This is a genomic window from Fictibacillus nanhaiensis (assembly GCF_036213205.1).
Lineage (GTDB): Bacteria > Bacillota > Bacilli > Bacillales > Fictibacillaceae > Fictibacillus > Fictibacillus nanhaiensis_E.
Map to the genome: position 1 here is coordinate 1 of NZ_JARMFC010000015.1, position 57671 is coordinate 57671.

52 protein-coding genes (1 of these 52 running past the window's edge) are annotated in these 57671 nt (G+C 42.4%); 19 read left to right on the plus strand and 33 right to left on the minus strand.

Annotated elements, in window-relative coordinates:
- Window positions 1-201: 201 nt before the first annotated feature.
- From fsa to P4V41_RS15160, 3 genes are all read right to left on the minus strand, one after another.
- Entirely contained in the window at window positions 202-852 is a 651-nt protein-coding gene (gene fsa / locus P4V41_RS15150; protein WP_066399032.1) for a fructose-6-phosphate aldolase, read from the minus strand.
- A 202-nt stretch (window positions 853-1054) separates the two neighbouring features.
- On the minus strand, window positions 1055-1918 hold the full coding sequence (gene fba / locus P4V41_RS15155; protein ID WP_328085919.1) for a class II fructose-1,6-bisphosphate aldolase: 864 nt from the start codon (window positions 1916-1918) through the stop codon (window positions 1055-1057).
- A gap of 248 nt (window positions 1919-2166) precedes the next feature.
- A complete protein-coding gene (locus P4V41_RS15160; protein ID WP_171005594.1) occupies window positions 2167-2547 on the minus strand; it encodes a response regulator in 381 nt (126 codons plus the stop codon).
- A gap of 167 nt (window positions 2548-2714) precedes the next feature.
- Here P4V41_RS15160 and P4V41_RS15165 point away from each other — a divergent pair, with 167 nt between their 5' ends.
- Complete coding sequence (locus P4V41_RS15165) at window positions 2715-3257, plus strand: DUF2529 family protein (protein ID WP_328085920.1); 543 nt, start codon at window positions 2715-2717, stop codon at window positions 3255-3257.
- Window positions 3258-3555: 298 nt separating this feature from the next.
- Here P4V41_RS15165 and P4V41_RS15170 read toward each other — a convergent pair whose 3' ends face one another.
- The 10 genes from P4V41_RS15170 to P4V41_RS15215 all read right to left on the minus strand — a co-directional run bounded on the left by P4V41_RS15170 (window position 3556) and on the right by P4V41_RS15215 (window position 18572).
- A complete protein-coding gene (locus P4V41_RS15170) occupies window positions 3556-5157 on the minus strand; it encodes a CTP synthase (protein WP_328085921.1) in 1602 nt (533 codons plus the stop codon).
- 417 nt (window positions 5158-5574) lie between these two features.
- A complete protein-coding gene (rpoE, locus tag P4V41_RS15175) occupies window positions 5575-6090 on the minus strand; it encodes a DNA-directed RNA polymerase subunit delta (protein WP_328085983.1) in 516 nt (171 codons plus the stop codon).
- A 587-nt stretch (window positions 6091-6677) separates the two neighbouring features.
- On the minus strand, window positions 6678-9941 hold the full coding sequence (icmF, locus tag P4V41_RS15180; RefSeq protein WP_328085984.1) for a fused isobutyryl-CoA mutase/GTPase IcmF: 3264 nt from the start codon (window positions 9939-9941) through the stop codon (window positions 6678-6680).
- A 15-nt stretch (window positions 9942-9956) separates the two neighbouring features.
- Complete coding sequence (locus P4V41_RS15185) at window positions 9957-10580, minus strand: TetR/AcrR family transcriptional regulator (protein WP_328085922.1); 624 nt, start codon at window positions 10578-10580, stop codon at window positions 9957-9959.
- Between the two features lie 10 nt (window positions 10581-10590).
- Window positions 10591-11547 (minus strand): methylmalonyl Co-A mutase-associated GTPase MeaB, encoded by a 957-nt coding sequence (meaB, locus tag P4V41_RS15190; RefSeq protein ID WP_328085923.1) that lies wholly within the window; start codon window positions 11545-11547, stop codon window positions 10591-10593.
- 283 nt (window positions 11548-11830) lie between these two features.
- Window positions 11831-12973 (minus strand): acyl-CoA dehydrogenase, encoded by a 1143-nt coding sequence (locus P4V41_RS15195; RefSeq protein WP_066399058.1) that lies wholly within the window; start codon window positions 12971-12973, stop codon window positions 11831-11833.
- A gap of 14 nt (window positions 12974-12987) precedes the next feature.
- Entirely contained in the window at window positions 12988-14127 is a 1140-nt protein-coding gene (locus P4V41_RS15200) for an acyl-CoA dehydrogenase (RefSeq protein WP_328085926.1), read from the minus strand.
- A gap of 101 nt (window positions 14128-14228) precedes the next feature.
- On the minus strand, window positions 14229-15083 hold the full coding sequence (locus tag P4V41_RS15205) for a 3-hydroxybutyryl-CoA dehydrogenase (protein ID WP_328085927.1): 855 nt from the start codon (window positions 15081-15083) through the stop codon (window positions 14229-14231).
- 15 nt (window positions 15084-15098) lie between these two features.
- A complete protein-coding gene (locus tag P4V41_RS15210) occupies window positions 15099-16283 on the minus strand; it encodes an acetyl-CoA C-acetyltransferase (RefSeq protein ID WP_328085928.1) in 1185 nt (394 codons plus the stop codon).
- A 156-nt stretch (window positions 16284-16439) separates the two neighbouring features.
- Window positions 16440-18572, minus strand: coding sequence for a (Fe-S)-binding protein (locus P4V41_RS15215; protein ID WP_328085929.1), 2133 nt, complete (start codon window positions 18570-18572; stop codon window positions 16440-16442).
- Between the two features lie 203 nt (window positions 18573-18775).
- Between P4V41_RS15215 and cls the strand changes: the two genes are divergently transcribed.
- Both cls and uvsE read left to right on the plus strand, forming a co-directional pair.
- Window positions 18776-19966, plus strand: a complete 1191-nt coding sequence (cls, locus tag P4V41_RS15220) for a cardiolipin synthase (protein ID WP_328085931.1) — start codon at window positions 18776-18778, stop codon at window positions 19964-19966.
- Between the two features lie 220 nt (window positions 19967-20186).
- Complete coding sequence (gene uvsE, locus P4V41_RS15225) at window positions 20187-21143, plus strand: UV DNA damage repair endonuclease UvsE (RefSeq protein WP_328085933.1); 957 nt, start codon at window positions 20187-20189, stop codon at window positions 21141-21143.
- Here uvsE and P4V41_RS15230 read toward each other — a convergent pair.
- The 5 genes from P4V41_RS15230 to P4V41_RS15250 all read right to left on the minus strand — a co-directional run bounded on the left by P4V41_RS15230 (window position 21136) and on the right by P4V41_RS15250 (window position 25149).
- A complete protein-coding gene (locus P4V41_RS15230) occupies window positions 21136-21909 on the minus strand; it encodes an alpha/beta hydrolase (RefSeq protein ID WP_328085935.1) in 774 nt (257 codons plus the stop codon). The two genes, uvsE and P4V41_RS15230, sit on opposite strands and share 8 nt — an antisense overlap.
- A gap of 7 nt (window positions 21910-21916) precedes the next feature.
- A complete protein-coding gene (locus P4V41_RS15235; protein ID WP_328085936.1) occupies window positions 21917-22087 on the minus strand; it encodes a DUF1427 family protein in 171 nt (56 codons plus the stop codon).
- Between the two features lie 90 nt (window positions 22088-22177).
- On the minus strand, window positions 22178-22744 hold the full coding sequence (locus tag P4V41_RS15240; RefSeq protein ID WP_328085937.1) for a DinB family protein: 567 nt from the start codon (window positions 22742-22744) through the stop codon (window positions 22178-22180).
- A 237-nt stretch (window positions 22745-22981) separates the two neighbouring features.
- Window positions 22982-24652, minus strand: a complete 1671-nt coding sequence (gene argS, locus P4V41_RS15245) for an arginine--tRNA ligase (RefSeq protein ID WP_328085938.1) — start codon at window positions 24650-24652, stop codon at window positions 22982-22984.
- Entirely contained in the window at window positions 24649-25149 is a 501-nt protein-coding gene (locus P4V41_RS15250) for a DUF1934 domain-containing protein (RefSeq protein ID WP_328085939.1), read from the minus strand. The genes argS and P4V41_RS15250 overlap by 4 nt, the downstream gene beginning before the upstream one ends.
- Before the next feature lie 161 nt (window positions 25150-25310).
- Between P4V41_RS15250 and P4V41_RS15255 the strand changes: the two genes are divergently transcribed.
- Window positions 25311-26324, plus strand: coding sequence for an NADP-dependent oxidoreductase (locus P4V41_RS15255; protein ID WP_328085940.1), 1014 nt, complete (start codon window positions 25311-25313; stop codon window positions 26322-26324).
- Between the two features lie 193 nt (window positions 26325-26517).
- On the opposite strand, the gene P4V41_RS15260 is transcribed toward P4V41_RS15255, so the two are convergent.
- The gene (locus P4V41_RS15260) at window positions 26518-28257 is read right to left on the minus strand and encodes a PAS domain S-box protein (protein ID WP_328085941.1); all 1740 of its coding nucleotides are present in this window, start codon (window positions 28255-28257) and stop codon (window positions 26518-26520) included.
- Between the two features lie 228 nt (window positions 28258-28485).
- Here P4V41_RS15260 and P4V41_RS15265 point away from each other — a divergent pair, with 228 nt between their 5' ends.
- Entirely contained in the window at window positions 28486-29109 is a 624-nt protein-coding gene (locus P4V41_RS15265) for an AmiS/UreI family transporter (protein ID WP_328085943.1), read from the plus strand.
- Between the two features lie 303 nt (window positions 29110-29412).
- On the opposite strand, the gene speB is transcribed toward P4V41_RS15265, so the two are convergent.
- The 4 genes from speB to P4V41_RS15285 form a co-directional block, all read right to left on the minus strand.
- Window positions 29413-30285 carry an agmatinase gene (gene speB, locus P4V41_RS15270; RefSeq protein ID WP_066399100.1) on the minus strand — a complete coding sequence of 291 codons (873 nt, stop codon included), beginning with the start codon at window positions 30283-30285 and terminating at the stop codon, window positions 29413-29415.
- A gap of 311 nt (window positions 30286-30596) precedes the next feature.
- Window positions 30597-31427 (minus strand): polyamine aminopropyltransferase, encoded by an 831-nt coding sequence (gene speE, locus P4V41_RS15275; RefSeq protein WP_328085944.1) that lies wholly within the window; start codon window positions 31425-31427, stop codon window positions 30597-30599.
- A gap of 917 nt (window positions 31428-32344) precedes the next feature.
- Window positions 32345-33190: an alpha/beta hydrolase gene (locus tag P4V41_RS15280; protein WP_328085945.1), complete on the minus strand. Its 846-nt coding sequence runs from the start codon at window positions 33188-33190 to the stop codon at window positions 32345-32347.
- Window positions 33191-33418: 228 nt separating this feature from the next.
- A complete protein-coding gene (locus P4V41_RS15285; RefSeq protein ID WP_328085946.1) occupies window positions 33419-34705 on the minus strand; it encodes an amidohydrolase in 1287 nt (428 codons plus the stop codon).
- A gap of 118 nt (window positions 34706-34823) precedes the next feature.
- Here P4V41_RS15285 and P4V41_RS15290 point away from each other — a divergent pair, with 118 nt between their 5' ends.
- Complete coding sequence (locus P4V41_RS15290) at window positions 34824-36887, plus strand: PBP1A family penicillin-binding protein (protein WP_328085947.1); 2064 nt, start codon at window positions 34824-34826, stop codon at window positions 36885-36887.
- Window positions 36888-37233: 346 nt separating this feature from the next.
- Here P4V41_RS15290 and P4V41_RS15295 read toward each other — a convergent pair whose 3' ends face one another.
- Window positions 37234-37764 carry a YwhD family protein gene (locus tag P4V41_RS15295; protein ID WP_328085948.1) on the minus strand — a complete coding sequence of 177 codons (531 nt, stop codon included), beginning with the start codon at window positions 37762-37764 and terminating at the stop codon, window positions 37234-37236.
- 162 nt (window positions 37765-37926) lie between these two features.
- Between P4V41_RS15295 and P4V41_RS15300 the strand changes: the two genes are divergently transcribed.
- The gene (locus P4V41_RS15300; protein WP_328085949.1) at window positions 37927-39243 is read left to right on the plus strand and encodes an NCS2 family permease; all 1317 of its coding nucleotides are present in this window, start codon (window positions 37927-37929) and stop codon (window positions 39241-39243) included.
- Between the two features lie 237 nt (window positions 39244-39480).
- Here the strand turns inward: P4V41_RS15300 and P4V41_RS15305 are convergent, their stop codons facing one another.
- Window positions 39481-39921: an immunoglobulin-like domain-containing protein gene (locus tag P4V41_RS15305; protein ID WP_328085950.1), complete on the minus strand. Its 441-nt coding sequence runs from the start codon at window positions 39919-39921 to the stop codon at window positions 39481-39483.
- A gap of 113 nt (window positions 39922-40034) precedes the next feature.
- Here P4V41_RS15305 and P4V41_RS15310 point away from each other — a divergent pair, with 113 nt between their 5' ends.
- Entirely contained in the window at window positions 40035-40244 is a 210-nt protein-coding gene (locus P4V41_RS15310; RefSeq protein WP_328085951.1) for a hypothetical protein, read from the plus strand.
- 53 nt (window positions 40245-40297) lie between these two features.
- On the opposite strand, the gene P4V41_RS15315 is transcribed toward P4V41_RS15310, so the two are convergent.
- Together P4V41_RS15315 and P4V41_RS15320 are read right to left on the minus strand one after the other, a co-directional pair.
- Window positions 40298-40801, minus strand: coding sequence for a YwgA family protein (locus P4V41_RS15315; protein ID WP_328085953.1), 504 nt, complete (start codon window positions 40799-40801; stop codon window positions 40298-40300).
- Between the two features lie 285 nt (window positions 40802-41086).
- Window positions 41087-42370 (minus strand): HD domain-containing protein, encoded by a 1284-nt coding sequence (locus tag P4V41_RS15320; protein ID WP_328085955.1) that lies wholly within the window; start codon window positions 42368-42370, stop codon window positions 41087-41089.
- 312 nt (window positions 42371-42682) lie between these two features.
- On the opposite strand from P4V41_RS15320, the gene P4V41_RS15325 reads away from it, so the two are divergent.
- Together P4V41_RS15325 and P4V41_RS15330 are read left to right on the plus strand one after the other, a co-directional pair.
- The gene (locus tag P4V41_RS15325; RefSeq protein WP_328085956.1) at window positions 42683-43483 is read left to right on the plus strand and encodes a class I SAM-dependent methyltransferase; all 801 of its coding nucleotides are present in this window, start codon (window positions 42683-42685) and stop codon (window positions 43481-43483) included.
- Window positions 43483-44316: a lipoate--protein ligase family protein gene (locus P4V41_RS15330; RefSeq protein WP_328085957.1), complete on the plus strand. Its 834-nt coding sequence runs from the start codon at window positions 43483-43485 to the stop codon at window positions 44314-44316. The genes P4V41_RS15325 and P4V41_RS15330 overlap by 1 nt, the downstream gene beginning before the upstream one ends.
- Before the next feature lie 161 nt (window positions 44317-44477).
- Here P4V41_RS15330 and pta read toward each other — a convergent pair whose 3' ends face one another.
- Window positions 44478-45449 (minus strand): phosphate acetyltransferase, encoded by a 972-nt coding sequence (pta, locus tag P4V41_RS15335; protein ID WP_328085958.1) that lies wholly within the window; start codon window positions 45447-45449, stop codon window positions 44478-44480.
- Between the two features lie 228 nt (window positions 45450-45677).
- Between pta and P4V41_RS15340 the strand changes: the two genes are divergently transcribed.
- From P4V41_RS15340 to gerQ, 4 genes are all read left to right on the plus strand, one after another.
- On the plus strand, window positions 45678-46454 hold the full coding sequence (locus P4V41_RS15340) for a sporulation protein (RefSeq protein WP_197190209.1): 777 nt from the start codon (window positions 45678-45680) through the stop codon (window positions 46452-46454).
- A 78-nt stretch (window positions 46455-46532) separates the two neighbouring features.
- Window positions 46533-47276 carry a hydrogen peroxide-dependent heme synthase gene (gene hemQ, locus P4V41_RS15345; RefSeq protein ID WP_066399147.1) on the plus strand — a complete coding sequence of 248 codons (744 nt, stop codon included), beginning with the start codon at window positions 46533-46535 and terminating at the stop codon, window positions 47274-47276.
- A 360-nt stretch (window positions 47277-47636) separates the two neighbouring features.
- Complete coding sequence (locus P4V41_RS15350) at window positions 47637-48068, plus strand: cell wall hydrolase (RefSeq protein WP_328085960.1); 432 nt, start codon at window positions 47637-47639, stop codon at window positions 48066-48068.
- Between the two features lie 12 nt (window positions 48069-48080).
- A complete protein-coding gene (gene gerQ / locus P4V41_RS15355) occupies window positions 48081-48560 on the plus strand; it encodes a spore coat protein GerQ (RefSeq protein WP_328085961.1) in 480 nt (159 codons plus the stop codon).
- Window positions 48561-48633: 73 nt separating this feature from the next.
- Here gerQ and P4V41_RS15360 read toward each other — a convergent pair whose 3' ends face one another.
- Both P4V41_RS15360 and P4V41_RS15365 read right to left on the minus strand, forming a co-directional pair.
- Window positions 48634-49005, minus strand: a complete 372-nt coding sequence (locus P4V41_RS15360) for a DUF423 domain-containing protein (RefSeq protein WP_328085962.1) — start codon at window positions 49003-49005, stop codon at window positions 48634-48636.
- Window positions 49006-49120: 115 nt separating this feature from the next.
- Window positions 49121-49348, minus strand: coding sequence for a YvrJ family protein (locus P4V41_RS15365; RefSeq protein ID WP_066399153.1), 228 nt, complete (start codon window positions 49346-49348; stop codon window positions 49121-49123).
- Between the two features lie 209 nt (window positions 49349-49557).
- On the opposite strand from P4V41_RS15365, the gene P4V41_RS15370 reads away from it, so the two are divergent.
- Window positions 49558-49728: a hypothetical protein gene (locus P4V41_RS15370; protein ID WP_328085963.1), complete on the plus strand. Its 171-nt coding sequence runs from the start codon at window positions 49558-49560 to the stop codon at window positions 49726-49728.
- Window positions 49729-50204: 476 nt separating this feature from the next.
- On the opposite strand, the gene P4V41_RS15375 is transcribed toward P4V41_RS15370, so the two are convergent.
- Together P4V41_RS15375 and P4V41_RS15380 are read right to left on the minus strand one after the other, a co-directional pair.
- The gene (locus P4V41_RS15375; RefSeq protein ID WP_328085964.1) at window positions 50205-50531 is read right to left on the minus strand and encodes a YwdI family protein; all 327 of its coding nucleotides are present in this window, start codon (window positions 50529-50531) and stop codon (window positions 50205-50207) included.
- Window positions 50532-50792: 261 nt separating this feature from the next.
- Entirely contained in the window at window positions 50793-51023 is a 231-nt protein-coding gene (locus tag P4V41_RS15380) for a hypothetical protein (RefSeq protein ID WP_328085965.1), read from the minus strand.
- 358 nt (window positions 51024-51381) lie between these two features.
- On the opposite strand from P4V41_RS15380, the gene P4V41_RS15385 reads away from it, so the two are divergent.
- Window positions 51382-51939, plus strand: a complete 558-nt coding sequence (locus P4V41_RS15385; RefSeq protein WP_328085967.1) for a carbonic anhydrase — start codon at window positions 51382-51384, stop codon at window positions 51937-51939.
- Between the two features lie 45 nt (window positions 51940-51984).
- Here the strand turns inward: P4V41_RS15385 and P4V41_RS15390 are convergent, their stop codons facing one another.
- Complete coding sequence (locus tag P4V41_RS15390; RefSeq protein ID WP_328085968.1) at window positions 51985-53574, minus strand: bifunctional metallophosphatase/5'-nucleotidase; 1590 nt, start codon at window positions 53572-53574, stop codon at window positions 51985-51987.
- 262 nt (window positions 53575-53836) lie between these two features.
- Between P4V41_RS15390 and P4V41_RS15395 the strand changes: the two genes are divergently transcribed.
- From P4V41_RS15395 to P4V41_RS15405, 3 genes are all read left to right on the plus strand, one after another.
- A complete protein-coding gene (locus P4V41_RS15395) occupies window positions 53837-54187 on the plus strand; it encodes a general stress protein (protein ID WP_066399166.1) in 351 nt (116 codons plus the stop codon).
- A 215-nt stretch (window positions 54188-54402) separates the two neighbouring features.
- Window positions 54403-55617 carry an FAD-dependent oxidoreductase gene (locus tag P4V41_RS15400; RefSeq protein WP_328085969.1) on the plus strand — a complete coding sequence of 405 codons (1215 nt, stop codon included), beginning with the start codon at window positions 54403-54405 and terminating at the stop codon, window positions 55615-55617.
- A gap of 398 nt (window positions 55618-56015) precedes the next feature.
- Window positions 56016-57671 carry the 5' portion of an alpha-amylase family glycosyl hydrolase gene (locus P4V41_RS15405; protein ID WP_328085971.1) on the plus strand. 474 nt of this gene lie beyond the right edge of the window, so only the first 1656 of its 2130 coding nucleotides appear in the window; it begins with the start codon at window positions 56016-56018; its stop codon lies off the right edge, out of view.

Sequence of the window (57671 nt, forward strand, 5' to 3'; positions counted from 1 at the left end):
GCTTTGTTGCGTTTGAAAGTAGTTGATTTCCTTTTCAGGTGCTCGCTTTCCGCGGGGCAGGCGGTGAGCCACATTCGTACGTTTCACTCTTAAGTGTCTCACCTGCCCACCTGTCCCGCAGGAGTCTCGCACCTTTCACTACAATCAACTTATCCAGGAAGTTATAAAAACACCTTTTATTAAAGAAAAAGAACTAATAAATTACTTTCTGTTAGCAGCATCCCAGTCAGCTAGGAACTTTTCGATCCCTTGATCTGTTAGCGGGTGCTTTACTAGTCCTTTGATTACGTTTGGTGGAATTGTTGCTATGTGCGCGCCTCGTAATGCCGCTTCTGTTACGTGAACAGGGTGGCGGATCGATGCTGCGATGATCTCTGTTGGGATCTCATGAATCGCAAAAATTTGTGCCACTTGTGAGATAAGCTCTAAACCATCTTGACCGATATCATCTAAACGTCCCAAGAATGGTGATACATACGTTGCACCTGCACGAGCTGCAAGTAATGCTTGGTTTGCATTGAAAATTAAGGTTACGTTTGTTTTGATGTTTTCATCAGAGAACGTTTTTACTGCCTTTAATCCGTCCAGTGTCATTGGAACTTTTACCGTGATGTTTGGTGCGATTTTTGCTAGTTCACGACCTTCTGAAACCATTTCTTCATAAGAAGTTCCGATCACCTCAGCACTAACAGAACCCGGTACTAGGCTTGTGATTTCCTTTAATCTTTCATGAAAATCAACGCCTTTTTCTTTAGCGACTAAAGAAGGGTTCGTTGTTACTCCAGATAAAATGCCCAGGTCATAGGCTTCTTTAATATCATCAATGTTTGCAGTATCAATAAAGAATTTCAAAAATGATCACTCCTGTTTTTTTTTGAGTATGTCTATCTTTTATATTCTTTTATAACATGTTCGTCTTCATACACGAAGGATTACGCTTACAAAACTTCGCATAAAACTTTTATTATCTTTACGTAGATCTTAGTTTTTTGCACTCTTATAGTGTAAATGAAACCGCCTATGATGTATAGGCGGTTTCATGAGAAAGGTTATATTAAGCTTTGTTAGAAGAACCAAACTCACGCATTTTTCCAGCTACAGTTGCTTGGATCGCATCACGAGCTGCAGTTAAGTAGCTACGAGGATCATATTTATCTGGGTTAGATCCGATGTATTCCTTAACAGCTTTATGAGAAGCAATTTGGTTTTCTGTGTTTACGTTGATTTTAGCAGTTCCTAAAGAAATTGCTTTTTGGATATCTTTTGTTGGGATACCAGTACCACCGTGAAGTACAAGAGGTACACCAGTTAGTTCCATAACTTCTTTCATGCGGTCAAATCCTAAGTTAGGCTCACCTTTGTAAGGTCCGTGAACAGATCCTAGTGCAGGCGCGAAGCAGTCAACACCAGTTTCACGAACAAGTTGATCACACTCAGAAGGGATAGCGTAAGCTGCATCTGCATCTTCAACAACTAGGTCGTCTTCTTGTCCACCAATACGGCCAAGTTCTGCTTCAACAGAAACACCGTGGATGTGAGCAAGTTCAACTACTTTTTTAGTAAGAGCGATATTCTCTTCTAGCGGGTGGTGAGATCCGTCGATCATTACAGATGTGAAACCTGCATGAATCGCTTCAGCACACTTTTGGAAGCTAGAACCGTGGTCAAGGTGGATCGCTACAGGTACAGTTACTTTGTACTCTTCAATAAGCGCTTTAACCATAGCAACTACAAGCTTGAATCCGCCCATATAACGAGCAGCACCTTCGGAAACACCAAGAATTACTGGAGATTTCTCTTCTTGTGCAGCTTTAAGAATCGCTTGAGTGAACTCAAGGTTGTTCAAGTTGAATTGACCAACTGCATAATTTTCCGCTTTTGCTTTTTCAAGCATTTCTTTCATTGAAACTAAAGGCATAGTAATGTCCTCCTTAGATATTGGCACGAGCAGACCAACTACATTTTGTATAGTGTATTTGCTGAAATGCGCATAAACAGCAAAAAGAAGCCACTTTAGTTTACCTTTCATGGCGTCTTGCTAAACATTTCATTATGCTCATATTTCATTCTAGTATAGCATACCAATATCGCCTGAAAACCGCAACACATCAACGTTTTCAGGGTGTAACCGCTATCATTGGCGACACACCAGCATTTCTTAATCTTTTATGACGATGGCGTGTTTAATGGAAGTTCTTTCCTAACCGCCGCTCGAATCTCATCAATATCAAATGGCTTTGCAAAATGAGTGATAGCTCCCAGCTTCATAGCCTCGTGAATCATGTCTAGCTCACCATAAGCTGTCATGATGATCACTTGAATCGTTTCATCATGCTTCTTCACACGACGAAGGATTTCCAAGCCATCCATTCCAGGAATCTTCATATCTAAAATGACAAGATCAGGGCGGTCTTTCTCCACAATCGAAAGAGCTTGTACACCGTTCGCTGCCTGATACGTCTTATAACCTTCTTTTTGAAAGATTTCGTTCAAAAGAATTCTGATGCCATACTGATCGTCTACAATTAAAATTTTCCCGCTCATTATTGCTCACCTCATCTAGAGTTTCTTTACAAAACCATTTTGTCCCTATACCATTCGAGACACAGGATACGAATTCCTGCTGTTCCCGATGATTTGTATTGTTAAATTAAGTATACTAAATTAATAAACAAAAACACGATGATTTGAAAAAAAGTAAGGAGTTCTTTTTCATGTTAAAAATATTTTCAACACAAGTTGCAGGATTGTTAAAATCCATTTCAGATAAAGAAGAACAGTCGATCGAAGAAAGTTCACGCCTGCTGGCACAAAGTATTCTTTCTGAAGGAACCGTTTATTTTAAAGGCTTTAACGAAATGGAAGCCATTGTGAGCGAAGCACTATTTGGAGAGAATAAATTCCGCGCGGGGGCTAAATATTCAGATGAACTATTGTCTGAGCTGCTACCGGTCGATAGTGTTGTCGTAGCAACGCGCTTTTTAAATGACGAAGAAGCAGTAGCACTCTGTTCAAAAATTCGTAAAACGTCTGCGTGCCATGTCATTTTGATCGGTGGACGACGAAAAGATGCCGATATCGATGTGAATGTGGAGGATTTAGCCGATATCGTGATCGATACGAAGGCCGTTCGCGGATTGGTGCCACTCGATGATGGTTCACGCTTAGGATTTCCATCAGGATTAACTGCTTTATTCGCGTATTACGCACTATTTTTAACGACAGAAGAGATTTTGGAAGAATATGATGAAGAATAAGGAGGAGCTAGGCTAATAGCCAAGCTTTTTCTTATTGTCATGCTTTTTTGACATGGCGATTGTGTGTAAATTTAGAGGTTATGTGCGTGCGGCGTGTCGAAAAGAGTGAAGCGCGTGTCGATACGTGCGCAGAAAGTGAAAATGTGTGCGTAATAAGCTAAAAAGTGTGCGAACGTGTAACAATTATAAAAACACGTACCGTAAAATCCATGTTTTATATTATGTTCAGTCATTCTTCATAAAAAAACCGGCAGCTCCACTAAGAAAGTGAAGCTGCCGGCCATAACGATCTATAAAATTAGTTCTTCAATTGTGTTACCGCACCGATAAAGTCACGGAATAGAGCTTGCGGGCGTGTTGGTCGTGATGTGAATTCTGGGTGGAACTGTGACGCAACAAACCACGGGTGATCTTCTAACTCGATGATCTCAACAAGACGGCCATCAGGAGATGTTCCTGAGAAAATGAACCCTGCTTTTTCCATTTGTTCACGGTATTCGTTGTTGAACTCATAACGGTGACGATGTCTTTCGTAAACAACTTCATCGTTATAAGCTGCGAACGCTTTTGTATCTTCTTTAATCTTACACGGATACAGTCCAAGGCGCAGTGTACCACCTAGATCTTCGATGTCCTTTTGTTCAGGAAGTAGATCGATGACCGGGAATGGTGTACCAGGCATAAGTTCTGCAGAGTGTGCACCATCAAGTCCTAAGACGTTACGAGCAAACTCTACGGATGCAAGCTGCATACCAAGACAGATTCCTAAGAAAGGAACTTTGTTCTCACGCGCATATTGAGTAGCTAGAATCTTACCTTCTACCCCTCTGTCACCGAATCCGCCAGGAACTAAGATACCATCAGCATCTTGAAGAAGTTCGTTCACGTTTTCAGCAGTAACGTTCTCAGAGTTGATCCAGTCGATCTCGATATCTGTATCAAATTGATAACCTGCATGACGAAGCGCTTCAACTACAGAAATATAGGCATCTTGTAGCGCTACATATTTTCCGACTAACGCAATCTTTGCTTTTCCTTTTAAGTTCGTTACGCGGTTGATCAGTTCTTTCCACTCCGCCATATCCGGCTCGTGTGTTTCAAGCTTAAGGTGTTTACAAACAAGCTCGTCCATCTTCTGCTCTTGAAGATCGATCGGCACTTGGTAAAGTGTGTCTGCATCTCTCGCTTCAATAACCGCTTTTGGATCGATGTCGCAGAAAAGACCGATTTTGTCTTTCATTTCTTGAGGGACCGGCATCTCTGTACGAACCACGATAATGTTCGGCTGGATACCAAGGCTGCGAAGCTCTTTTACACTATGTTGTGTTGGTTTCGTCTTAAGCTCACCCGCTGCACGGATATATGGAATCAACGTACAGTGAATATACATTACGTTTTCAGAGCCTACATCACTTTTGATCTGACGAATTGCTTCTAGGAACGGCAAGCTTTCGATGTCCCCAACAGTTCCGCCGATCTCTGTGATCACGACATCTGCGTTCGTTTCACGACCAGCACGGAAAACACGCTCTTTGATCTCGTTCGTGATGTGCGGAATAACCTGTACTGTTCCACCAAGATACTCACCGCGACGCTCTTTTCTAAGAACGGTAGAATAAATTTTACCAGTCGTTACTGAGCTGTATTTATTTAAGTTAATATCGATAAAACGCTCATAGTGACCTAAGTCTAAGTCCGTTTCCGCACCGTCATCTGTTACGAAAACTTCACCATGCTGATAAGGGCTCATCGTCCCTGGATCCACGTTGATGTAAGGATCGAATTTTTGCGTCGTCACTTTAACTCCGCGGTTTTTTAATAAACGGCCTAATGATGCTGCAGTGATTCCTTTTCCTAAAGACGAAACAACACCGCCTGTAACAAAAATATATTTTGCCATGTTTTCAATCCCCCTAAATTTTCTAAAATAAGTATGTGCGTTTAACGCATTTTCTACTATTGGAAGAGGGTTGTGTGCGTGCTGCTAACACAGTCTCATCCGGAAAAAATAAAAAGCAAAAGACACTTCCCCTATGGTTAGGGGGCACTTTTGCTTTTGATATCATATAAAATTAGTCTTTTAAATAAAAGATACAGGAATAGCCCAAAAAGAATATTACCCGAGTATCGTGCGCATGTCAAGATGATCTGTGAGAATCCATTTTTTAGTGTGACAAGCTTGTGAATGGTTGGTAGCTCGGGCTCAGGGATCCACGAGCCTTGAACCTGAGTCCAAAAGTTTTGATCTTCAATCCACGAGTTGCATCTAAAAAAAACCAGCGCCAAGGGCACTGGTTTTCACGACTCACAATCAGTCTTACAGATCTTCTTCCTCGTCTGCATCTTCATCTTCATCTTCTTCGTCGAAGTCTTCATCTTCTTCGTCGAATTCTAATTCTTCATCTTCGTCATCGTCATCATCGTCGTCAGCAAGATCGTCGTCTTCATCAACGAACTCATCTTCCACTTCCAACTCATCGAAGTCTTCATCATCGAAGTCCTCTTCAAAGTCGTAGTCATCTTCAGACGCTTTTTTACGTTTTGTTGGTTTGTTCGTTGCACCAAGCTCCTCTTCAGAGCTCTCAACTGGGTACCACGTTTTTAATCCCCATTTATTATCGCCTAATGAAACGAATCGGCCGTCAATATTCATATCAGTGTAAAAATACGCAATACGGTTTTCAACAGCTGTTTTAGACAAACCTTTGATTTCAGCGATCTGTTTTACTAAATCATAGAATTGAACAGGTTGCTTAGCATTTTGCAAAATTTCAAATGCGATTTCGACCATTGACATTTCAACGACTTGTTCTTTCGTGTACGTGTTCAACATAGCCACATCGGCACTTCCTTTCCTTCTCCACACTCATTTATATCAACACATTGTGCTCATTCTTTAGAAGAATCATACTCTTCATTATAAACAAATCCCATGCGTATATGCCAGTAGTAATCTATCTTTTTTCCATAAAAGGTTTTGTGACCCTTGTTAGATTACACTATGGTGCTTTTGAAAGTGGTTGATTTCCGCTCCAGGTTGCTCGCTTTCCGCGGGGCAGGCGGTGAGCCACTTGCCGCTTCGCGCCCTTAAGTGCCTCACCTGTCTAGTGCAGTGGCTAGCCCCTCGAGGTCAAAAGTTAAATGGCTAAGAAGGCAAAGTGCGCCTTCAAACCCATTCACCTTTTGCTTGTCGGGGCTGAACGAGCCACTTCCACTTTTAGGACTGCCCGCTTGTCCCGCAGGAGTCTCGCAACCTTCTGCTCCAATCAATTTTCATAGGAGAAATATAAAGAAACTTAAAACAACAACCTTTAAAAAACTACATTTTAAGAGAGTAGTTCTATAAAGAGTGATGCAATCATCAACTCTCTCAAAGAAAAGAGAACCGCTCAAACACTGGCGGCCCTCTCTCCCCTCACACTACATATTTCTTCTATACTTCCCGCCTACTTCATAAAGTGCGCTCGTGATTTGACCGAGACTTGCATATTTTACGGTGTGCATGAGCTCATCGAATATGTTTCCGCCGGATAGGGCTACATTTTTCAATCGTTTAAGAGCTTCACCCGCTTGGTCTTTACTTGACTCTTGGAATGCGTTCAGATTCAGAATCTGCTGCTCTTTTTCATCCTTTGTCGCACGTGCGAGCTGCATGTTGAACTCTTCTTCTGACGGCGGGTTTGGATTGAGGTATGTGTTCACTCCGATGATCGGAAGGGATCCGTCATGCTTTTTCATTTCATAATACATCGACTCTTCTTGAATCTTACCGCGCTGATACTGTGTTTCCATCGCACCCAGCACGCCGCCTCTTGTGTTCATGCGCTCGAACTCTTGAAGAACCATCTCTTCTACAAGATCTGTTAACTCTTCGATGATGAACGAACCTTGAAGCGAGTTCTCATTACGAGCCAAACCAAGCTCTTTTGTAATGATCATCTGAATCGCCATCGCGCGGCGAACGGATTCTTCCGTTGGCGTTGTGATTGCTTCGTCATACGAGTTCGTGTGAAGTGAGTTACAGTTATCATAAAGTGCCATCAACGCTTGAAGCGTCGTACGAATATCGTTAAAATCAATCTCTTGTGCGTGAAGTGAACGTCCAGATGTTTGAATGTGATACTTCAGCTTCTGGCTGCGCTCGTTTGCTTTGTACTTATCACGCATAACCGTAGCCCAAATTCGGCGAGCTACACGGCCGATCACGCTATATTCCGGATCAAGACCGTTTGAGAAGAAGAACGATAAGTTTGGTGCGAATGCGTTAATATCCATTCCACGGCTTAAATAATATTCCACGTACGTAAAGCCGTTCGCGAGTGTAAACGCGAGCTGCGTGATCGGGTTCGCACCAGCTTCTGCGATATGATAGCCCGAAATTGAAACTGAATAATAGTTGCGAACTTGGTGGTCGATAAAGTATTGCTGAATATCACCCATCATACGAAGCGCAAATTCAGTAGAGAAGATACACGTGTTTTGACCTTGATCTTCTTTTAAGATGTCTGCTTGAACCGTACCGCGGACTGATGCCAGCGTGTTCGCTTTAATCTCGCCATACTCTGCTTCATTCGGTTGTCTGCCATTGTTATCCACAAAGATCTTCACTTGCTGATCGATCGCCGTGTTCATGAACATGGCGAGAATGATCGGTGCAGGACCGTTGATCGTCATCGAAACAGATGTAGAAGGAGCGATCAGATCAAAGCCGTCATACAGCTTCTTCATGTCGTTGAGCGTACAGATGCTTACACCGCTCTCCCCAACTTTTCCGTAGATGTCCGGTCGGTGATCCGGGTCTTCACCATATAGGGTTACCGAGTCAAACGCTGTACTCAAGCGCTTTGCGTCGTCATCTTTTGATAGATAGTGGAATCGGCGGTTCGTACGCTCAGGCGTTCCTTCTCCAGCGAACTGACGCTTCGGATCTTCACCTTTACGTTTAAAAGGAAACACGCCCGCTGTGTACGGGAATGAGCCTGGCACGTTTTCCTTCATGATCCACTTTACAATGTCTCCCCAGTCCTCGAACTTCGGAAGAGCGACCTTTGGAATATCAAGACCAGAAAGACTTTTCGTCGTCAGTTCTGTCACGATCTCTTTGTCTCGGATTTTTGTTACGAATTCCTTCTTGCTAAACATTTCTTTTAATTCTGGCCATTCTTTTAACATTTTTGAAGTCGTTGGCAGCAGCTGCTCTTCTACTTTTTCAAGCGCTTTGTTTAACGATGTTTCTACTTCCTCACCTGCAGCGTCGTATTCTTTTACTGTTTCAAGCGTCCCTTGAATTTGGAACGACTTGCGAGCAAGCTTGGATTGTTCGTTCACCGTTTCATGGTATTTACGAACCGTTTGTGCGATCTCATTTAAGTATTGAGCACGCTCACCCGGAATGATGACGTTCTTTTTCGCAGTCATAGCATCATGAGCTGGTTGGATGCCCCAATCCATACCTGACTTTTCTTCAATCACTTTCATCAAGTGATAAAAAAGTACGTTCGTTCCCGCGTCATTAAACTGGCTCGCGATCGTTCCGTAAACAGGCATCTCATCTAAATCCCTATCAAACCAGTTGCGAGAACGCTGATATTGCTTCTTCACATCACGAAGCGCATCCTCAGAGCCTTTGCGCTCAAATTTATTGATCGCGATAATATCTGCATAATCGATCATGTCGATCTTCTCTAATTGCGATGGTGCACCAAACTCACTCGTCATCACGTATAAAGAAGCATCCGAAATCTCTGAGATTCCAGCATCACCTTGGCCGATTCCGCTCGTCTCAACAACGATTAGATCAAATCCAGCTGCTTTCGTTACTGCAATCGCGTCCTTGATCGCATCGGAAAGCTCAGAACGTGAACCACGTGTAGCAAGTGAACGCATGTAAACACGTGGATGATAGATCGCGTTCATACGGATTCTGTCACCTAAAAGGGCTCCGCCAGTCTTTTGTTTCGTCGGATCGATGGAGATGATCGCAATCGTCTTGTCTTCACACTCGTTTAAAAAACGTCGAACGAGCTCATCCGTTAATGAACTTTTCCCCGCTCCACCTGTACCTGTAATACCTAGAACCGGCACTTGTTTTTGCAGACTTTTCAATTCGTTTAACGTCTGTTCAGCCGTTGCTGCGATTTCTTCTGGCGCTTGCTTCAAGTTTTCAGCTAGCGTAATCAAACGCGAAACGGAGCGAACGTCTTTTTCTTTCACTTTTTCAATCTCATCCGTTAAAGAGGTAACCGTCGGAAAATCACATTCTTCTACCATCTTATTGATCATGCCTTGAAGTCCTAGCAATCTTCCATCTTCCGGTGAAAAGATGCGGGTTACACCATAAGCATGCAGCTCTTTGATCTCAGGTGGGATGATAACGCCCCCGCCTCCGCCAAATACTTTGATATGTCCTGCACCACGTTCTTTTAATAAATCGATCATATATTTAAAATACTCTACGTGTCCGCCTTGATAAGAAGAAATCGCGATTCCTTGAACGTCCTCTTGGATAGCTGCACTCACCACTTCATCTACAGAACGGTTGTGTCCGAGGTGGATGACCTCACAGCCGTTCGATTGAATGATTCTTCGCATGATGTTAATCGACGCATCGTGACCATCAAAAAGACTGGAAGCGGTTACAAATCGAACCGGATTCTTTGGCCGGTAAATATCAGTCTGAGTCATTTCATTCACCCTTTCTTATGCTCCTTTAATGCCGTACAACAATTGCTGAACTTGTAACTGTGTATATTCTTCTAACGTATACATCTTCTGCAGCGCCCAGCGTCTGAACGTCCACATCTGTCCTATGATCAAAATATTGTGAGCTGCTGCCTGTATTTCTTTTTCACTTAAATGTAGTTCACCTTGCTTTACTACTTTAAAAAGCAGTTCTTCAAAGATCGCCGTCATCTCCAGCTCTTTTTTGAGCACATACGGAAGAGCTTCATGTGAGAGCGACTTCGCTTCTTGATACATGACGAGCACTTCATCCTGCATATCATCCATCACTTTAAAATAAGCTGCGATCGCACGCTCGACTCCTTGAATCCCGCTGTCTTCCCCATTAATATCCTGCTGCAGCCTCAGCTTTACCCCATCATAGATGCTGTCGCAGACAAGATAGAGAATATCTTCTTTTGACCGGATATACTCATAAAGTGTACCGATGCTAAAACCAGAAGCTTTTGCGATCTCGCGGGTTGTCGTGCGATGGAAGCCATTCTCTTTAAATAGAGAGACCGCTGCTTTTACCATCTCTTCTCGTCGTCTCTGAATCAGTTTTTCATCTTTTACGAGCGACGGCACTTCTTTCTTACCCAATTGGCCTCCCTCATTTCTGTTTCCCGTCAGCCGGCTGCAAACGTGTTAATAAGATCTCTTCTGCAGCTGTATAAGGGTCTGTCGTACCTGATTCTAAGTCGGCCAGCCAGGAGAACCCATTTTTCTGTTCTTGTTTCCACACTTGCTGATAGATTTCATGCTGAACCACTTCCATCACCTCACGCTTCAGGTTAGAAAGCTTTCTCTCTTTACCTTCACCACTCTTCTCTAAATATTCACGGTGCGCTAAAAGAGAATCCCATAATTCTTGTAATCCTTTATTTTCAGTAGAAACCGTCTGAACAACTGGCGGTCGGTAAGGACTGTCGTGCTTCACAAGATCAAGCATCGCTTCAATCTCTGCGAGAAGCTTAGGAACCCCTGGCATATCCGCTTTGTTCACAACGAACAGATCCGCGATCTCCATGATTCCCGCTTTAAATACTTGCACTACATCTCCGCTACCTGGATTCAATACAACCGCAACCGAATCTGCTAGCTTCATAATGTCGAGCTCAGACTGTCCGACTCCTACTGTCTCTATTAAAATCACATCAAAACCATAAGCATCCATCAGCCTTACCGTTTCTTTCGTAGATCGTGAAAGGCCGCCAAGACTGCCGCGCGTCCCCATGCTTCGGATAAACACACCAGGGTCGGTAAAATGGTCAGCCATCCGAACACGGTCTCCAAGTATAGAACCGCCGCTGAACGGACTCGTCGGATCAACAGCAACAACCGCAACAGTCATCTTTTTTTTACGCAAAAAAGAGATGAGACGATTAACAAGCGAGCTTTTCCCAGCACCTGGTGAACCGGTGATGCCAATCCAATGAGCGCCTTTTTGCTGCGGGTAGATGCTCTTTAAAAGCTCGAGTTTGTCTTCGCCGTTGTTCTCGGCAAGCGTGATCGCTTTTGCGAGAGCACGTTCCTCTTTTTGCTGGATGCGCTGTGCTAATGGATGCATGGTTTCCTCCTAAAAGTGGTGTTAAAAATCTATTTTGAAAGTAGTTGATTTCCGCTCCAGGATACTCGCTTTCCGCGGGGCAGGCGGTGAGCCACATTTGTTCGTTTCACTCTTAAGTGTCTCACCTGCCCACCTGTCCCGCAGGAGTCTCGCATCCTTCCTCTCCAATCAACTGCAGAGGTGTTATTAAAAGCATTTTAGTAACACTCTGTTTTGAGTAGAGAAACACTGACTTAGCAAGGGGTTTCTTTCCCTAGCCACTGTGTCTCATAAACTCTTACTCTTAATCTTTTAAAAGCATCTTAGAAATAACGAGACGCTGAATTTCTTGTGTACCTTCGTAGATCTGCGTGATTTTTGCGTCACGCATGTAACGTTCTACTGGATATTCTTTCGTGTAGCCGTATCCGCCGAATACTTGAACTGCGTCTGTCGTAACTTCCATTGCGATGTCTCCTGCAAATAGCTTCGACATTGCGGACTCTTTTCCGTATGGAAGACCTTCAGACTCTCTCCAAGCCGCTTGATAGGTTAAAAGGCGAGCCGCTTCTACTTTTGTAGCCATGTCTGCAAGCTTGAAACCGATCCCTTGGTTGACACCGATCGGCTTACCAAACTGTTTACGGTCTTTTGCGTAATTTACGGACGCGTCGAGTGCACCTTGCGCGATTCCAACTGCTTGAGCCGCGATACCGTTACGTCCGCCATCAAGTGTCATCATTGCAATCTTAAAGCCTTCTCCTTCTTTACCTAGAAGGTTCTCAGCTGGTACACGGCAATCTTCAAAAATAATCTCTAATGTTGGAGATGAACGGATGCCGAGTTTCTTTTCTTTTTTACCGAAAGAAAAGCCTGGTGTTCCTTTTTCTACGATGAACGCAGAAACTCCTCTTGATCCTGCTTCAATATCCGTGCGGGCAAACACGACATAGATCTCAGCGTCTCCAGCGTTCGTGATGAAGATTTTCGAGCCGTTGATGATATAGTCATCGCCGTCTTTTTTCGCTGTTGTTTTCATGTTTCCTGCGTCTGATCCGGATCCAGGTTCAGTTAAGCCATATGCTCCGATTTTTTTACCTTCTGCCATCGGACGAAGGAACTTTTGCTTTTGCTCTTCGTTTCCAAACTTAAAGATCGGCCATCCTGCAAGAGAGGTGTGAGCTGATAGCGTTACACCGACTGACGCACAAACACGTGATAGTTCTTCAACTGCGATCACATAGCCTAGGTAGTCCCCACCAATTCCGCCGTACTCTTCTGGCCAAGGAATGCCACAAAGGCCAAGCTCACCCATCTGATCAAAAATCGCGCGGTCAAAACGCTCTTCCTCATCACGTTCTGCAGCTGTAGGTTCTACTTCATTTTTAGCAAAATCACGCACCATTTTGCGGATCATTTCATGTTCTTCAGATAACATAAATTGCATTTCTATCTCTCCTCTTATCCTAGTAAATGTTTGCTTAATACCATGCGTTGAATCTCACTAGTTCCCTCGTAGATCTGACACACTTTCGCGTCGCGGAACAATCTTTCTACCGGGTACTCTTTCGTGTAGCCGTATCCTCCGTACACTTGCACCGCTTCGATCGCTGATTTCATTGCCGTTTCTGATGCAAAAAGCTTTGCCATCGAAGCTTCTTTTCCGCATGATAGGTTGTTTGTCTTCAGATCAGCCGCACGATAGGTTAAAAGTTTTGCCGCTTCAACGGCAGTTGCCATGTCTGCAAGTTTAAATCCTAGACCTTGATTAGCACCGATCGGCTTTCCGAACTGCTTTCTTTCTTTTGCATAGTTCGTCGCATACTCTAATGCCGCCTCAGCGATACCAAGGGATTGAGCAGCGATTCCGATCCTGCCTACATCGAGGTTGCTCATCGCAATCTTAAAGCCTTCGCCTTCTTTACCAAGAAGATTTTCAGCAGGTACACGTGCATCTTCAAAAACGATCTCGCATGTGTTTGATCCGTTCAACCCCATTTTTTTCTCTTTCTTTCCTACTGAAAAACCTGGTGTATCTTTATCTACGATGAAGGCCGAAATCCCGTAGCTTCCTTTATCAGGTGCTGTTGAAGCAAAAACGATGTACACGTCTGCTTCACCTGCGTTTGTAATAAAAATCTTAGAGCCGTTCAAGATGTAATGATCACCCTTTTTAACCGCTCTCGTCTTTAAGCTTGCTGCATCAGAACCCGAACTCGGCTCTGTTAGTCCGAACGCACCAAGGTACTCTCCACTCGCTAACTTAGGAATGTATTTTCTCTTTTGTTCTTCATTCCCGAAATAAAGAATCGGATTTGTTCCGACACTCGTATGGACAGATAAAATAACGCCGATCGTCGCGCTCACTTTTGAAAGCTCATTGATTGCGATGATATATGACGTGAAATCCATCCCTGCTCCGCCGTACTCTTCTGGAATCGGTATCCCCATCAATCCGAGATCTGCCATCTTCGTAATCAGATGGCGTGGAAACTCTTCTGTCTCTTCCATATGCTCGATGGCCGGTGCTATCTCTTTCTGCGCAAAATCCCGTACCATCTTCTGCATCATCTTTTGTTCTTCAGTAAATACAAGGTTCATGGTCTCTCCCCATTCCTATAGTGAAATGCCGACTTGTAGTCTCTCTCTTTTAGCTGTCTCTTCCACAAAGACAAAAATGGAATTTTTGTCTTTGTGTGGGGTCAGACCCCGTAGTTGTAGAAGCCTCTGCCTGACTTTTTGCCGAGCCAGCCTGCTTTTACGTACTTTCTTAAAAGCGGACATGGACGGTACTTGTCATCACCGAAGCCTTCATGCAGCGTCTCCATGATGTAGAGGCAAGTGTCGAGCCCTATGAAGTCTGCTAGTGTTAACGGCCCCATCGGATGGTTCATTCCCAGTTTCATAATCTCATCGACTGCTTCTGGAGTTGCTACACCTTCATACACCGCGAAGATCGCTTCGTTGATCATCGGCATGAGAATGCGGTTCGAGATGAAACCAGGAAAGTCGTTTACTTCTACTGGAACTTTCTGCAACTTCTTCGATACCGACTCAATCGTTTCATACACGTCATCCGCTGTTTGAAGTCCACGGATGATCTCTACGAGTTTCATAACAGGAACAGGGTTCATGAAGTGCATGCCGATTACTTTTTCAGGACGGTTCGTTGCAGCCGCGATCTCTGTGATCGGAAGGGATGATGTGTTCGACGCTAAGATCGTATGAGCTGGCGCGTATTGATCGAGCATCTTAAAGAGCTGTGTTTTTACATCCATGTTTTCCACCACCGCTTCGATCACAAGATCTGCGTTTGACGCGTTATCTAGAGAAACAGAAGCTGTGATGCGAGATAGGATCGCTTCTTTCTCGCTTTCATCCAGACGTCCTTTTTCCACGGAGCGGTTTAAGTTTTTAGAGATGATTCCGATTCCTTTTTGTACGAACTCTTCTTGCATGTCATGGAGAACAACGGAATAGCCTGCTTGCGCACAAACTTGCGCGATTCCTGAACCCATCTGTCCTGCACCGATCACCATAATGTTTTGAATGCTCATGAATATTGCTCCTCCTTATTTCTTCACTTCTACTAAGATCGCGTCACCTTGCCCGCCGCCTGAACAGATCGAAGCGATTCCAAGTCCGCCTCCGCGTCTTTTCAACTCATGGATCAACGTTAATACGATGCGCGTACCGCTCGCCCCAATCGGGTGACCTAATGCGACTGCTCCACCGTTCACGTTCACTTTTTCAAGATCTAATCCCGCAAGCTCAGAACTTGCTAGGGCAACGGCTGCAAATGCTTCGTTTATTTCAAAAAGATCAATTTCTTCTAATGATTTCCCTGTTTTCTTCAACAGTTCATTGATGACAAGACCTGGCGTTTTCGGAAAATCCTTTGCTTCAACAGCAAGTGCTGTGTGACCAAGGATCGTCGCCATCACTTCTTTGCCTTCTTTTTCAGCACGCTCTTCGCTCATCACGACTACTGCTGCTGCACCATCGTTCACGCCTGGTGCGTTTCCTGCTGTAATCGTTCCATCTTGAGAAAAAACGGGTCTTAATTTTGCAAGAGATTCAATAGACGTATCTTTACGCGGTGACTCATCTTGGGACACAACAACCGGCTCGCCTTTTCGTTGAGGCACTTCTACAGGAACGATCTCTTCTGCAAAAATTCCTTTTTCAATCGAATCGATAGCACGGCTATGACTGCGGTACGCCCACTCGTCTTGACGCTCACGCGAGATCTCCATCTCTTTGGCAACGTCATTTCCGTAGATCCCCATATGGACACCTGTAAACGTACACGTTAGTCCATCATGCACCATCAGGTCTTTCACTGAGCTATCTCCCATACGAAGCCCCCAGCGCGCTTTCGGTAAAATGTAAGGTGCGTTGCTCATTGATTCCATCCCACCAGCGACGATGACTTCTTCATCACCTGCACGGATGATCTGATCTGCCATCGTGATCGCACGAAGTCCAGAAGCACATACTTTGTTAATCGTTTCTGTTTTCGTCTTCCAAGGTAAACCTGCTTTTTCAGCCGCTTGACGAGAAGGAATCTGTCCTTGCCCACCTTGAAGAACACAGCCTAAAATGACTTCATCCACCGATTCAGGCGCAACATGCGCTCGTTTAAGCGCTTCTTTAATCGCGATTCCACCTAGATCTGACGCCGTAAGTGAACTCAAACCACCACCAAATTTCCCTACAGGTGTCCGTACACCACTGACGATTACTGATTTTGTCATATGAAAAACCTCCCGATTTAGTATGGTGTAGCTCTAAAATTTATGTTAACGCTTACAATTTCACCGAAAGACGAGCCGAGCGAACGCTCAGTCGACCTACTTCCAAGCATGAAGCTGCCAGCTCATGCGCAGGCAGCTTTTTCACATGCTACAAAACTACTGAAGAACACCTTGTTTCTGTGAGCCAAACATTGATTTTTCAAGGATTTCAACAACGTCTAGCGTTTGAACTTGCTCTTCTACTTCTTTCGCTTTCGTTCCGTCACTCAACATCGTTAAGCAATACGGACATCCGCTTCCGATCATGGTTGGATTTACAGCGAGAGCTTGTTCTGTACGCGCAACGTTCACACGAGAACCTGCCTTTTCTTCCATCCACATCATTCCACCACCTGCTCCACAACACATTCCGTTCTGACGGTTGCGGTCCATCTCAACAACCTTCACACCAGGAATCGCTTTTAGGATATCACGAGGCGGTTCATACACTTCGTTATAGCGGCCAAGGTAACAAGAATCGTGATAGGTGATCGTTTCGTTTACCTCAAACTTCGGCTTGATTCTTCCTTCTTTAATCCAGTCTGCTAAAAGCTCGGTATGATGATACACCTCAGCTTCTAGACCAAACTCCGGATATTCGTTTTTGAACGTGTTATACGCATGTGGGTCGATCGTGATGATTTTCTTAACACCATGCTTTTGGAACAACTCGATGTTTGCGTTCGCCATCTCTTGGAATAAAAACTCGTTTCCAAGTCGACGTGGCGTATCACCAGAGTTCTTTTCTTTGTTTCCTAAGATCGCAAACGTAATTCCAGCTTCGTTCATGATCTTCGCTAAAGAAAGTGCGATTTTTTGTGAACGGTTGTCATAAGCACCCATCGAACTTACCCAGAACAGGTACTCGAACGCTTCACCCGCTTTTTCTTTCTCTTTTACAGTCGGAACGTGGACATCTTCTTTCAGCTCACGCCAGTTCTCGCGTTCCTTTTTCGAAATTCCCCAAGGGTTCCCTTGCTTCTCGATATTTTTGATTGCACGCTGCGCTTCTGCGTCCATCTTACCTTCAGTAAGAACAAGATAACGACGCATGTCGATAATCTTATCAACGTGTTCGTTCATCACTGGACACTGGTCCTCACAGTTACGACAAGTCGTACATGCCCAGATCTCTTCTTCTGTCATGACTTCACCGATCATCTCAACATCATAAGCAAGTGCAGATGATCCGTCTGTTGTTGCAGCTGTTTCCTCAGCACCCTTCCCTCTCGCTTCAAAAGCGATCTGGTTGCCTGTTGTGTTCGAGAAAGCGAACGCTGGCATCCAAGGTGTTCGAGAGGTTACGGCAGCTCCTTTTACCGTTAGATGGTCACGTAGTTTAACGATCATATCCATCGGCGAAAGCATCTTACCTGTACCTGTTGCCGGACATACATTCGTACAACGGCCACACTCTACACATGCGTAAAGATCAACTAGTTGCTTTTGGTTGAAGTCTTCAATTTTATTCACACCGAAAACTTCTTGTGTCTCATCTTCAAAATTGATTGAAGAAAGCTTTCCTACTTTATCTTTACGGCCAAGCCAAACGTTTAATGGACCTGCGATCAAGTGAGCATGCTTTGATTGCGGAACATACACTAAGAACGTTAATAAGAACAATAAGTGAATCCACCATGAGATAAAGAATACGACTATAGCACCCGTTTCCCCTAAGAAACCAAGAGCCATTGCGATTACGGATGCGATAGGCGCCGTCCACTCGTACGGTAGATCGTGCCAGATAATCTCTGCACCGTTACCGACTAATACAGAGAGCATCAAACCACCGATGAATAGAAGAACTAATCCCGATTTAAATCCGCGTTTCAATCTGACAAGCTTTTCAACATATCTTCTGTAAAAAGCCCACACGACTGCGATCATGATCATTGTCGTTACGATTTCTTGGAAAAATGTGAATCCCGGATAAAGCGGGCCTAAAGGCAGATGCGATCCAGGGTTGAGTCCCTTCCATATAAAATCGATCGCTCCGAACTGAACGAGAATGAATCCATAAAAGAACATAATATGGATAATTCCACTCTTCTTATCTTTCAACAGCTTCTTTTGACCAAATACATTGACTAAGACTGCTTTAATTCGTTCTTGAACCGTATGATCAAACTCTACTTTTTTGCCGAGCTTGATGAATTCAAACCTTGTTTTTACGACATAAGCAAATAAAAACAGTGCGTAAGCGGTTACAAAAAGAAATGCAATCCAGTTTGCTACCATTAAGCCGTCCATCGCTTTCTCTCCCTTCCAATGCTCCTATTCCCTAATTCTTTCTCTTTTAATAATTCTAAATGAAATTAATTTTCTGACTTCATTATAGCATAAAAAAATAAATGAATGAGCATTCAGTCAACTTCTGCTAAAAAAATTTTTTAGTTGTTTTATATGGCGGGGGTATACTATATGATGTATTGCTATAAAAGGAGGAGATAATCATGTGGATCGTTTTGATACTTATAGTCGTCGCGATTTTGGCTTGGATCGACTTTTACTTAGGACATAAACAAACGATCGCAAATGAAGAACCTCCTGTAACTACGACAGGCAACATGCATCTTTTAACGACAGGTTCTCGTTTTTTTGATTCACTGTTTCATGACATAGATGAAGCTAAGACGACGATCTACATACAGTTCTACATATTGCGCGATGACGAACTCGGACAAGAGCTTTGCGCCAAGTTGATCAAAAAAGCAAAGCAAGGTCTGGAAATCAGACTGCTGCTTGATTATATGGGAAGTTACGGCTTGAAAAAAAAGACCATTCACAGGCTTAAAAGCGCGGGCGTTCATTTTGAATACAGCAACAAGCCTCAATTTCCTTACCTTTTGTACCGCATCAATCACCGAAATCATCGTAAAATTACAATTATCGACTCAGAGATCGGATACTTAGGTGGATACAACGTTGGGAATGAATATATTGGCAGAGTCACACGGTTTGGTGATTGGCGCGACTATCATTTAAAATTAAGAGGTCACGCTGTAATTGAGTTACAGCGTCTATTTATTGATGATTGGAACGGTTCAACAAATGAGAAGATAACTCATAGTGAGACTTCACTTCCTCTCAAAGAAGAAGGGGCAAAAGAGCTGATGCTTCTTCCTTCAAAAGGATTCGCTGGCTATAATTTTTTTCTTAACAAAATAAAAGACGCGAAAAAAAGCATTTTTATAGGTTCGCCTTACTTTATTCCGGGTAAAAAGATGAACAGAGAGCTTTTATCAGCATTAGATCGCGGCGTTAAAGTGAAGTTACTCGTTCCGATGAATCCCGATCATCCTGTTGTCCAAGAAGCTTCTTATCGTTTCGTTAAACCGCTCTTGGAAGCTGGTGCAGAGATCTATCAGTTTCATGAAGGATTTTATCATTCTAAGATTGTTATGTTCGATGATACGATCTGCGATTTAGGTACCGCAAACTTTGATCTTCGCAGCTTTTTTTATAACGACGAGCTGAATTGCATCTTTACAGACAAAACAGAGATACAAGCCGTTAAAAAGGTGCTCGATTCAGATCTTGAACGTTCTGAGAACCTGACGCTTGCTCGCTTAAAGAAGACGCGCCGTTCCGTTAAAGTTCGTTTAAAAGAAGTGGTGGGTTTTGTGCTATCGCCTTTTTTATAAATGATCTTGGGTTTTTTGACTTTTTGAACATCTTTGATCAGTTGATTGGAGCGTAAGGTGTAAGACTCCTGCGGGACGAGCGGTCAGGTGAGACCCTTAACGGCGCAAAGCGGCAAGGGGCTCACCGGTCGCCCCGCGGAAAGCGAAGCACCTGAAGCGGAAATCAACATCTTTCATCAGCACTTTATAACAAAACATACAAAACAACAGGGGGCCCAACATGTTAACATCTTTCGGATTTGTATCTACGGCTCTCAACTTATATGAGGCCTCTCCTGCAAAAACGATGACTTATGCTACTTATCAAAAACGTGATGAGAAAGAACGCACAGCACAGCTGCTTGCCATCACGAAAAATAATCTTGAGCGCACACTACGCGTTCTTCATTATTGCATCGCTCACGAGCTTCCACTTCATCGCATGTCATCTTCTATCGTTCCTTTAGCTACACACCCTGAAGCAGCTTGGGATTTTTTGAAGAAGACAAAGAAAGAGTGCAAAGAGATTGAAAAACTCGTAAAAAAATACAACATCAGAACAAGCATGCATCCTAACCAGTACACCTTGTTTACGAGCCCTCGTGAAGAGGTGACGTTAAACGCGGTGAAAGATATGCAATATCATTTTGATCTGCTAAAAGGGATGGGCATTGAGGACCGAAGCTATATCAATATTCATATCGGCGGGGCTTATGGTGATAAGCCTTCTGCTTTAGAACGTTTTTATGGAAATATTAAACTTCTCCCCGCTGACGTTAAAGCTAGGATGACACTTGAGAACGACGATAAAACGTTCACGACAAAAGAAACGTTAGAAGTCTGTGAGAATGAAGGTATCCCACTCATGTTTGATTACCATCATTACATGGCGAACCCGGATGATGATGGCTCGCTAGAGGAATTGTTGCCGAGGTTCGTGAAAACTTGGGAGAATACAGGTCGACCGCCAAAAGTTCATCTTTCTTCACCAAAAGACGAAAAAGCTTACAGAAGCCATCATGACTTCGTAAGTCTAGATTATGTGCTGCCGTTCTTTAAGTTGATGTCTAATTACACCGATGAGATGGATGTTATGATTGAAGCGAAACAAAAAGACCGCGCTGTTCTTCATCTCGTTGATGAACTGGAGAAAGTTCGCGGCTTTAAGAGAATGAGCGGTGGAACCATCCTTATGTAAGGCATGGAATAAATTTTTTTATCTCTTCATTAAAGCTTGCATAATGCTTGATCGGAAGCTGGTGCAGCGCTTTGTTTAAGAGGATGAACTTTGCTTTCGGATGAACATTCCTTGCGTAAATTCTTCTATATGGATGCATATACTCCGCTTGTTCCCCATAGATGAACAACAACGGAAAACGCCACTCTTTTAGCTGATCTGTACAATGGAACGAAAGGCTTTCTTGGTAAAATCTTTGACACGATTTAGGATCTGTCTGTTTATGGTAGAACAGCATTTTTTTTCGATCTTCGGGAGAATTCGAATGTGTGCTGACAAGAATTTGATTGAGTAGGGCTGGTGCATTCTTCGCCAGCCTTATTCCTGTTTGAAACTGTTTTTTCAGTGCGAATGTAGAAACTTGAGAAAAGCCGCCGCTCAAGATAAGGCCCTTTGTCCGCTGTGGATATTTTTGAACAAATGCTTGTGCAACCGAGCAACCTGCTGAATAACCGCAAATATACGCCTCCTCTAATAATAAGTGGTCCAATAGAGAAGCCACATCATCTGCTAAGTCCCAAATCGTAAACGTTTCTTGGTCTTTACTAGACGAGCGCCCATGTCCCCTACTGTCAGGAAAGATGGTCTGATAATCGGTCGCTAGTTCTCTTTGATATTTGAACACGAGATGACTCATACCGGGCGGATGTAAAAAAACGATCGGTGCACCGGTTCCTAGTTTTTCATAATAGATTTGTAACTCAGAGGTTAGCCCGGCTAATGCCATGTTTTCCTCACTTTAAAAAAGTACCTACCATCCAGATGTAAGCTTGATAGCCTAAATAGATACCGATGATGCCCATGATTCCTGGTAATGCGGGTGGTGCTGGTATCGGTAGTTTTAACAGGGCAAAAACAAAGCCTACGAGGGCGCCTGTTATTAGTGATAATACGATCAACTTCATATATGTACCCCCTCATTTTAAACGAGTTTCCAAACCTATCTCTTATTAATATGGCATGTTAACCCTACATTATCCCTTTTTTTGTTGCGATCAAGATTGCGTAGAAGATTTGGTTAACACAAGCTCATACTGCTTTTTTATAATACGAATCTGACCGCGATGACTCAGTTCATCTTCAAATACATGAAACCACTTAAAGTAGTTGTTTCCGAGCTCGTTATCCCACCACGGTGTTGTTTCATAGAGCCATGAATCTTCGAGCTTCTGAAAATGCTGTAAGGTAATTTCACGGGTCTTTCTTAAGTCTTCTAAATAAAACTCTGCTGTATTGCCATGGATGATCGTTGCCGCCTCACCTAGATCGAGTGCAGGCTGGAGCGTTTCTGCATAACGCTCGATCTCCTCCTCTGGCAGATCTTTTCCCTCGAATGTGATAAATTGATAAATCTTTTCTACAGCCACAAGATGAGCGAGCAGCATGCCGATAGAATTTCCGATTCCGTTGATTCTGTAATCGAGCTCTTCAACGGATAGATCTTGCACGTCCCAGATCGTCGTTTCCCTCGTGTAGTCCATCATGGAGATCAAATTGGAAAATTCTTTCGAGTACCCTTCAATCTGTCCGATTACAAAAGGGCTTTTGTTGGATGATGTCATATTTAGAACCTCCTAAGCATTGATGTGCTTCAATAGAATTCAAGAAAAACTTAGGAATCCCTTTTTTGTTTTGGTGAGCTCGTGAATGAAAGGAATCGAGCATAAATTTTGGGAATCGCTCACAAATCTCAAGAACCGCTCATAAATCCCTAGAATCGCTAACAAATCCAAGAAATTACTCTCCCAAAATCCTCCCAAAAAGAAAAAACCTGTCCAAAGACAGGTTTTCCACACATATTACATACGTTCTGGTGCTTCTACACCGATGATGTTCAATGCATTTTCAATTGTTACTTGAGTAGCTTTCATCAATGCGTAGCGTGCTTGTGATTTTACTTTATTTTCAGCATCTAGTACACGCTCTGCGTTATAGAAGCTATGAAGAGCAGAAGCCAGCTCGAATACATAGTTCGTTACGCGATGTGTGAGAAGTTTTTCAGCTGCTTCATTAATAACTGCCGGGAATTCCCCGATTTTCTTCAACAACTCGAACTCTTTTTCAGAATCAATCTGAGAAAGATCCAGTTCTCCGTCATAAGAAAGACCCATTTCTTCACCTTGACGAAGCATGCTGCATACGCGCGCGTGTGCGTATTGTACGTAGAACACAGGGTTTTCATTCGATTTTGAAACAGCTAAATCCATGTCAAAATCAAGGTGCGTATCGTTCGAACGCATCGCAAAGAAATAGCGAGTCGCGTCGATGCCCACTTCTTCCATCAGTTCACGCAGCGTTACAGCTTTACCCGTACGCTTACTCATACGAACTTTTTCGCCGTTTTGAAAAAGAGAAACAAGCTGAATGATCATAACATCAAGTTGTTCTTTGTCGTAACCTAAGGCTTGAATTGCCGCTTTCATACGCGGAATGTAACCGTGATGGTCTGCTCCCCAGATGTTGATCAGCTTTTCAAAACCACGCTCAAACTTATCGTTATGGTACGCGATATCTGGCGTTAAGTATGTGTAAGATCCGTCATTCTTGATGAGTACACGATTCTTGTCATCATCATAATCTGTCGTACGGAACCACGTCGCGCCTTCTTCTTCATACACAACACCTTTAGCTTTTAACTTCTCGAGTGCTGCATCAATTTTTCCGTTTTTATAAAGAGACGTCTCAGAGAACCAGACATCAAAATCTACACGGAATTCAGCAAGATCTGCTTTTAGTTTTTCAAGCTCACGTGTAAGACCGTATTCACGGAAAAAGCTCACACGCTCGCTCTCTTCTTTTTCTAACCAAGACTCGCCGTACTCCTCAGCAAGATCTTTACCAAACTCGATGATATCCGCTCCGTGGTAACCGTCTTCAGGCATCTCTTTATCCTTGCCTAGCGCTTGGAAATAACGAGCTTCGATCGACGTAGCTAAGTTGTTAATCTGGTTACCCGCATCGTTGATGTAGAACTCACGAGAAACGTTATAGCCTGCATAGTCTAGAATGTTACAGATCGTGTCACCAACAGCCGCACCACGTGCATGTCCTAAGTGAAGCGTGCCTGTAGGGTTCGCAGATACGAACTCGACTTGAACCTTTTTACCGCCGCCATGTTCAGTACGCCCGTAATCCTTGCCCGCTTTTAAAACAGTCGGTACAAGCTCTGTTAAATAAGAGTTATCCATGTAAAAGTTGATAAATCCAGGACCTGCGATCTCCACTTTTGCAATAGATGCTTTACTTTTATCAAAGTTCGCCACAAGATCGTCCGCGATCATACGAGGTGCTTTTTTCGCGACACGCGCTAATTGCATCGCCATGTTCGTCGCGAAGTCACCATTTGCTTTATCTTTCGGTACTTCAAGAACGACTGCAGGCAGTTCTTCTTTTTTAGCGAGTCCTGCTTTAACGACCGCTTCTTCAATCTCTTCTTTTAACAGATGCTTGACTTGGTCAAGGATATTCATGCTTTTGCCTCCTGAAAATTAATCTTGATTCGATGTGTTCCTGTATGTTCACCCTGCAGAACCAGCTCGTACGCGAGCTTCAGATCACCCGTCTGATTTTGCTGATTCCATCGGAAATTCATTTCATGTGTAGTCGTTTCCATCCAAAGTTGGCCATATGGGCTGTCGTACATGCCTTTTGTCGTTTGGCCGATTAAATATTTCTGTTTCATAGATACACTGCCTGAGCGGATAATCAGAATACCAGCGTGCGTAATCTTAATCACATTATTGACAGAACCTGCACCTTCTATCTCTTCCTTATACTGAAGATAGGTGACGTCCCCTCGTTTATAGAGCTTACCTTCTGTCTCGGTGAAATGTTTCTCTTGTTCACCGCTAAAATGTACTTCTGAACTTATCGAAAGCGCAACAGACAATTCCGTATCTTGATCCATGCGAACAACACTTCCTTTTTTGATGTACCTCTTTAACTTACCTATTATAAAAGATTTCACTGCTTCCCTTCAACCTTATGGGTGTCTTTTTAAAAATTCGTGGTTCTAATAGGTAAATATATCCTAAAAATTCGTTTTCATGAGTGGATGATTTGGAATGAGGGTCATTAATGACGTATTATACACTCGAGAAGATGAAATAGAAATGAGGAGGCTTTTATATGAAGAACGAAAGAATTTTACTTGTGAATCGTCCAAAAGGCGCGCCGCAAAAAAGCGATTTTCGCTTTGAGGAAGCATCGACCCCAGCACTTGAAAGTAATCAGGTACTTTTAAAAACGATATATCTATCTGTAGATCCGTACATGAGAGGACGCATGAGTGACCGTAAATCATACGTGCCTCCATTTCAGTTAAACGAACCGATCTCGGGTGGAATCGTCGGCCAAGTTGTTGAATCTAATTCAGGCGAACTAGCAGAAGGTGACTTTGTGATCGGTAATTTAGCATGGCAAAAATACAACGTAGCGAGTGATGCTGAAGTTCGTAAATTAGATCCATCTCTTGCGCCACTCACTGCAAACCTTGGTGTGTTAGGCATGACTGGCTTAACGGCATACTTCGGTTTGCTTGATATCGGTAACCCACAAGAAGGCGAAACCGTTGTGGTCAGCGGTGCAGCTGGTGCTGTTGGTACGATTGTCGGCCAAATCGCTAAGATCAAAGGTGCACGTGTTGTTGGAATCGCAGGTTCAGATAAAAAGATCTCTTACTTAAAAGACGAGTTGGGGTTTGATGCTGCGATCAACTATAAGACGGAAAATGTGTATGAAGCATTAAAGGCCGCTTGTCCAGACGGTGTTGATGTTTATTTTGATAACGTTGGTGGAGAGATCTCTGATAGCGTATTGGCTTTAATCAATAAAGGCGCTCGCATTCCTGTTTGCGGTCAGATCGCGCTTTATAACCTTGAAAAACCGGATGTTGGTCCACGTATGCAAAGTCAAATTCTAATCAATAGTGCGCTTATGAAAGGTTTCATCGTTAGCGATTATGCGGCTCATTTTGAAGAAGGCGCGATTGAACTTGCCAAATGGGTAAAAGAAGGAAAGATTTCTTATAGCGAAAATATCGTAGACGGATTTGAAAATACGATCGATGCGTTCTTAGGACTGTTTTCAGGTGAAAACACAGGAAAACAGCTTGTAAAAGTGGCTGAGCCGGAGAATGTGTAACAAAAGGCGATAGTTTTAGGGAGCTTTTCACTCAAAAAAAGGTGAAAAGCTTCTTTTTTATGTAGTTGGGGTGATGCTGTTCAAAAGAATTCGAGAAATTAGAGTGATATTACGGCGAGTTTACAAAAATCGACAAAGCTCCTCGATAGAAAACTTGAGCTGAAAACTTCCCCATCAGCTCAAATCCATCACATTACACAGGCAACACCATACTAGCCGTAGTGCCTTCACCCTCTATACTCGTAAACCGAAGTTCACCTTTGTGTTCCTTCATAATTTTAGAGCTGATCATCAGACCGAGCCCTGTCCCTTTTTCTTTCGTCGTATAAAAAGGCTCACACATTTTCTCAATTCGATTTCTCGGAATGCCACACCCTTGATCTTTTACAGTCACATGAATCTGGCTATCAATCTTCTGCGCCTGAATCATGATCTCTCCACCATCATTCATCGAATCGATCGCATTTTTCAATAAGTTGATCAGCACTTGCTTCAGCTCATTTTCTTCCGCATGAATATGAGGGAGAACATCAGCCATCATCGTTTTGATCTTTATGTTTTGTACGACTGCTTCAGGTTGAAGAAGCGTTTCTACAAATTCAATGATTTCTTTTAAACACGTTTTCTTATACGTTCGGACTTGGGGTTTTGCCAACAATAACAGCTGCCCCATAATCTGATCGATGCGGTTCAGTTCTTTATCCATGATGCTGTAGTAGTTGGATGGATCAACTTCTTTGCTTTCTTGTAAAAATTGAATGAACCCTTTCAATGAAGTTAGCGGATTTCTGATTTCATGCGCAACTGATGCCGCAAGCTGTCCAACGATTGAAAGTTTGTCAGATTGGCGAAGCAAGTCTTCTGATTTTTTTCGATCTGAGATGTCGCGCGTAACCCCAATGATCTCGACGACTTTACCGGTGTCATCTATGATGCTTTTACACGATGTTTCGAGCCACACATAATGCCCATCTTTATGCTGTAAGCGAAAAGGAACGGTTTTCGTACATGGCCCTGCAACTAACTCATCATGTGCTTTTCTTGAGATATCTTCGTCATCGGGATGAAGCATAGGATAACCGGTACCTCCTAAGATTTCTTCAGGTCTTTTCCCTAATAACCCAAACGATGCTGGTGAAATATACGTAAAAGAGCCGTCTGCTTTATGTGTTGTAATCATATCCATCGCGTTTTCAGCAAGCAGTCTATATCTCCCTTCACTCTCTTCTAATAGCTGTCGAGACTCAATCTTTTCCGTTACCTCTCGACCAAAAACAAGCAAGTTCTTTCGTGATCCATCTGAATGAAACACCGGAATTTTATAAACATCAAAAAAACGAGTGCTGCCATCTCGCGCAGGCACGAACTCTTCACACCGAACAATTTCTCTCGCCTGCCACACTTGTTCATCAGTCTCGATACAATACTGAAAAACTTCACAAAAGGCAGGCGCAATCTCCACTAAATCAGCATCAGTCTTTCCCGTAAAATCAAAACCCGGCAGTTCAAATAGCTCACCTACAAATTCATTCGCAAACACAAAACGACCTTCTCCATCTTTTATACCGATAAAATCCGGTACGATGTTCATCAACGTTTTCATAAGAGGCTCCTGACAAGAATGAACGACAGCGGGCAGTTCTTTCAAGATATAATAACGGAACGAACATTCAGCAAACGGTAAAAATCCTTCACTAACTTTTACAGAAATAAAACCATTTACAGCAAGCAATGTTCCTTCGTCACTATCTGAATGACGTAATAGCACCTCATCCACTGACTTTCCCGTTTCAAAAGCTGCCTGATCTGTCAGATTCAAATAATGTTGATTGACTCCTGTTATGTCTTCATTCTGATTCACAACCACTACGGCTTCAGAAAGCTGATCGATAAACGTTTGAAAATACTCCATCTCTTTTGAAATCGCTGTCATTCTTTTTGTCCCCCCTTTATCCATCTAAATCTCTACTGTAACTATAGCAAAAAAGACTTAATGATATAGCAAATTTCGACAAATTTAGCCAAAAACAATTTAAGTCAGATCCTTCCTACTATTTTTCTTCAGATTTCCATTGCTTTACACTTAAGAATTTACTATATTTGATTAATGTAAGAGGTCTGACCTCTAAAAATTATCTTATAAAGTAATGAGGGAATAATTATGGGTGCTATAGGTTTGCTGTTTTCAGGCGGAGCTTTATTCTTAAACAGTTTAATGTTGCTCGGAAAAGCTGAAGAAAAAAGTGTCGCGTTTTTCAATATATTGGTCGGATTGCTTCAAGTCATCACACCGATCTATCTTATTATTACGTCCGATGGATCCAACTGGTCGATGTTCAATAACGGCGCTGTCTTCTTGTTTGGGTTCACGTACCTTTATCTAGGGGTAACGATTTTAAAAGGATTCGATTCTAGCGGCCTCGGTTGGTACTCATTGTGGGTATCGATGATGGCTATCGTTTATGCACTTGTGTTTTACGTTCAAGAAAATGACGTAGTAAATGCCCTAACTTGGGTGTTGTGGGCGTTCCTATGGTTTCTGTTCTTCTTGTCGTCCGCACTTAAAAAACCCTACGAAAATTATATCGGAAGAGTCGCTTTCGTTCAGTCATGGGTAACGTTAACGCTTCCTTCCCTATTCATGTTGCTTGATTTTTGGCAAAACGCCAAGCTTCAAGAAATTTGGACGTATATATGCATCGGATCAATGGTTTATTTCGTAGTAGAAGCGATTTTGTTTGCAAAATACATCAAAGAAGAAAAATTAGTTGAAGAATTAGCTTAGTTGATATGCCGGTCTCGATGATTCGAGGCCGGTTTTCTTATGTATTGGGGTCTGCTGAATGTTGATTGATGATGGTGGCGGATGGCGATTAAGTCGTTTTGATGAGTAATTAAGTCGGAGTATGGTTCAATTAAGTCTATTTCGAAAAAATTAAGTCAAAATCCATACCAATTAAGTCTAATTCAGCAAATAAAGGCCGTTCGACACAGCTCGACATGCACATACTCCTAAAATTTACACCAAATAAAAAACCCCTGTCTAACTGCTGCCAAAAACAGCTTTCAAACAGGAGGTTCATTTAAATTATTTTACCCAACCTAACAAAATTTCACGAAGAAACTTGCTAGCTGCGATCGGTGTTTGCTCGGAGTGGTCATAAACTGGAGCAACTTCAACTAAGTCTGCTCCGATTACGTTGATGTCCGCTTTTGCGATCAGCTGAATTGCTTCAAGAAGCTCTTTTGACGTGATTCCGCCCGCTTCTGCTGTTCCTGTTCCTGGAGCTGCAGATGGATCTAACACATCGATATCGATCGTAACATACACGTTACGTCCCTTTAATGTTGGAAGAACTTCTTTTAACGGCTCAGCTACATCGAACTTGTACATGTGCATGCCGCTAGTTTTTGCGAATTCGAACTCTTCACGCATTCCTGAACGGATTCCGAACGAATACACGTTTTCCGCGCCGATCAGATCGCACACTTTACGAATCGGTGTTGAGTGAGAAAGAACTTCTCCTTCATACTGCTCGCGAAGGTCAGCATGTGCATCGATATGAATCACGACATAGTCGTCATACTTTTGCTTCAATGCTTTGAATACCGGCCAAGTCACTAGGTGCTCTCCACCCATTCCAAGCGGAAACTTGTTGTCAGCGAGTAACGTTGATACGTACTCTTCAATCATATCAAGAGAACGCTGAGGATTTCCGAACGGTAACGGAATGTCTCCTGCATCAAAATAGTTCACTTCTTCAAGGTGCTTGTCCATATACGGGCTGTACTCTTCAAGGCCAAGAGATGCCTCACGAATACGTGCAGGGCCAAAACGGCTACCCGGACGGAATGAAACCGTCCAATCCATCGGCATGCCGTAAAGAACAGCATCAGCTGTTTTATAATCAGGCTTACTTAAAATAAAAACATTTCCAGAATAAGCTTCGTCAAAACGCATGATTTTACACTCCTTATGTAAAATACAGGACCGTCGCGAAAGTAAGTTCACACTCACTTTTGACGGCCCCTATTTTTCTTATTATTTTTACTGTTTTCGTTGATTGTTGCGTGCGCGCTTCTTTCACTAAAAAGCTTAATAGTAAATTGATTGTAGTGTAAGGTGCGAGACTCCTGCGGGACAGGTGGGCAGGTGAGACACTTAAGAGTGAAACGTTGCGAATGTGGCTCACCGCCTGCCCCGCGGAAAGCGAAGCACCTGAAACGGAAATCAACTACTTTCTAAAGCAACAAAGCATAAGTAATACAGGATTATTTTTTAATCAAGTCACTCACAAACTTCGGCAATGCGAACGCAGCTGTGTGAAGTTGCGGCGTCCAATATTTCGTCTCAATATCATGGAAACGAGCAGCAGGAACTTCTAATGGATCGTGTTTCTTAGATCCGATCGTGAACGTCCAAAGCCCGCTTGGGTAAGTTGGGATGTTCGCTGTGTAAAGACGCGTGATCGGGAAGATCTCACTAACATCGCTAAATACTTGAGAGATCAACTCAGGCGTAAACCAAGGGTTGTCCGTTTGAGCAACAAAGATTCCATCTTCTTTAAGTGCCTTAGAGATTCCTTCATAGAAACCTTTTTCAAAAAGCTTAGCAGCTGGTCCAACTGGCTCAGTTGAGTCAACCATGATTACATCGTACTCGTTATTGCTTGTTGCGATGTGCATGAATCCGTCATCTACTTTTACTTCAACGCGCGGGTTGTCTAAGTCCCCAGCGATTTCAGGCAGATACTGCTTAGAATACTCGATTACTTTTCCATCGATCTCAACAAGAACAGCTTTTTCAACAGATGGGTGCTTAAGCACTTCACGGATTACTCCACCGTCTCCTCCACCTACAACTAGAACGTTCTTCGGGTTAGGGTGTGTGAAAAGAGGTACGTGTGCTACCATCTCGTGGTAAACGAACTCGTCTTTTTGTGTTGTCATAACCATGCCATCAAGGATCAGCATGTTTCCGAACTCTTCTGTTTCAACCATATCTAGCTTTTGAAATTCTGTTTGCTCAGATACGTACGTTTTGTTAATCTTCATCGTAATTCCGAAATTTTCCGTTTGTTTTTCAGTAAACCAAATACTCATGTTGGTCTCACTCCTACTATATATTTTGAAATGCCAGGCATCGTTGTTTCGATATTTTACAAACAAAATGATTATAGCATTCCGGGACCTAAGATTCCAATTCAATTTTTGTAAGAAAGCAGCTAAATAAAAATAATTCCCTCCTTATCCATTCCACATTCTGAAATCCCTAATCTCTACCTACTAAAAATAGGTCAATTACCCCGTTTCTTTCGGCTGACTATTCTGACTACTTAAGTGGTATAATGGAGATAGCGTTCAGAAGGACAGACGGTCGGCGCATTCCCTTTTTTAAACTGAAGCTGGACATCTTGCGGGAATCCGCAGCTTACAGTTAAGGGGGGTGATGCCTCTGACGATCTTTGAGGCGTTGATGTTTGCGGTCGCTTTCAGCTCGCTTATCGTTACTGTCCTTACGTCTAAAAATAAATAGGCCTCTGTCACACGTGTAAAAGCACCGGCTTTTCGTCTCAGAAAATCCGGTTTCGCTTTACCGACTCGTGTGTCCCTTCTGGCGCCCCATTCGCCCGTGTCTTGAGCACGGGCGATTTCTTTTTAGTGAAGGTTTCTAAAAAATGGGATAATAAAGAGCAAAACGTGTTAACAGTTATACTTTTATTTGAATCTTTTTTTTGAAGAACAAATAGAGCACATGTGAACGAATTAAAGGGCAGCACTTGCTCTTATAATTAATTTGAACTTATACCAGGAGGGGTATCAACAACTCTAATTCTGGAATTTGAGGCCATAATCTTAGAAATATTTAAATTAATACGGCGAGTTTTGATCATACATCGGCGAGTTGACAATTTTCGACTCTAATCACCCCGTATAATACCCTCTTACCAACATGCCCGGAACTCAAGAATCAATAAAAAGCCATGAGCCTCCTACCCGCTCATGGCTTTTCCTCCTTATTAATCTACAGAACTATTCCTTACAATCGAATCTATTATGATGTTCCAATCCTCTGTGTGCAGCTCATGTCCCGTTCCTTCGAGCGTGACGAGTTCAGCATGCGGAATCGCTCTCGCAAGCGCTTGACCGTGTTCGAACGGAAGAGCTGGATCCTCAGTTCCATGAAGTATGATTGTTGGAACACCGATTTCACTCATACGATCCAAATACTCTTCACCGCCACCCAGAAACATATAATTGAATCTGCTTTGGATCTGCTTGGCACGTGTGTATTCTCTTTCCGCCAATGCGTACATCCTTTCCTTTTCAAAAGGCTTAGACCCTGATAGCACCGCCCATCCGTCTGCTAAATATGCAACAGACGCTTCTCGGTCGGACCAATCAATAGATGCACTTTTTCCATGAAAATCTAAAATTTTCTGATCCATCTGAGGCAGCTCAGCTTGCTCAGCACCAAAAACGCTGGACGCAAGGATCGTTAAACTAAGTACACGTTCAGGATGCTTGATCGCCATAATTTGCCCAATCATTCCCCCAAGAGACATTCCCATGATATTCACTTTATCTATTGAATAGGCATCTAGAATTCCAAATGCATCATCAGCTAGGTCTCTAATAGAATAGTTTGATGTTCCAGGTTCATAGACTACGGATTGACCGAGATCGCGGTGATCATAGCGAATCACATATCTCCCCTCTGCTGCAAGCCGCTTACAAAACTCTTCATCCCACCAATCGAGCGAAGACATCGCCCCCATGATGAGTAATACAGCAGGGTCACTAGGATTACCGAAGCTTTCAGTATTTATTTCCACTTGGTTTGTTTGTAAAAGTTGTTGTTTCATTCTTTTTTCCTCCGTAATTTTATTTTTTCGCTTGGAATAAAGCAGAGAGCAATAATTACTCAACGGAGTCTTCATGGCCTGCACTTGTCATTATCGATGTTTGATCCATTTAATGATCATGACGTGTCGGCCTCCTTCATATGTGAATTTGAAACCATTATATTTTAACATAATTTTCTGACTTTTATCTATTGAAAAAAAGTGCCACAATTCGAGGCACTCTTCAAATTACAGACGTTCTAGTAGTTTCTTTGTTTGTTCTCGTGCGGAATACATCACTTTTTCTTCATCAATCGTCTTCAACTCGCGGCCGCGCATAACAACCTTGCCGTCAATGATTACTGTATCCACGTCTTGCCCTGTTGCCGAATACACGAGAAGATTAGCCGGTTGATGACTCGGCGTCAGATGAAGCTTGTTCATATCCATTAACAGAATGTCTGCTTTCTTACCAATAGTTAACGATCCGACTTCATCACCAATCCCAAGTATGTCTGCTCCGTTCTGTGTCGCCATCGATAACACATCATGCGCACTCAGCACCGCCGCTTCTTCGTATTTCAATTTTTGGAACCAGCTAGCAGCTTTTATTTCTAAAAAGAGATCTAGAGAACTGGCACTCGCTGGTCCATCCGTTCCTAAACCAATTTTCACACCGCTGTCCATCAATCGTTTCACATCACTAATCCCGCACCCAAGCTTCGCGTTACTTACCGGATTATGAATGATACCGCCCTGCACCGTTTTCAGCGTTTCATAGTCTTCATCGTTAAAATGAACACCATGCGCGAGCAATACATGACGATCGAACACACCTGTTTGTTTTAAATATTCAACGGGTCTAAGCCCATGCTTATCTTTAATTATTTTCTCTTCATCTTTCGTTTCTGCCAAATGAATATGAAGCGGAACGTTTTTTTCTTTTGAAAGATTTACAGCAGCTCTCAAAAAATCAGGCGGGCACATATATGGTGAATGGGGTGCGATCATGGTTGTGATTCGACCGTCTCCTTTTCCGTGCCAGCGATCTACAACATCTGCAGCTTCTTTCAACCGACCTTCGTAATCCGAGTCCATTGCGATAAGTCCACGCGCTATAACGGAACGAATACCCGATTCAACGGCCGCTTCCCCGATCGTATCGACCCCTATGTACATATCTGCGTAAGAAGTTGTTCCACTCTTGATCATTTCCGCCATGGACAGAAGTGCGCCCCAATAGCGATCTTCATCGTTCATCTTCATCTCAAGCGGAAGCATCTTCTTATTGAGCCAAGTCATTAACGTCACATCATCACTATAACAGCGTAATAGAGACATTGGTGTATGCTGATGTCCGTTAACCAATCCCGGTAACGCAAGCATTCCTTTTCCGTCTAGCTTCTCAACTTTTTCATCGTATTCAAAGTTTCCTATTGAAGCAATTTCATTATTTTTTATAAGGATGTCTCCCGTGTTAACAACCCATTTTCCATCTGCCGAAACGGTCATATATTGAATGTTTTGTATAAGCATGTTTCGAACCTCCTCTTTCTCACAGCCATTATAGCACTTCATTCGCTTATCACGTTTAAGGAGCGTCTTTTTTCACCATACTAGATAAGAAAATGAGAGTTTTTAAGGAGGGCGGATTATGAAGTTTTGGCAGATCTATAAAGAAGCTACGAAACAGCAGAAAATACGCTGGATGAAAAAATGGGGTCTTATTGTCTCTGGATGCTTTGCATTATCCTTTGTCGGACTGTTGCTGCTCGCTAAACTCATGGGCCCTCCCGCTCTGCTCGTTCCGCAAACAACCATCATGTATGCAGCGGATGGTTCCAAAATGGGCGAGATCAACAACGGTGGTCAAAACCGATATTGGATCCCACTCGAAAAAATCGATAAAAATGTAATCGACGCCACCATCTCTATTGAGGACAAAAGTTTTTATAAGCATAACGGTTTTGATATGAAGAGGATTGGCGGTGCACTGCTTGCTGACATTAAGGCTGGCGCAAAAGTTCAAGGAGCTAGTACCATCACGCAACAGTATGCCCGCAATCTTTTTTTAACACATGAAAAATCATGGCGAAGAAAGTTTCAAGAAGCGTTCTACACACTGCGACTTGAGATGAGTTATTCAAAGGATGAGATTTTAGAAGGTTATTTGAACACGATCTATTACGGACATGGCTCTTACGGGATCCAGTCCGCTTCGCGCTATTATTTCGGCAAAGATGCTGAAGAGCTCTCACTAAGCGAAGCGACGATGTTGGCTGGCATCCCTAAAGGTCCGAGCTACTATTCGCCAATTCTTCATGAAGAGAACGCGAAAAAAAGACAAAGCATCATCTTAAATGCGATGGCTGAAGATGGAACAATTAAAAAGACTACCGTCCAAAAAGCAGCATCAGCACCATTAACGTATGTACGAGAAGAAGAGGAAGAGATTGCAACCGTCGCTCCTTACTTTCAAGATGCTGTGATGCGTGCTTTAAAAAAGGAACTGAACGTAAATACGAACTCGATACAGTTCGGTGGACTTCGTATCTACACAACGCTCGACCCAAAAATGCAAGAAGCCGCTGAACACACGGTTGAAAATCGCATCATCGATAACAGTTCGATCCAGACTGCATTAGTCGCTATGGATCCTCGAAGCGGAGATGTAAAAGCGCTCATTGGTGGCAGAGATTTTGAGCAGAGTTCGTTTAACCGTGCCCTTCAAGCGAAGCGCGCTCCAGGTTCAACATTCAAGCCGTTTCTATATTACACGGCGCTCGAACATGGATACACCGCATCAACTCCAATAAAATCAGAGCCAACAACATTCGCAATGGGCGACGGTGTAGGTGATTATAAGCCGAAGAACTTTAAAAATCGATATGCAAATGACTTTATTACGATGGCTCAAGCGCTCGCTCTGTCAGATAATATTTATGCTGTAAAAACGAATCTCTATCTCGGCCCTAAGAAGCTTGTTAAAACAGCTAAGAAATTTGGGATTAAAAGCGAACTCGCGAGCATCCCTTCACTAGCACTAGGATCAAAAGCAGTAGGCGTGTTAGAGCTTACGAACGCATACGGCGTTTTTGCGAACGGCGGAAAAAAAGTAGAGCCCGTTTTTATTACGAAGATTACCGATTCAAAAGGCAAAGTGCTGTATGAACATAAATATGAAAGCAAACAAGTCATCGACGAGAACAAAGCTTTCGTTATGACTGATCTGTTAGCCGGGACTTTTGATGAAAAATTAAATGATTATACAAGCGTTACAGGTTCAAGTATCAACCATTACTTGACCCGTCCGATGGCAGGAAAATCCGGCTCTACGCCAAACGACAGCTGGATGGTCGGATATTCTCCACAACTCGTTACAGGTGTTTGGGTCGGGTACGATAACAACGAAGAGCTACATGATGTAAACGATACGGGTTATTCCAAACGGATCTGGGCTTATTTTATGGAAAGCGCATTGAAAAACAAAGAAATCTTATCGTTTGAACAGCCAGAAGGCGTAACAGCGGTAACGATCAATCCGCAAAACGGCAAGCTCGCAACCGAAAGCTGTCCCGTAACGCGCATCTCTTATTATGAAAAAGGAACAGAACCTGTAGAGTATTGTGACGAACATGGCGCTTCAAGTGAAATAAAAGCAAAATTAGAGCAGAAAAAAGAGGAAAAAGGATTTTTCAAGCGGATTTTTTCTTGGTGATGCATGAGTAAGTGTGGCTGGCTTGCTATGCGAAGCGGTTGATTCTTAAGTTTCGGGCTGAAATCCAAAAGTTTTGAGCTTGAATCCATAAGTTTCGGGCTTTAATCCACGAGTTTAAGGAAGATATCCACGTGTCGACAAAATTCGAACGATTCTACCTCATTCGATGTCTACAACATACTTAAAAAGACAAAATAAAATGCCCGGGGCTCTACTACAGGAGCCTCGGGCACTTTATTGTCCTAGAAACATTGTGTGTACAATGCTACCTATATTTTAATGGAAGTGCTTTCTTGTCACAAGTTATTTGCAAAATGTTCAAAAAAGGTTCATAACTTTGCCATTTTTATTCCACTAATGACTTGATTTCATCACTAGAACGGTTAAACATCGCTTTATCATGCTCTTTAAGGAAGTTTCCTAACACGCGACGAGCGTTTTCGTCCATATCCTCTACGATCACTTTGCCCTTCATGGATTTATCCATACGGTTTACGTGTTCTGGAAGACTTTTGTACCCTCTTCGTGCTTCAACATCTACTTGCATCTCGCAAGCCGTCAACCCGAAGTAAAACGGTCCTTCTGCTTTTCTGTTGATCGTAACCCAAACGAGCCAATAAAGACGAGGGTTTGGTGTATCTTCACGATTAGGCGTAAACTTGATGCGTTTTTCTACATCACTTCTCGCGTGCATTGCACCCATATCGATATAAGCGATCGACTCTTCAACATCGACGATTACTGGTGTTACGTGATCAAGCGTCAGACTTCCAACACCATAACCGCCATGACCATCTGTCGAATCACCACTAATAATAGTAAAGCCCATCCCTTTTTTCTTTTTATCACCATCATTGGAATTGAAAAAATCTTTCATGCTTCCAGCTCCTCTAAACATTCATTGTTATCACGTATTGTATCACAAATCATAAAAAACTCTCAGTTGGAAACTTTATAGATAACTGTTGAAATTGCACTTAAAAACGAATATTATATATCATGTACTCATAAATCGTTCGTATTTTGGAGGTTCTAACGTATGCTTTCTTCATTTTTTAAACTAAAAGAACTTGGTACAACCATCAAAACAGAAATTTTAGCGGGAATTACAACATTCCTAACGATGGTGTACATTGTTATAGTCAACCCGATTATCCTGCATTCGGCCGGTGTTCCTTTTGACACTGTGTTTATCGCAACAATTATTGCCACGGTAGTCGGAACATTATGGATGGCCCTACTCGCCAACTATCCGATCGCCATCGCTCCAGGTATGGGATTGAACGCCTATTTTGCATTTTCTGTTGTAGGTAACAACCCTGATATCGATTACCGTATTGCTTTCGGTGCAGTGTTCGTTGCAGGTATTATTTTCGTCATCTTATCCTTAACACCGTTTCGTGAAAAATTGATCGAATCTATTCCAGCAAACCTAAAGCATGGTATTACAGCTGGTATCGGACTGTTTATCGCATTCATCGGTTTGCGTCTTACTAAAATCATTGTGGCTCACCCTGATAACCTAGTAACTTTAGGTGATATGCATTCACCAACGGTTCTCCTTGCTCTTGGTGGTCTTGCTATCACGTTGATCCTGATGGGACTAAACGTGAACGGTGCTTTGTTCTTCGGAATGATCATCACTGGTGCAATCGCCTATTTTACAGGGCATTTAGAGTTTAAAGAAGGTTTCGTATCTACACCAAACTTACCATCAGAACTTTTCATCTTTGGTGATCCGATCACAGCCTTTTCTGACGTGTTTCAATATGGATTATATGCCGTAGTTTTCTCGTTCTTGCTTGTAACGATCTTTGATACTACTGGTACGATGGTTGGTGTAGCAGAACAAGCTGGACTAATGAAAGGCAATAAGATGCCTCGTGCACGTCAAGCTTTGTTAGCTGATTCCGTTGCGACAACAGTTGGTGCTGCGTTTGGTACGAGTCCTACAAGCGCTTATATCGAATCATCTTCAGGCGTAGCTGCAGGCGGCCGTTCTGGTTTAACGTCTGTTGTCGTAGCCATTCTATTTGTAGCCGCTGCATTCTTCTCACCACTTGTAGGTGCGATCTCAGGATTAGCCGCTATTACAGCACCGACACTTATTATTGTTGGAAGCTTGATGCTTGGTTCACTAAGTAAAATTAAATGGAACGAACTTGATGAAGCATTTCCAGCGTTCTTGATCATTTTAACGATGCCTTTAACGTCTTCTATTGCAACAGGTATCGCATTAGGTTTCATCTCGTATCCGATCCTAAAAATTGTAAAAGGTAAATATCGTGAAGTTCCGTTCTTGGTTTACTTATTTGCGGTGTTGTTCTTCTATCAACTAGCGTTTTTACCTCACTAAAAATAGTTTGAAAGCAGTTGATTTCCGCTCCAGGTTGCACGCTTTCCACGGGGCGAACGGTGAGCCTCCTGTCGCTACGCGCCTTTAGGAGTCTCCACCTGACCGCTCGTCCCGTAGGAGTCGGCAACCTTGCGCTACAATCAACTTTTCAACGAAGTAATAGAAGCAATGATACATCCATAAAAACTAAGAAAAAGACCGGCCGACCCTAAAACCAGAGGGTTGACCGGTCTTTTGTTATTTTGTCTCGAACACAACGGCTACTTTTTCCTTCTTTTCATCTACAAAGAACTCTTTCGATACACGATACGTTCCTGCATCCTGTTCTTTTAGATCAACCGCTTGATCATAGTTTGATCCTGCTTTCACCATAATCATCTGCTCGGTAAACATCTGGTCGTTATTAACTTTCTTCCATTTACCGTCAGTCCATTTTTCTAGTGCATACGCGGTTCCTGTACCAGCTTCTTTATCGGATGAGTTTTTCAATGTTAATTTTGCTTCTTCACTATTCTCTTGGAGTGCAAGTTCAGCTTGTACACCCTCTTTTTCAGCCGGTATCTCGTTTGTAACTTGAGGTGCTCCGTTCTTGTTATCCTCTTCTGGCATTGCTTTTGAGCCGCAAGCGGCGAGGAGAACGAGCAGACACGCCATTACAATCAGCTTCATGTTTTTCATCACTAAGCCCTCCTTTTACCCTGTTAGTCGTACCTCATCGAAAAAAGTTTCAGTTAAACTGTCGTTTATAAGGAGAATGTGCTGGATATGCTGATAAAAGAGGAGGCGCTAGCATGAAGATTTGGCTTGTTGCTTTAATTTTATCATTCTTGTTCATAGGACTCGGCATCGGCTATTACGCAACGCGCCTTTATGAGAAAAGTGTGGCAAAAGGCTTTTTTATGACGCTGCTTGGCATTATCGTTCCTTTTACGATCTTTATTACATTTATTTATTTTTATGGTCTTTACAATAACGGCCATCCCCTACAGTTTAAATGGTAAATAAAAAAACCTGTTCATCAGCGCTATTTCACGCTAACTAAACAGGTTTATTTTTATTGAACTCCGCCTTTTAATGAATCAATATAGTAAAAAGCTTCATCCATCTCTTCTTCTGTATACTTTTGTTTTGCTTTTACCGTTTGTACTTTTTCCTTGATCTCGTCTTTTTCCAGCTTTTCAAAATACATCACGGTTGAGACAAGCTCTAAGAACCTTGAAGACTGCTCGTTCATTGAACGAACGCAACTCCCTAGCTTTTCGATTTGTGCACCATATGTGGAAAGAAGCTTCTGTCCTTCTTCGTTCACAGCATAACGGTACTGCGAATAGCCACTCACCTTTTCTTTCACTTCATGTATGTATCCCATGTTGCAAAGCTCTTCAATCTTAAGCGTTAATTCTTCGGAATATGGGCCGTAAAAATGAAATTGATACTTTTCTTGGAAAGGAAAGTTTAGTTTTTTTGCGATGTACACCATCTTTTGAAGCTTTTTCCGACCGACGACTTCTCCGGCTTCTTGAATCAAGGTGACTACCTTTAAATGATCCTCGAACACAGTACGTTCCCCCTAACATCCTTTTTCGTTTTATCTATTTATTTTTTCTGGCTAGTCAATGTTGCGTTTGTAAGTAGTTGATTTCCGTTTCAGGTGCTCGCTTTCCGTGGGGCAGACGGTGAGCCACTTGCCGCTTTGCGCCATTAAGTGTCTCACCTGCCCGCCTGTCCCACAGGAGTCTCGCACCTTCCACTCCAATCAACTTTTCAGTGATGTCTTTAAAGTAACAAAATAACAATAAGACTCTTGGGAAAAAAGGTCTTAAGGAATGTAAAATATTAGTGACTACCTATTCAAAATCTCTTTAATTTTACTTTTAAGCGTTGTATCCTCAATCGCTTCGATCAGATCGAGTGGATAATAGAGTTTGTGATCGGTTCGGCGTTTGCCTGAGATCGCTTCGACGACGTCTGATTCTCTGGACAGCTCGCGGATATCGCCGTTTGGTTTTAATAGGTTGATCGGCAGACGCTCTTCTTTTTCGCCTGGGCGGTAAAAGTCGTATGGCAGATCTGACGATGAATCGACTACTAAATAATATTTCGGATTGATGCCTGCTTCTGTAAAGTAACTTGATAACAGGTGTCCATCTGTAAAAGAGACCATTTCGGTATACTTAAATAATTTCCGGTCGATGAAACGATGACATAGATCGCTCAAGATTGAATCCTCTTCTTCCATCCAGCCTTGGAAGTAATAATGGATCACACCCTCATCGAGCGATATGTAATCTTGAAGTGAAACATTGCCATCGAACAACGTTTTAAAATGAGACAGTTCTCTTTTGAATGTATACCCTGTTTCATACAGTTCCTTCGCTCGGTGCAAAATTTTGCTTAAGATTACTTCCGCACTTCGGGTTACAGGATGAAAATACACTTGCCAATACATTTGGTAGCGACTCATGATATAGTCTTCCACCGCATGCATACCGCTTGATTTTATAACGACGCCTTCTTCCGTCGGACGCATCACACGAAGGATACGCTCGATATCGAAATTGCCATAGCTCACTCCTGTGAAATAAGCGTCTCGTAAAAGGTAATCCATTCTGTCTGCGTCTATCTGACTCGAGATCAGGCTGACGATTAATTTATCTCTATGTGTTTTCGCGATTACTTCTGCTACTTGAACAGGAAAATCTTCTCCCATCTGCAAAAGCACCCGATGAACTTCTGTGTCGCCTAGTATAATATCTCTACTGAATTCTTCGTGATCCACACCGAACACTTTTTCAAAAGAGTGTGAGAATGGACCGTGCCCTACATCATGTAGAAGAGCTGCGGAAAGAACGAGCAGACGTTTTTCTGGCTCCCATGTTTTCTTTTCTTGAAAAATATCAATGATTCGCCTCGTAATCTCATAAACACCAAGAGAATGGCTAAAACGGCTATGTTCTGCTCCATGAAATGTTAAGTATGTCGTCCCAAGCTGCCGAATTCTTCGCAGTCTTTGAAACTCGCGCGTACCGATCAGACGCCAAATCAGCTCATCACGCACGTGAATATAGCGATGCACTGGGTCTTTAAATACTTTCTCTTCGTGCAACTTTCCTAAGAGTTTAGCCATTGATTTTTCCCTGCTCCTTCACCTGCATTTATAGGTAAGAATTCTCGTAAAAAAGAAAAATCCCTTCCTTGGTCTTTCTAGCTAAGAAGGTATTTTCTGAATAAGTATCGTGTTGTAACTACTAGAATATACCCTATTGTATCGTGTTCTTAACTTTGAAAACAACCACTATTTTTTTCTATAAGCACTCACCTTTTATCGGTAAAAAACGCCATATTCACACCATTTTCTTACCGTTCACATTTGGGTTATACTAGATAAGGCTTATAACGGAAATGATAGATTTTATATAGATTTCAGGAGGAACCCATCATGGATCAAGATCGAAGAATTAGGAACGGACAAGCTTGGAGCAATAGCTCTTATACAGCCTGGGTCAACCGCTTTGGCGTGCCGGAGAAAGCAGTTTCTCGTATTCTAAAAGATCCGAAACGCAGACTTCAGCCATTAGATCACTATGTTGGTGATATTTCAGGCAAAAAGATCGTAAATCTCTTAGGTTCGCACGGCAGTAAAGCAGTCGCACTCTCTCTTCTTGGAGCAGAGACAACGGTGATTGATATCTCTGATTCAAACGCAGCCTATGCCCGTGAACTGGCTGCAGCCGCTAACGTTGATGTCCGCTATGTGGTAGAAGATATTTTAAATCTGCCAGAATCCGAAATGACAGGCGATTATGATATGGCATTCATGGAAAACGGCATTCTGCACTATTTTTCTGATCTGAACGAATACTTCAGCGTTGTTTCAGGACTTTTGAAAAAGGGAGGAACTTTAATCCTGCAAGACTTCCACCCTGTTTCTACAAAGTTAATAGAATCTCAAGGAAAGAGCCAAGCGGTTAGAAAACATAAAGTTTCTGGGGATTATTTTAGTGAAGAGCTCGTTACAACAGATGTAGCTTATTCAAAATTTTTACCTGAACTTCAGTACGCGACCTCTGAAGAACGCGCACCATTTCAAGTACAGATTCGCCAATGGACGCTTGGCGAGATCGTAACAGCTATCGGATCAGCCGGCGTCTGGATCAAACAGCTCGTTGAAGAACCACACCCTGATGAACTCGACCGCGGCATTCCAAAATCATTCATTATCGTGGCGGAGAAACTGTAATGACAGATCATCTACTCTCTCAACCTGTCTGGCGGTTGATCGACCAGTCTACACTCGGTCCGTCTTTTGATGCACGGCAGTCGTTTGCGACAGATGATACGCTTTGCACCTCGATCGGGAGCGGTGATTCCCCCGCAACGGCACGCACATGGGTGCATCACGATACGATCGTCCTCGGCATACAAGATACACGTCTACCTCACCTTAAAGAGGCGATTGAATATTTAGAGTCGCGAGGATACCGGGCAATCGTAAGGAATTCCGGTGGACTTGCTGTGGTGCTCGATAGCGGTGTTTTAAACATCTCTCTTATTCTTCCTGAAAAAGAGGGAACGATCGATATCAATCAAGGGTACGACACGATGACAGCACTTGTGGAAGAGCTTCTTGCACCGTATGACGCGAAATTTGAAGCATATGAAATCGTTGGCTCTTATTGCCCGGGAAGTTATGATCTGAGTATCGGCGGCAAAAAGTTTGCGGGAATCTCTCAGCGGCGTATGCGCGGCGGTGTTGCGGTACAGATTTACTTATGCGTCGACGGCAGTGGTTCAGAGCGCGCGGCGGTAATCGGAGAGTTTTATAAGCGCGGTTTAGGTGGTATTGAAACAAAGTTCCAATATCCGGTGATTCAGCCTGATGTGATGGCCAGTTTAGCCGAACTATTAGAACGCCCATTAACTGTGGCAGACATACACGCTTCTTTATTACGTGTGCTGCACAAAAACAGCGAACTTTTTTACAGCGGTCAGCTTTCAGTCGAGGAAAGTGAGCTGCTTCCTGGAAACATAAAGCGAATGTGGGATCGAAACGAGAAGGCACTGTCACTGTAAGTGGCAGTGTCTTTTTGAGGTGTACAGATTATGACTTGAAATTTCTTTTTTTGTGATAAATGTCTATTTTTATGTGAAGTGTCGTAATTTTCATGTGATGCTTGCTCTTTTCCATACAAAAAAGCCAGCTTCAGAGAGCTGGCTTCGTCTATCTTATGAACTTACAGAGCTTGCATCGCTGTGATCAACGCTAATTTGTAAACATCTTCTGCGTTACATCCGCGAGATAGATCGTTTACAGGCATGTTCAACCCTTGAAGGATCGGTCCGATCGCTTCAAATCCGCCAAGACGTTGAACCATCTTGTAACCGATGTTTCCTGTTTCAAGACTTGGGAAGATAAATACGTTCGCTTCCCCTTTAATTGGTGATTCTGGGGCTTTTTTCGCTGCTACAGATGGAACGAATGCTGCGTCGAACTGAAGCTCTCCATCATATGGGAAGTCTGGGTTCATTCCTTTTAATACTTCTAATGCTTCAACTACTTTTTCTGTCTCAGGTGAAACCGCTGATCCTTTTGTAGAGAAAGAAAGAAGCGCAACTTTTGGATCGATACCGAATACACGTGCCGTTTCAGCAGAAACCATTGCAGATTCAGCTAGATCTTGGCTGTTAGGTGAGATGTTGATCGCGCAATCTGCGAACACATACTTTTCATCGCCACGAACCATGATGAACGCGCCTGAAGTCTTTTTCACGCCTTCTTTTGTTTTAATGATCTGTAGTGCCGGACGAACCGTATCAGCAGTAGAGTGTGCTGCACCACTTACAAGTCCGTGAGCTTTCCCTGTGTAAACAAGCATTGTTCCGAAATAGTTTTCATCTAATAGGATCTTACGTGCTTGTTCTTCTGTTGTTTTTCCTTTACGGCGTTCCACTAACGCGTCAACTAATACATCGAACTCACCATATTCAGCAGGGTTTAGCACCTCTACGCCATCTAATGAGAATCCGCCAGCTTGTGCTTTTGCTGTAACGTCAGCAGGGTTCCCAATTAAGATGGGTTGTAGAACTTTTTCAGATGCTAGACGGCTCGCAGCCTCTAAAATTCTTTCATCTGTACCTTCTGGAAAAACGATTGTAGGGTTTGCAGATTGGACTTTACTCTTTAAATCTATAAAAAGATCACTCATGATTTAACCTCCTATTTTTCTATATAAACTGTACATTTTTTGCACTCACTATTAGGGTACTCCTTTTTTCACACCTTTTAAACCTATCCATGCAGTTGTAAGCGCTTGATAAAAGAAGTTCTTATATTTAGAATTTTTTTACGTCTATGAAATTTATTTTTCTCAATATGAATCTTTTTCGTTCATCTATCGTAAAATTGTTTGAAAAATTTTGAGGAGGAATTATACATGTCTTTTGTAAACCGTATGTTAGCTTCTGTAGGAATTGGATCAGCAAAGGTAGACACCATTTTAGATAAAGATACGTACTCACCTGGTGAGAGCATTACAGGAAAGATTAGAATTGAGGGTGGTAAAGTCGATCAAAACATCGATCACATCACTCTTTATGTTATGACAGAATACTATCGTGAAGTGGATGATAAAAAAGTACGAGACACTGCAGCGATTGAAAAGACGAACGTAACGAGCTCACTTGTTGTAAAAGCTGGCAGTCAGCAAGAGATTCCGTTCTCTCTCAAACTTCCATACGATGCTCCGTTAACACTTGGCCACACGCCGGTATGGATTAAAACAGGACTTGATATTCAGATGGCTGTAGATCCAACAGATAACGATCAGATTCGCGTGCTGCCAGATAGTGAAACGTCTGCGATCTTTGATGCGATTGAGCAGCTTGGATTCCGCCTCAGAAAAGCTTACTGCGGTTCTGCACCGCGTTATATGCGCCGCAGACTTCCGTTTTTACAAGAGTTTGAGTATGTGCCAACTTCCGGAGCATATGCTGGAAAGCTAGATGAGCTTGAAGTAATCTTGGTTCCACAAACAGATAGCATCGAGTTGTTCTTAGAAATCGATAAAAAAGGTAAAGGATTGTTCGGCATGCTGTCTGAAGCGATGGATATGGATGAGACGAAGGTTCGCCTCACACTGTCACGCGCAGAGCTTCGAAATCCGGCTGGTGTTAAAAGTAAGATCGAGCAGTTGCTTCGCCAATATAGCTAATCCCTCCTTTTTGGATTCGTCCCTACTTATGGTATATTTGTAGGGACGTGTTTATATCTAGCAAGGAGTGAATAATTGATGAGTGAAGCAGCGATTACACTAGAAGGCTGGTATTGCCTTCATGATTTCCGTACGATGGACTGGGCCGCTTGGAAAACGCTTTCGGGTGACCAGAGAGAATATGCAATCAATGAATTTTTAACGTTCCTTGAGAAGTGGGAGAACGTAGAAGCAAACAAAGTGGGAAGCCACGCACTATATAGCATCATGGGGCAAAAAGCTGACTTTATGATGATGCTTCTTCGTCCGACGATGGAAGAATTGAACGAGATCGAAAACGCATTTAACAAAACAGCATTCGCACAATATACAGTAAAAGAATACTCTTACGTTTCTGTTGTCGAGCTAAGTACGTACAATCCACAAAACGAGAGCGGCGAGATGGATCCAATGATCAAAGCTCGTCTGTTCCCTGAACTGCCAAAATGGAAGCATGTTTGTTTCTATCCGATGGACAAGCGCCGTGATGGAGAGGATAACTGGTACATGCTACCGATGGAAGAGCGTAAAAAGATGATGTACTCTCACGGCATGATCGGCCGCGGTTATGCTGGAAAAGTGAAGCAGATCATCACTGGTTCAGTTGGTCTAGACGATTGGGAATGGGGCGTAACGCTGTTCTCAAACGACATGCTTCAATTCAAAAAACTCGTATACGAAATGCGCTTTGACGAAGTAAGTGCGCGCTACGGCGAATTCGGATCTTTCTATGTTGGAAACATCCTTACAAAAGAAGCAGTGCCCGCTTATTTGCAGGTGTAATGATAAAGATGACTCATTCCTATTGATGGGTCATCTTTTTTGTTGTCGAAAAAGATCGAAAATCGGATAAATTTTTTTATACACGGAATTATGTGGCTTAAGTCCGGAATTATGAGCGATTACCTCGTATAAAATGAGATTTACCTCGTAATTATTTTGAAGTGACCGCCTCAGACGGCCATCTATCAATAATGTTCTCCCTACAAAGACATTTCTCTTCACTCCCCCTGCCTACTTTCATACTTAAAACAACTTTCACAAAACGTTGGTCTAGTTTCCCAAAACAGCTCATACACATATATCGAATGTTCTGTTTCCCTGCTTGTACACCAAGATTAACAACATAGAGGGGGAAGGCAATTGGCAGTCATTAAAGCTACAAATAAGGATATTGACTTGCTGGCACGTCTCATACGTGCGGAAGCTGAGGGTGAAGGTGACCAAGGGATGCTCCTTGTTGGTAATACCGGCGTAAATCGAATTCGCTCCAACTGCCTTGATTTTAAAAATATTCGTACGATGCAGCAGATGGTCTTTCAAAAACCTGGTGGATTTGAAGCCACGATCAAAGGATATTTTTATCAAGGAGCTAGAGAGAATGAAAGAAGATTGGCGAGAAGGGTTATTAATGGTCAGCGCTTCCACCCTGCCAGAAATGCGTTATGGTTTTTCGATCCATCAGGAGCTTGTCCGAAGACATGGTACAATCAGCCTCACTCGGGAAGCTTTAAGGCACACTGTTTTTATCAGCCAAAACAAAGTGATTGTCCAAATGTGTTTAACACCTTTTAGGGAGGTTTGTTGATGAACAACTTTAATCCGTACGGCCAAGAGTATTATCGGGCTCAGAATGGAATGGGTATGATGGGTGGCGGCATGGGAGGAATGGCAGGCATGGGTGTTCCTCAAGACATGGCGCAAAGTCAGCAGGCACCAGGAATGGGCGGCGGCCCTATGCAAGATATCGGTGCACCGGGACAGCTTCCGCTCGAGCAGTCGTACATCGAAAATATTTTAAGGATGAACAAAGGGAAAGTCGCGACGGTTTATATGACTTTTGAGAACAATGAAAAATGGAACGCCAAAGTGTTTAAAGGAATCATTGAAGCCGCTGGACGTGATCACATCATCCTTAGTGACCCGCAAACAGGTAAACGTTATCTGCTATTAATGGTGTATGTAAACTATGTTACGTTTGATGAAGAGATCAACTATAGCTATCCGTATGGTACTCAACAGCAACAACAGCAAGGCGGTCAGATGTCTCAATACAGCCCTCGTTGATAGATATTATTCCTGTCTGGTTCAGGCGATTATAGAAAAGGCGCTCTCTAATTTTTTAAGAGAGCGCCTTTTATTATGCTTTTACTACAGCTATGATCAGCAGAATCCAACCAACAATAAACGCTACCCCGCCAAGCGGTGTGATAGGACCAAAGAATTTCATCCCTGTTGTTGAAAGAGCATATAGACTTCCTGAGAAAAACAAGATACCGATAAAGAACGACCATCCTGCTCCTGTTAATAGTGTAGACGCTGGAAATTTACCTATTAAAACACCGACAACTAACAATGCCAGCGCATGATACATGTGGTATTGAACCCCAGTTTGGTACACGTTTAGCATGTTTCTTGCATTTAATTTTGCTTCGAGCGCATGTGCCCCGAAAGCTCCGAGCATGACTGCAAGCATCGCGTGAATCGCACCTAATATAAGAAAAAGCTTCATCCTGTTCCACTCCTGTTTTTCTTTTATCTTACCATTGAAAAATGACAATACAAAGGTTGCCACAGGATTGTAAAAATTTTGGCGGACGGGTTGTCCATGATAAAAAAGGCGAACGTTAACGTTTTTTCGGCTGACGTTCGCTGTCCAGCAATCGGACATATTGATCGATCTTACGCTCAAGCTCTTCTTTCTCTACTAATTCAGAATGAAGTTCTCGGATGATTCCTTCTAAGCTCTGAATGCGCCTCTCAAACTGAAAAAGCAAGTAGCCTGCAATGACGATAGGAAAGCCAACATTACCGAGGAGATTAACTAAGTTTAACCATTCACTTGCTCCGACCATTTCCATTCACCCCTCATTTTTTATCGAACGAAACAGAACGTATGTTCGTAATTTTAGTATAATGCGAACGAATAATTTTTGCCATCATTCCATTCTCATATTTTCATTTTGATTCGAAGGACCTATACAAAAAAGAGGTTTAAATAAATGAGGTAGTGGAATTAAAAAAGTATGACAGAAAAAAATTACATAAGAGGAGGAACAATAAAATGGAACTTCTTATTACAATGATATATACAATTCTTGGTTTAGCTGCTCTAAGTCTAATCGCAACAGTGACTGCCATTTATTTTTCTAATAAAAAGATCAACGAAAAGATTGAAATTGCAAAACGTAGAGATGAAAGAATGGAACACCAGAATACTTATGTGTCGATCTAACAGCGCTGATAGTGGTGCTGTTTTTTTTGCGGATATGTTGAAAGCCGTTGATCTCCGTTCCAGGTGCTCGCTTTCCGCGGGGCAGGCGGTGAGCCACATTCGTTCGTTTCACTCTTAAGTGTCTCACCAGTCTAGTTGCAGTGGCTAGCCCCTCGAGGTCAAAAGTTAAATAGACCATAAAGGCTAAGACCGCCTTCCTTGTCTATTCACCTTTTGCTTGTCGGGGCTGGACGAGCCACTTCCACTTTTAGGACTGCCCACCTGTCCTAGCCGAGAGTCTCGCACCTTACACTACAATCAACTTTTCAATGGTGCCTTTTTAATAGATCTCCTATATTAAAAACTCGCGGGATTATCCGAAGAATTTCCGGAATTCCCTCTCTCACTACCCCACCACAAGTACTCTAAACTCATACAAACCAACGCAAAAAAGAAAAACCCACTCAAAAAGAGCAGGTTTTCCCACAAACTAACATTTAAAAATCAAAAATAGAGTCTCCGTTGCCGTCTTTTTCGTCTTGATCGTCATCCTCATATTCCATATCATAATCCATCATAGACTTTTGGTGTTTTTTTGCTGAAGGAGCGGTCACAAAGCTGGCTGGCTTTTGAACGGGATACGCGGGTACCCACCCTTTCACGTCAACAGCTGCACCTTCGTCATCCGCTTCTAGCATCAATTCGCACAATGTTTGAATGGCTGATACATGTTCGCGCAATTTAGGAGAGTTCTCATCTAATACTTTCATTTCTGCAACATGTTTTTCTATTTTTTTCGCAAACTGACTTACTGATATATTCATCGGTTTCACCACAATTGTTTTTTTCTTATTCTATCAAACCCGTACACATAAATAAAATAAATGCCAAAAAAGACAGCTCAAAACAAGCTGCCTTTTGCTACAAATTCCGCTCAAATACACTCATACACTAGCACACGTACGGTGATCCTTCCGCGAGCATGATAGTGAATGCGAAAAATAGCTCATATTTATTTTTAATAGCAGACCTCCTTCTCCCCATATCTATAATGAAGTCACTTAACATTCCAGACTTTATGTACTCTATGACGTATCCACCCAACTGAAATTCTGATTATTGAAGGGCACGACAATTGCAGACATAACTTCCGATGCATTCTTGGTGTTCACTTCGCCATACGAAAAGATGTTCACACCTGAATCATTCGCCATGATAACTTGTCCCGTTTTCGGCATAGAAACTGAAACCATGTAGTTCTTCATAACCGACCCCATTAACAGCAGAACCCAAAGTACATACGTCATAACTTCCATCTTCCCTACCCCTTTCAAATTTTCGTTGTTTTGTACCGATCTATTTAAACCCTACTTTACTGGTAAGTTTTTTCTTGTTTCATCCTCCCTTCGACTTACCAATGTATGTGGTGTTAATTGCGATTATACGTACCTTTCTATAAAATGTTTGTCACAATGTGCTTTTGTTTTAAAGTTTCTATCAACAAAAGATTCGTTTCACATACAAAAAGGAGCAGATTCGGCCCACATTTTTGTATAATAGTGAATATAGAAGTGAATATGTTAGCGAGTTTATGCTGAATATGATAGAAAAAGACGTATACTTCTAAATCTTTTTATACTTTAATTATTTTCTGTAGAAACAAGGAGGAGAAACATGTCCGTACTTAACGAAATCTTAGCGTTCAATCACCAATTTGTTGAAAACAAAGAATATGAACCTTTCCAAACTACTAAATTTCCTGATAAAGGACTTGTCATCGTATCTTGTATGGATACGCGCCTGACTGAATTATTGCCAAGTGCGATGAATATCAAGAATGGTGATGTAAAAGTTATCAAATCGGCTGGAGCGGTTATCTCCCATCCATTCGGTTCTATTATGAGAAGTATCCTTGTGGCCATCTATGAACTTAAAGCAGAAGAAGTTATGGTCATCGGTCACTATGACTGTGGAATGAGCAATGTTAACGCTGATGGATTACTTGCCAAGATGAAAGACCGCGGAATTGAAGAGTCGACGTTTGACACGTTAAAATACTCTGGACTTGATTTGAAGAAATGGGTTCAAGGATTTGAAAGTGTTGAGGATTCTGTGAGAAACAGTGTGCAACTTGTTAAAAATCACCCGTTGCTTCCTGCAGATATTAAAGTTCATGGTCTCGTTATCGACCCTGCTACAGGAAGACTTGATCTTGTGGAACGCGGAGAATAGAAATATAAAAGGCAAAGCGCATCTTACACGCTTTGCCTTTTTTAATTATGGATTGACCTTCGTGATTCGCCCTTCAATCTGCGCGGATACGGTATCGCGGTTTTTAAAATAGTTCACTAGCGCTTCTAGATCTGTAACGCTTACTGTTGGATTTTTTCCTTCTAATAAAACGGTATAACCATCACCGCCACCAGCCATAAAATTGTTTACGGTAACGGTATATTCTTGTTCTGCTTCAATCGGTGTTCCATCGTTCTTAACCATAGAAACCGTTCGATCTCCAACTGGCTTTGACAAATCAAAAGTAGCTTTCAGACCAGAAATCTGAAGCATCTTCTCTTTTTCCGTTGCCCATTGAGATTCAAAAAGTTCTTTGATCTGCGCCCCTGTTAGCGTCATCGTAACAAGATCGTTGCCAAACGGCTGAACGTTAAAAAGTTCTCCCCATGTCACTTCACCAGGGTTGATCACATCACGAATACCACCTGGATTCATAAACGCAAAATCCGTGCCCGTCTCTTCTGTCATGGAGTCTGCGATCACATTTCCTAGCTCAGACTCACCATTATACGCTTCTGTCCCTGATAGCAATTGATCCGTTTTCCCTACTACTTCATTAATGATTGGTGCCACTTGGTCTTCGGCTTGCTTAATAATTTTTGTAATTCTCAAATCAGGTTTTATACCATTTTGCACAACCGAAACCACTTCCGCTTTACTTTTCACGACATCTTCTGTGCGGCGATCTATCTTAAGATCAACGTCTGCAAAGGCTGTGCCATAAGAAAAAGCTTGTACAAGCAGCTTATTATCTACTACAGCGTTCACGTTTCTATGATTGTGTGCACCAAACATTACGTCAACTTCATCATCGACCTTGTTCGCCATATCCACGAGTTCACCAGATACTTCTCCGGATGCCGTTTGCTCAACAGGGTTATGTGCTAGAACAACGATAGACTTTACGCCTTTTTTCTTAAGAGATTTCGCAGCTTTATTGATTGCTTCTGCTTCATCTATAAATTCAACGCCTGCCGTACCACTTGGAATGACGATATCCGGTGTGTCTGAGAAAACCACTCCTATGAAGCCGATGTTTACTCCTTTTACCTTCTTAATCACATAAGGAGGAAGGATATTTTTCTTCGTCTCTTTATCTATGACATTAGCAACCACATAAGGGAAGTCTGTACCTTTAAAATAACCTGTTTTTTCATGAGTCCCACCTTTTATCAAACGCATCATCTCATTTACGCCTTCATCAAACTCATGGTTTCCTAGTGTCCCTACATCAAAGCCCATGTTATTCATGATTTCTACTGTTGGCTCGTCCTGCAGCAATGCAGATGTCGGAGAGCTTGCTCCTACCATATCGCCGGCATGCACCAAAAGAGTGTTAGGGTTCTCTCTTTCTCTCATCTTTAAATAGCTTGCTAGATAGTCTGCACGTCCAACAGGTTCTCCTGCCACATTACGTGTAATATCAATCTGTCCATGAAAATCATTTACTCCAAGCAGTTGAACATCTAAGTAACGGCCCTTGTGTTTATGGATGGCGTGTTCCTCTGCATGTACGCCTGCGGCGATTGGCATTAATCCTAAAGCAAGTACTAAAGCTGATAATGTTTTTTTCATTAAGCAAACTCCCCTATCACTCATTTTGTATAAAACTCAACAACTAAAAGTATATATTTTGAAATGTAAAATGATAGAGGATTTTCGTAAAAATGGTGTAAAAACGTTATATTCCAATAAAAAAGGAATTTATGCCTACACATTTGAGTTCGAGGAGTTAATTTAGTACTTTTATCCCGGTATGCATTCGAAAAAAGTATGTTTAATCCTGTTCGAAATCGTGAATACACACTATAACTTCGTTTAAAGGAGAGGATTGTAAATGGTAAAACCTATCGTACATGAATTTAACTCTCAACAAGAATTGATTGCAGCTGCAAGTGATCTGAAAGCTCGAGGAATTCACGAAGACAACTTATATGTATTATCCCACGAAAAGGATGACACAAAAGACCTTGCTCATGAAGCGGATGTTAATACAATCGGTTTAAAAGAAGAAGGACTCGGTACGGCGCTCAGCAATGTATTTGAGTCTAGAGGCGATGAGCTTCGCAACAAGATGACAGAATTAGGGTTATCTGATGTAGAAGCAGATCAATATGAAAAGAAACTCGACATGGGCAAAATTTTATTGTTTGTAAAAGAAGAAGATAAAGTGAATACATTGCCATAAGTTGAAGGAAAGAGTTGCTTGTCCAATCGGGCATGCAGCTTTTTTTTGCATAATTTTAAGCCCTCCACATTCATCATATGTTAAAGTTTCTCTCTAAAATCTTATCCTTGTAGCAGGAGCATTCAGCACAAGACCCATATTTTTGAAAAAAATTCTACTCATGCGTTTCTTTAAAGAAAATAGGGGGAATGAAGAGAAGACGAGGAGGAGTCACTATGAATCTACATAACGGTCAGCTCTATTGGCCTAAAACCTATACAAATACGGGGCAGTATCCTGTTCTTGAAGAAGATATATCGTGTGATGTACTAATTGTTGGTGGAGGCATGGCAGGTGCCCTTTGTGCCCATGTGCTTGGTCAAGAAAAAGAATTAGATGTTGTATTAATTGATCGAAGGCATCCAGGTGCAGGAAGCTCCTCAGCAAACACAGGACTTCTGCAATTTTCAAGCGATAAAATGTTGCACGAACTCATAGAACAGCAAGGCGAACAGGATGCTGTCTACTTCTATCAACTGTGTTTACAAGCATTAGAAGATTTGAAGAAGATGACGTCTGAACTATCCGAAGACCCTGAATTCCGTGAACAAAAGAGCTTGTACTATGCGAGTTCTCCTGAGGATACGTTAAAGCTTGAGCGCGAATACGAGGCATTAAAGAAATACGATTTCCCAGTGGAATATTTAAATCCTCAAGAGATTTCTTCATGTTTTCCTTTTTCTAAGCCAGCAGCTCTCGTTACAAGTGGTGATGCTGATGTGAATCCATACAAATGTGTACAGATTTTGTTGAAAGATGCAGCTGCTTCAGGAGTGAGGATTTTTGAACAAACACCTCTTATTCGTAAAACTAAAACCGTTCACGGCTTTACCTGTGAATCTGAAAAAGGTACCATTTCAGCGCGCTATGTTATCTTTGCGACTGGTTATGAGAACGACTTTTTAGCTCAGCAATTAGGAGCGGACCTTAATCGTTCGTACGCGATTGTAACTGAACCTCTACCATCACTGAAAACGTGGTACGAAGAATGGATGATCTGGGAAACAAAACGTCCTTATCTTTATATGAGAACGACTAAAGATGGGAGAATCGTTGCCGGCGGTCTTGATGAGGACAAGGCGGAAGCGCCGTTAAATGAAGGACTTATCGAAGAGCGCGGCGAGCGAATTCTTCAAAAGATCAAAGAACATTTTCCAGATCTCTCGCCAAAAATTTCTCATTCTTGGTGTGCGACTTTTGGTGAATCGCATGACGGACTTCCCTATATTGGTGAACACCCTAACCGTCTTGGCGAGTATTATTGTTTAGGTTTTGGCGGTAACGGCACCGTTTATAGTATGTTAGGTGCAACCATCATCAAGGACTTGATCACAAAAGGCTTTCATCCCGCTTCACGTCTGTTCACGATCGCACGCGCTGTAAGCTTGTAAAAACGCTAATTTGTTTAGCACTGTAGTTCTTAAACTAATGCACCTTCTCTAAGAAGCAATTAAATAGATCGCCTTTTTAAACGACCACTACCTTGGTCGTTTTACTTATGTCTTAACAGCTTCTTTTTATCGCTATCTCATAGGTCTAAACACCTTCTTTACAACATCAAAATTACTTTTGAATCATTTTCATTCTGTCTTTCCTTTATGAATCAATGTTTGCCCTTAAATCCTTAAACAACCTAATTGACAGCGTTTACATTAATTTGAATAATGAGAGTAATAGAGCGCGCTATTACTGATAAAAATCTGAGGGCAATGTTCATTTCAAGACAACCCCGTTATTCACTCTGAATAACGGGGTTTTTTGTATTCTAAAAAAGGAGTGAATAACACGTATGAAAAAGAGTTTATTCGTTTCAGCTGCACTTAGTTTGTCTTTAACGTTCTCAAACCTCCCCTTACAAGACAGCCAAGCAACCGTTGAAGCTGCTAGTTTCAACAAGATTAACTATGGCCAAGATGTGATCTATCAGATTATGACCGATCGTTTCTCAGATGGAAACGCATCGAATAATCCTACAGGAAACCTGTTCAGTGGTGACTGTTCCAACCTTCGTAAATATTGCGGTGGTGACTGGCAAGGAATCATCAACAAAATCAACGATGGGTACTTCACGAATATGGGTGTTACAGCACTATGGATCTCACAGCCAGTTGAGAATGTATACAGCGTATTGAACGATGCAGCCGGCACAACCGCTTATCACGGCTATTGGGGCAGAGACTTTAAGAAGACCAACCCATATTTCGGGAGCATGACTGATTTCCAAAACTTAATCAATACCGCTCACGCTAAAGGCGTAAAAGTCATAATCGATTTTGCACCAAACCATACATCTCCAGCATCTGAGGACACACCAAGCTATATGGAAAACGGTAAACTTTATGACAATGGAACACTTGTCGGCGGTTATACGAACGATACGAAAGATCTGTTTCATCACAACAAAGGAACGAATTTCTCCTCTATAGAAGATGGAATCTATCGTAACCTGTATGACCTCGCTGATTTTAACCATCAAAATCCAACCGTAGATACGTACTTTAAAAGTGCGATCAAACAATGGCTGAACATGGGAATCGATGGGATTCGGGTAGATGCTGTCAAACATATGCCGTTCGGCTGGCAAAAAACATTTATGGAAACGATCAATTCTCATCAGCCTGTCTTCACGTTTGGCGAGTGGTTCTTAGGCGAAAACGAAGTCGACCAAAATTATTATGATTTTGCAAATAAATACGGAATGTCACTGCTGGATTTCCGTTACGGCCAAGAACTGCGCCAAGTTCTTCGCAACAATTCAGACAGCTGGTACGGTTTTGACAGTATGATCTCAGAAACCCAAACCAAATATGAACAGCCGATCGACCAAGTCACATTCCTTGATAATCATGACATGGATCGCTTTCATACGACTGGAGCGGATACGAAAAAGACAGATCTTGCGCTTACCGTTATGCTCACATCACGCGGTGTTCCTAACATCTATTATGGAACAGAGCAGTATATGACGGGTAACGGAGACCCAAACAACCGAGGAAAGATGACATCATTCAATCAGACGACAAAAGCTTATCAAATCATTAAAAAGCTCTCTACACTTCGAAAGACGAATCAGGCGCTTGGCTTTGGAAAAACAAAACAACGCTGGATCAACAATGATGTTTACGTATACGAAAGACAGTTTGGAAATGATGTTGTCTTAGTCGCAGTAAACAAAAGTACTTCTACGAGTTATAACGTGAGTGGTGCTGCTACATCGCTACCTGCTGGAACTTACACGGATCAATTAACAGGTCTATTAACAGGGAGTTCTATTACGGTTTCTGGTGGTACGATTTCAGCATTCGATCTTTCACCGGGCGAAGCAGCCGTATATGCTCATAACGGAAGCAGTTCAGCTCCGGCTATTGGTGGAATCGGTCCAGTCATGGCAAAACCAAGCAATACACTAACCATTAGTGGTGATTCATTCGGAGCATCTACTGGT

Coding starts and splice junctions, on each gene's coding strand:
- uvsE (WP_328085933.1), top strand. CDS start 20,187: ATGTTAACATCTTTCGGATTTGTATCTACGGCTCTCAACTTATATGAG.
- gerQ (WP_328085961.1), top strand. CDS start 48,081: ATGAACAACTTTAATCCGTACGGCCAAGAGTATTATCGGGCTCAGAAT.
- P4V41_RS15360 (WP_328085962.1), bottom strand. CDS start 49,005: ATGAAGCTTTTTCTTATATTAGGTGCGATTCACGCGATGCTTGCAGTC.
- cls (WP_328085931.1), top strand. CDS start 18,776: ATGTGGATCGTTTTGATACTTATAGTCGTCGCGATTTTGGCTTGGATC.
- P4V41_RS15390 (WP_328085968.1), bottom strand. CDS start 53,574: ATGAAAAAAACATTATCAGCTTTAGTACTTGCTTTAGGATTAATGCCA.
- P4V41_RS15325 (WP_328085956.1), top strand. CDS start 42,683: ATGGATCAAGATCGAAGAATTAGGAACGGACAAGCTTGGAGCAATAGC.
- P4V41_RS15260 (WP_328085941.1), bottom strand. CDS start 28,257: ATGACAGCGATTTCAAAAGAGATGGAGTATTTTCAAACGTTTATCGAT.
- P4V41_RS15210 (WP_328085928.1), bottom strand. CDS start 16,283: ATGACAAAATCAGTAATCGTCAGTGGTGTACGGACACCTGTAGGGAAA.
- P4V41_RS15255 (WP_328085940.1), top strand. CDS start 25,311: ATGAAGAACGAAAGAATTTTACTTGTGAATCGTCCAAAAGGCGCGCCG.
- speB (WP_066399100.1), bottom strand. CDS start 30,285: ATGCGTTTTGACGAAGCTTATTCTGGAAATGTTTTTATTTTAAGTAAG.
- P4V41_RS15280 (WP_328085945.1), bottom strand. CDS start 33,190: ATGAAACAACAACTTTTACAAACAAACCAAGTGGAAATAAATACTGAA.
- P4V41_RS15265 (WP_328085943.1), top strand. CDS start 28,486: ATGGGTGCTATAGGTTTGCTGTTTTCAGGCGGAGCTTTATTCTTAAAC.
- P4V41_RS15340 (WP_197190209.1), top strand. CDS start 45,678: ATGTCTTTTGTAAACCGTATGTTAGCTTCTGTAGGAATTGGATCAGCA.
- P4V41_RS15165 (WP_328085920.1), top strand. CDS start 2,715: ATGTTAAAAATATTTTCAACACAAGTTGCAGGATTGTTAAAATCCATT.
- pta (WP_328085958.1), bottom strand. CDS start 45,449: ATGAGTGATCTTTTTATAGATTTAAAGAGTAAAGTCCAATCTGCAAAC.
- P4V41_RS15330 (WP_328085957.1), top strand. CDS start 43,483: ATGACAGATCATCTACTCTCTCAACCTGTCTGGCGGTTGATCGACCAG.
- rpoE (WP_328085983.1), bottom strand. CDS start 6,090: ATGTTGAACACGTACACGAAAGAACAAGTCGTTGAAATGTCAATGGTC.
- icmF (WP_328085984.1), bottom strand. CDS start 9,941: ATGACTCAGACTGATATTTACCGGCCAAAGAATCCGGTTCGATTTGTA.
- P4V41_RS15215 (WP_328085929.1), bottom strand. CDS start 18,572: ATGGACGGCTTAATGGTAGCAAACTGGATTGCATTTCTTTTTGTAACC.
- P4V41_RS15200 (WP_328085926.1), bottom strand. CDS start 14,127: ATGAACCTTGTATTTACTGAAGAACAAAAGATGATGCAGAAGATGGTA.
- fba (WP_328085919.1), bottom strand. CDS start 1,918: ATGCCTTTAGTTTCAATGAAAGAAATGCTTGAAAAAGCAAAAGCGGAA.
- P4V41_RS15290 (WP_328085947.1), top strand. CDS start 34,824: ATGAAGTTTTGGCAGATCTATAAAGAAGCTACGAAACAGCAGAAAATA.
- P4V41_RS15300 (WP_328085949.1), top strand. CDS start 37,927: ATGCTTTCTTCATTTTTTAAACTAAAAGAACTTGGTACAACCATCAAA.
- P4V41_RS15305 (WP_328085950.1), bottom strand. CDS start 39,921: ATGAAAAACATGAAGCTGATTGTAATGGCGTGTCTGCTCGTTCTCCTC.
- P4V41_RS15310 (WP_328085951.1), top strand. CDS start 40,035: ATGAAGATTTGGCTTGTTGCTTTAATTTTATCATTCTTGTTCATAGGA.
- P4V41_RS15380 (WP_328085965.1), bottom strand. CDS start 51,023: ATGGAAGTTATGACGTATGTACTTTGGGTTCTGCTGTTAATGGGGTCG.
- P4V41_RS15385 (WP_328085967.1), top strand. CDS start 51,382: ATGTCCGTACTTAACGAAATCTTAGCGTTCAATCACCAATTTGTTGAA.
- P4V41_RS15400 (WP_328085969.1), top strand. CDS start 54,403: ATGAATCTACATAACGGTCAGCTCTATTGGCCTAAAACCTATACAAAT.
- P4V41_RS15235 (WP_328085936.1), bottom strand. CDS start 22,087: ATGAAGTTGATCGTATTATCACTAATAACAGGCGCCCTCGTAGGCTTT.
- P4V41_RS15395 (WP_066399166.1), top strand. CDS start 53,837: ATGGTAAAACCTATCGTACATGAATTTAACTCTCAACAAGAATTGATT.
- meaB (WP_328085923.1), bottom strand. CDS start 11,547: ATGCATCCATTAGCACAGCGCATCCAGCAAAAAGAGGAACGTGCTCTC.
- speE (WP_328085944.1), bottom strand. CDS start 31,427: ATGAGTATTTGGTTTACTGAAAAACAAACGGAAAATTTCGGAATTACG.
- hemQ (WP_066399147.1), top strand. CDS start 46,533: ATGAGTGAAGCAGCGATTACACTAGAAGGCTGGTATTGCCTTCATGAT.
- argS (WP_328085938.1), bottom strand. CDS start 24,652: ATGAATATCCTTGACCAAGTCAAGCATCTGTTAAAAGAAGAGATTGAA.
- P4V41_RS15195 (WP_066399058.1), bottom strand. CDS start 12,973: ATGCAATTTATGTTATCTGAAGAACATGAAATGATCCGCAAAATGGTG.
- P4V41_RS15375 (WP_328085964.1), bottom strand. CDS start 50,531: ATGAATATATCAGTAAGTCAGTTTGCGAAAAAAATAGAAAAACATGTT.
- P4V41_RS15320 (WP_328085955.1), bottom strand. CDS start 42,370: ATGGCTAAACTCTTAGGAAAGTTGCACGAAGAGAAAGTATTTAAAGAC.
- P4V41_RS15205 (WP_328085927.1), bottom strand. CDS start 15,083: ATGAGCATTCAAAACATTATGGTGATCGGTGCAGGACAGATGGGTTCA.
- P4V41_RS15295 (WP_328085948.1), bottom strand. CDS start 37,764: ATGAAAGATTTTTTCAATTCCAATGATGGTGATAAAAAGAAAAAAGGG.
- P4V41_RS15285 (WP_328085946.1), bottom strand. CDS start 34,705: ATGCTTATACAAAACATTCAATATATGACCGTTTCGGCAGATGGAAAA.
- P4V41_RS15365 (WP_066399153.1), bottom strand. CDS start 49,348: ATGGTCGGAGCAAGTGAATGGTTAAACTTAGTTAATCTCCTCGGTAAT.
- P4V41_RS15230 (WP_328085935.1), bottom strand. CDS start 21,909: ATGGCATTAGCCGGGCTAACCTCTGAGTTACAAATCTATTATGAAAAA.
- P4V41_RS15370 (WP_328085963.1), top strand. CDS start 49,558: ATGGAACTTCTTATTACAATGATATATACAATTCTTGGTTTAGCTGCT.
- P4V41_RS15170 (WP_328085921.1), bottom strand. CDS start 5,157: ATGGCAAAATATATTTTTGTTACAGGCGGTGTTGTTTCGTCTTTAGGA.
- P4V41_RS15240 (WP_328085937.1), bottom strand. CDS start 22,744: ATGACATCATCCAACAAAAGCCCTTTTGTAATCGGACAGATTGAAGGG.